The sequence below is a fragment of the Sulfurimonas sp. genome, assembly GCF_027056685.1.
Lineage (GTDB): Bacteria > Campylobacterota > Campylobacteria > Campylobacterales > Sulfurimonadaceae > Sulfurimonas.
This window is the reverse complement of record NZ_JALUKE010000007.1, coordinates 1-43,499: the sequence shown is the minus strand read 5'-3', so window position 1 is coordinate 43,499 and position 43,499 is coordinate 1. Positions and strand designations below refer to the sequence as shown.

41 protein-coding genes are annotated in these 43,499 nt (G+C 34.8%); 16 read left to right on the top strand and 25 right to left on the bottom strand.

Annotated features, from left to right (window positions below):
- From guaA to nadB, 3 genes are all read right to left on the bottom strand, one after another.
- Positions 1-808 (bottom strand): glutamine-hydrolyzing GMP synthase (gene guaA, locus MVY38_RS00425; RefSeq protein ID WP_297482187.1); only part of this gene is annotated, 808 nt, incomplete at its 3' end.
- A gap of 106 nt (positions 809-914) precedes the next feature.
- Positions 915-2,222, bottom strand: a complete 1,308-nt coding sequence (gene nhaD, locus MVY38_RS00420; RefSeq protein ID WP_297482182.1) for a sodium:proton antiporter NhaD — start codon at positions 2,220-2,222, stop codon at positions 915-917.
- Complete coding sequence (gene nadB / locus MVY38_RS00415; protein WP_297482193.1) at positions 2,222-3,670, bottom strand: L-aspartate oxidase; 1,449 nt, start codon at positions 3,668-3,670, stop codon at positions 2,222-2,224. The genes nhaD and nadB overlap by 1 nt, the downstream gene beginning before the upstream one ends.
- A gap of 158 nt (positions 3,671-3,828) precedes the next feature.
- Between nadB and MVY38_RS00410 the strand changes: the two genes are divergently transcribed.
- The 6 genes from MVY38_RS00410 to MVY38_RS00385 all read left to right on the top strand — a co-directional run bounded on the left by MVY38_RS00410 (position 3,829) and on the right by MVY38_RS00385 (position 11,713).
- The gene (locus tag MVY38_RS00410; protein ID WP_297482179.1) at positions 3,829-4,284 is read left to right on the top strand and encodes a hypothetical protein; all 456 of its coding nucleotides are present in this window, start codon (positions 3,829-3,831) and stop codon (positions 4,282-4,284) included.
- A complete protein-coding gene (gene uvrC / locus MVY38_RS00405; RefSeq protein ID WP_297482176.1) occupies positions 4,262-6,064 on the top strand; it encodes an excinuclease ABC subunit UvrC in 1,803 nt (600 codons plus the stop codon). Before MVY38_RS00410 ends, uvrC begins: the two co-directional genes overlap by 23 nt.
- Positions 6,065-6,133: 69 nt before the next feature.
- Positions 6,134-6,547, top strand: coding sequence for a PAS domain-containing protein (locus tag MVY38_RS00400; protein WP_297482173.1), 414 nt, complete (start codon positions 6,134-6,136; stop codon positions 6,545-6,547).
- 9 nt (positions 6,548-6,556) lie between these two features.
- Positions 6,557-8,059 carry an Hpt domain-containing protein gene (locus MVY38_RS00395; protein WP_297482170.1) on the top strand — a complete coding sequence of 501 codons (1,503 nt, stop codon included), beginning with the start codon at positions 6,557-6,559 and terminating at the stop codon, positions 8,057-8,059.
- A gap of 2 nt (positions 8,060-8,061) precedes the next feature.
- The gene (locus MVY38_RS00390; RefSeq protein WP_297482167.1) at positions 8,062-11,325 is read left to right on the top strand and encodes an ATP-binding protein; all 3,264 of its coding nucleotides are present in this window, start codon (positions 8,062-8,064) and stop codon (positions 11,323-11,325) included.
- A gap of 10 nt (positions 11,326-11,335) precedes the next feature.
- Positions 11,336-11,713, top strand: coding sequence for a response regulator (locus MVY38_RS00385; RefSeq protein WP_297482164.1), 378 nt, complete (start codon positions 11,336-11,338; stop codon positions 11,711-11,713).
- A gap of 7 nt (positions 11,714-11,720) precedes the next feature.
- Here MVY38_RS00385 and lon read toward each other — a convergent pair whose 3' ends face one another.
- Positions 11,721-14,138 (bottom strand): endopeptidase La, encoded by a 2,418-nt coding sequence (lon, locus tag MVY38_RS00380; RefSeq protein ID WP_297482161.1) that lies wholly within the window; start codon positions 14,136-14,138, stop codon positions 11,721-11,723.
- A gap of 13 nt (positions 14,139-14,151) precedes the next feature.
- Positions 14,152-14,892: an outer membrane protein assembly factor BamD gene (bamD, locus tag MVY38_RS00375; protein ID WP_297482158.1), complete on the bottom strand. Its 741-nt coding sequence runs from the start codon at positions 14,890-14,892 to the stop codon at positions 14,152-14,154.
- A gap of 179 nt (positions 14,893-15,071) precedes the next feature.
- Between bamD and MVY38_RS00370 the strand changes: the two genes are divergently transcribed.
- From MVY38_RS00370 to raiA, 5 genes are all read left to right on the top strand, one after another.
- A complete protein-coding gene (locus MVY38_RS00370; protein ID WP_297482154.1) occupies positions 15,072-19,403 on the top strand; it encodes a hypothetical protein in 4,332 nt (1,443 codons plus the stop codon).
- Complete coding sequence (locus tag MVY38_RS00365; protein ID WP_297482152.1) at positions 19,397-20,023, top strand: type II secretion system protein; 627 nt, start codon at positions 19,397-19,399, stop codon at positions 20,021-20,023. Before MVY38_RS00370 ends, MVY38_RS00365 begins: the two co-directional genes overlap by 7 nt.
- Entirely contained in the window at positions 20,023-20,943 is a 921-nt protein-coding gene (locus tag MVY38_RS00360; RefSeq protein ID WP_297482149.1) for a type II secretion system protein, read from the top strand. The genes MVY38_RS00365 and MVY38_RS00360 overlap by 1 nt, the downstream gene beginning before the upstream one ends.
- On the top strand, positions 20,919-21,401 hold the full coding sequence (locus MVY38_RS00355) for a hypothetical protein (RefSeq protein ID WP_297482147.1): 483 nt from the start codon (positions 20,919-20,921) through the stop codon (positions 21,399-21,401). Before MVY38_RS00360 ends, MVY38_RS00355 begins: the two co-directional genes overlap by 25 nt.
- A 64-nt stretch (positions 21,402-21,465) precedes the next feature.
- Positions 21,466-21,999, top strand: coding sequence for a ribosome-associated translation inhibitor RaiA (gene raiA / locus MVY38_RS00350; protein ID WP_297482144.1), 534 nt, complete (start codon positions 21,466-21,468; stop codon positions 21,997-21,999).
- A gap of 2 nt (positions 22,000-22,001) precedes the next feature.
- On the opposite strand, the gene recG is transcribed toward raiA, so the two are convergent.
- From recG to MVY38_RS00310, 8 genes are all read right to left on the bottom strand, one after another.
- Positions 22,002-23,795, bottom strand: a complete 1,794-nt coding sequence (recG, locus tag MVY38_RS00345) for an ATP-dependent DNA helicase RecG (RefSeq protein ID WP_297482142.1) — start codon at positions 23,793-23,795, stop codon at positions 22,002-22,004.
- A 351-nt stretch (positions 23,796-24,146) separates the two neighbouring features.
- Positions 24,147-25,031, bottom strand: a complete 885-nt coding sequence (glyQ, locus tag MVY38_RS00340) for a glycine--tRNA ligase subunit alpha (RefSeq protein WP_297482139.1) — start codon at positions 25,029-25,031, stop codon at positions 24,147-24,149.
- 49 nt (positions 25,032-25,080) lie between these two features.
- A complete protein-coding gene (locus MVY38_RS00335) occupies positions 25,081-25,878 on the bottom strand; it encodes a hypothetical protein (protein ID WP_297482136.1) in 798 nt (265 codons plus the stop codon).
- Positions 25,879-25,882: 4 nt separating this feature from the next.
- On the bottom strand, positions 25,883-26,740 hold the full coding sequence (locus MVY38_RS00330; RefSeq protein WP_297482133.1) for an ARMT1-like domain-containing protein: 858 nt from the start codon (positions 26,738-26,740) through the stop codon (positions 25,883-25,885).
- A complete protein-coding gene (locus MVY38_RS00325) occupies positions 26,741-27,214 on the bottom strand; it encodes a DUF3972 domain-containing protein (protein ID WP_297482130.1) in 474 nt (157 codons plus the stop codon).
- Between the two features lie 15 nt (positions 27,215-27,229).
- Entirely contained in the window at positions 27,230-27,727 is a 498-nt protein-coding gene (gene purE, locus MVY38_RS00320; protein WP_297432133.1) for a 5-(carboxyamino)imidazole ribonucleotide mutase, read from the bottom strand.
- A 29-nt stretch (positions 27,728-27,756) separates the two neighbouring features.
- The gene (locus MVY38_RS00315; RefSeq protein ID WP_297482127.1) at positions 27,757-29,049 is read right to left on the bottom strand and encodes a peptidase U32 family protein; all 1,293 of its coding nucleotides are present in this window, start codon (positions 29,047-29,049) and stop codon (positions 27,757-27,759) included.
- On the bottom strand, positions 29,049-29,753 hold the full coding sequence (locus MVY38_RS00310; protein WP_297482124.1) for a chemotaxis protein: 705 nt from the start codon (positions 29,751-29,753) through the stop codon (positions 29,049-29,051). The genes MVY38_RS00315 and MVY38_RS00310 overlap by 1 nt, the downstream gene beginning before the upstream one ends.
- Positions 29,754-29,826: 73 nt before the next feature.
- Between MVY38_RS00310 and MVY38_RS00305 the strand changes: the two genes are divergently transcribed.
- Positions 29,827-30,606: a histidinol-phosphatase gene (locus MVY38_RS00305; RefSeq protein WP_297482121.1), complete on the top strand. Its 780-nt coding sequence runs from the start codon at positions 29,827-29,829 to the stop codon at positions 30,604-30,606.
- 12 nt (positions 30,607-30,618) lie between these two features.
- On the opposite strand, the gene MVY38_RS00300 is transcribed toward MVY38_RS00305, so the two are convergent.
- Positions 30,619-31,062, bottom strand: a complete 444-nt coding sequence (locus MVY38_RS00300) for a globin (protein WP_297482119.1) — start codon at positions 31,060-31,062, stop codon at positions 30,619-30,621.
- A gap of 130 nt (positions 31,063-31,192) precedes the next feature.
- Here MVY38_RS00300 and trxA point away from each other — a divergent pair, with 130 nt between their 5' ends.
- The 4 genes from trxA to dapB all read left to right on the top strand — a co-directional run bounded on the left by trxA (position 31,193) and on the right by dapB (position 34,161).
- The gene (gene trxA, locus MVY38_RS00295; RefSeq protein ID WP_297482116.1) at positions 31,193-31,513 is read left to right on the top strand and encodes a thioredoxin; all 321 of its coding nucleotides are present in this window, start codon (positions 31,193-31,195) and stop codon (positions 31,511-31,513) included.
- A gap of 17 nt (positions 31,514-31,530) precedes the next feature.
- Entirely contained in the window at positions 31,531-32,019 is a 489-nt protein-coding gene (locus MVY38_RS00290) for a hypothetical protein (RefSeq protein ID WP_297482111.1), read from the top strand.
- Positions 32,020-32,156: 137 nt separating this feature from the next.
- Positions 32,157-33,095 carry a thioredoxin-disulfide reductase gene (trxB, locus tag MVY38_RS00285; RefSeq protein WP_297482190.1) on the top strand — a complete coding sequence of 313 codons (939 nt, stop codon included), beginning with the start codon at positions 32,157-32,159 and terminating at the stop codon, positions 33,093-33,095.
- 298 nt (positions 33,096-33,393) lie between these two features.
- Positions 33,394-34,161, top strand: a complete 768-nt coding sequence (dapB, locus tag MVY38_RS00280) for a 4-hydroxy-tetrahydrodipicolinate reductase (protein WP_297482109.1) — start codon at positions 33,394-33,396, stop codon at positions 34,159-34,161.
- On the opposite strand, the gene MVY38_RS00275 is transcribed toward dapB, so the two are convergent.
- The 11 genes from MVY38_RS00275 to MVY38_RS00225 all read right to left on the bottom strand — a co-directional run.
- A complete protein-coding gene (locus tag MVY38_RS00275) occupies positions 34,158-34,685 on the bottom strand; it encodes a type II secretion system protein J (protein ID WP_297482105.1) in 528 nt (175 codons plus the stop codon). The genes dapB and MVY38_RS00275 overlap by 4 nt on opposite strands.
- Complete coding sequence (locus MVY38_RS00270) at positions 34,682-35,107, bottom strand: prepilin-type N-terminal cleavage/methylation domain-containing protein (protein WP_297482102.1); 426 nt, start codon at positions 35,105-35,107, stop codon at positions 34,682-34,684. Before MVY38_RS00270 ends, MVY38_RS00275 begins: the two co-directional genes overlap by 4 nt.
- On the bottom strand, positions 35,100-36,617 hold the full coding sequence (locus MVY38_RS00265; protein WP_297482100.1) for a GspE/PulE family protein: 1,518 nt from the start codon (positions 36,615-36,617) through the stop codon (positions 35,100-35,102). The genes MVY38_RS00270 and MVY38_RS00265 overlap by 8 nt, the downstream gene beginning before the upstream one ends.
- A complete protein-coding gene (locus MVY38_RS00260) occupies positions 36,604-38,442 on the bottom strand; it encodes a secretin N-terminal domain-containing protein (protein ID WP_297482098.1) in 1,839 nt (612 codons plus the stop codon). The genes MVY38_RS00265 and MVY38_RS00260 overlap by 14 nt, the downstream gene beginning before the upstream one ends.
- Entirely contained in the window at positions 38,429-39,238 is an 810-nt protein-coding gene (locus MVY38_RS00255; protein ID WP_297482096.1) for a PDZ domain-containing protein, read from the bottom strand. Before MVY38_RS00255 ends, MVY38_RS00260 begins: the two co-directional genes overlap by 14 nt.
- Positions 39,222-39,752, bottom strand: coding sequence for a hypothetical protein (locus MVY38_RS00250; RefSeq protein WP_297482094.1), 531 nt, complete (start codon positions 39,750-39,752; stop codon positions 39,222-39,224). The genes MVY38_RS00255 and MVY38_RS00250 overlap by 17 nt, the downstream gene beginning before the upstream one ends.
- Complete coding sequence (locus MVY38_RS00245; protein ID WP_297482091.1) at positions 39,746-40,153, bottom strand: hypothetical protein; 408 nt, start codon at positions 40,151-40,153, stop codon at positions 39,746-39,748. Before MVY38_RS00245 ends, MVY38_RS00250 begins: the two co-directional genes overlap by 7 nt.
- Entirely contained in the window at positions 40,150-41,079 is a 930-nt protein-coding gene (locus MVY38_RS00240) for a hypothetical protein (protein ID WP_297482089.1), read from the bottom strand. Before MVY38_RS00240 ends, MVY38_RS00245 begins: the two co-directional genes overlap by 4 nt.
- The gene (locus MVY38_RS00235; RefSeq protein WP_297482087.1) at positions 41,063-41,977 is read right to left on the bottom strand and encodes a hypothetical protein; all 915 of its coding nucleotides are present in this window, start codon (positions 41,975-41,977) and stop codon (positions 41,063-41,065) included. Before MVY38_RS00235 ends, MVY38_RS00240 begins: the two co-directional genes overlap by 17 nt.
- Entirely contained in the window at positions 41,977-43,191 is a 1,215-nt protein-coding gene (locus MVY38_RS00230) for a type II secretion system F family protein (protein WP_297482083.1), read from the bottom strand. The genes MVY38_RS00235 and MVY38_RS00230 overlap by 1 nt, the downstream gene beginning before the upstream one ends.
- Positions 43,188-43,499, bottom strand: a 312-nt coding sequence (locus MVY38_RS00225; protein WP_297482080.1) for a hypothetical protein, incomplete at its 5' end; no start/stop codon positions are given. The genes MVY38_RS00225 and MVY38_RS00230, both read right to left, overlap by 4 nt.

The following is a 43,499-nucleotide window of genomic DNA, read 5'->3' as shown; positions in this document are numbered from 1 at the left end:
TAAAGACTTGTTCTACCTGCTCTCTCTCACCTTTTCTTAAAAGTCCATTATCTACAAAGACAGGAACAAGTTGCTCACCAATTGCTTCATAGAGCATTGCTGCAACAACAGAACTATCAACACCACCGCTGAGTCCACAAAGCACTTTACCATCACCAACGCGTTCTCTAATAGATTCAATTTGTTGTTTTAAGAAATGCTCCATTTTCCATTTTTCAGCTACACCACAAATATTTTTTGCAAAATTACGAAGCATTAAGTAACCCTCTTCTGAGTGTTGTACTTCTGGATGAAATTGCATTGCATAGACGCGTTTTTCATCATTTGCAATCGCTGCATATGGAGAGTTACTTGAAGTTGCAATAACTTTAAACCCTTTAGGAAGTGTCTCAACTCTATCTGAGTGACTCATCCATACAATTCTATTGTTGTCACACTCTTTAAAAAGTGGTGAAACAGCATCGGGATAGCCTACTAATTCAAGTTCAGCTTTTCCATATTCGTGATGATCAGAACGAATTACACTACCACCAAAATCCACTGCAATTCTTTGCATACCATAACAAATACCAAGAATAGGCAGACCCATATCATAAACACCCTGATCCACCTCATAAGCGTTTTCATTATAGACTGATGAAGGACCACCACTCAAAATAATACCTTTAGGATTTTTTGCTTTTATATCTTCTACTTTTGTGTGATAAGGAAGAATTTCGCAGTAAATTTTATCTTCACGCAGACGACGAGCTATAAGTTGTGTATATTGAGAACCAAAATCGAGGACGATAATACTAACATTTGTCATTTGAAATGCCTTTTTAAAATATGATAATTAATGAGAAAGAATACTATAAAGTAGATTAATGTTTGATTTAAACGCAGCCATTTACTGCGTTTAAGAGTTAAAAAGTTTAGTAAAGTCCTAAAATTTCAAATTGAACATACCAAATAGCAATTGAAACGAAGTAGCCAGCCAAAACTGTCCATGAGTGTTTCATATGTGAACCAAAAGTATAAACACCACGCATTTTACCCATAACACCCACACCTGCAGCGGAACCAAAACTGATTAGACTGCCGCCAATACCTGCTGTCATTGTTACAAGCATCCACTGGTCTGTATCCATAGATGGAGATGATTTCAAAATAGCACTCATAACAGGAACATTATCAATCACTGCAGATAGGAAACCTACACCAATATTTGAAGCTGTTGCCCCTGCCATCGCGTAAACATCATGTACATACTCTAAAAATCCTAAAAAGTGTAATGCTCCAACTGCCGAGAGAATACCAAAGAAGAAAAGAAGTGTATCATTTTCCACTTTTTCCATATTTACATAAATATTGAATGTATTTGCACCTTTTCTTTTTAATTGGAATGAATAGAGTTTTAAAATTGCAAGTCCAAACATCATACCCCACATTGCTGGAAAATGGAAGAATGTATGTCCTAAAACTGCAATAACAATAGTAAGCACACCTAAATATGCAACAGTAATACCACCGTCTAAAACAACAGGTTTTTTCTCAGTTGAAGCATCAAAGGGAGGCTGACCAGAAGGAAGAGAAAGACTTAGCAAAAATGCTGTTACACCCCACCCTATTACTGAAGCTGGAAAAAGATAAAGAAAATCTACAAATTGACCTTTTTCTGCAGTCCAAGACATTAGTGTTGTAATATCTCCAAATGGAGACCATGCACCACCTGCATTTGCAGCAACAACAATATTTATAGCCCCTGGAACTAAAAATGAAATATTTTTCTTATCTATTGTAAAAAGTACAGTAGAGAGAATAAGTGCTGTTGTTAAGTTGTCTGCAACAGGAGAAATAAAGAATGCTAAAAGACCTGTTAGCCAAAAAAGTTTTTTATATGTATAACCCTTTGAGACAAGTTTATACTTCATTAAATCAAACACACCACGCTCAAGCAGTGTTTCGATGAAAGTCATAGCCACTAAAAGGAAGAAGAATATTTCAGAAATCTCTAAAATCAATCTCTCAAGTTCTTTATGTAAAGGCATTGGATCAAGCCCGTTTATAGCATAGTAAATCCCAATAAGCATAAACATAAATGTCCCAGCAAAAAGTGATGGTTTTGCCTTATTTATCTCATACTTCTCCTCTGTAGCTATAAAATAGTACGCTATAACAAAGACTGCTAAACTTAGCCATCCTACCCATGTTGTTGCAAGATTAATTGCTTCGTGTTCCATTATTTCTCCTCTTGTATTGTGTGAACCCCTATAGATTCACTGCGTTTAAGTGCCGATGTTACTATCTCTTTTGCAGTTAGTAAACGAAATTTGAGTAGTTTACCAATATTTTCATTTAAAAGAGCATTAATTGTCTCTAAAGCATCATTTAATCCTCGTTTTGTCCTCACTATAGAAACATTCTCCCACATTATATGACGCAGCTGATTTTTTATGTTCTTGTCATTTTTAAGACTCATGACCTCATCTTCAAGCTTGAAATGCATATCTTCTTTTGGCTCATCAATATGTTTCATAATATCATCAGTCGCTCTTTTTGCAAAAACCATTCCCTCAAGCAAAGAGTTGGAAGCAAGACGATTTGCACCATGCACTCTTGTAGATGCAACTTCACCAACAGCATACAAATTTTTTACACTTGGCACTTTTGCATCCAAATCTGTTTTTATACCACCAATGGCATAGTGAAACGCAGGAGAAATTGGCACTCGCTGTTGTGGTACTTTGTAGCCTAAGCTTCGTAAGTTTTTATAGATATTTGGAAAACGGTGTGCAAAATACTCTTCATCAAAATTTTCAAAATTCAAGTATATTTTCAATCCTGTTTTTCTTGAGTAGTGATACATCGCTTTTGAGACAATATCACGAGAAGCAAGCTCTCCTCTCTCATCATAATCAAATAAAAATCTTCTACCATTTTCATCTTCCATTGTTGCACCCTCACCACGAAGTGCTTCTGTAAGCAGCATCTTTTGTGCATTTGTAGAGTTTACAAAGACAGTTGGATGAAATTGCAGCATCTCCATTCTATCGAGTGCTATGCCTTTCATCACACAAAGTCCTTGCATATCTGCACTAATGCAGGGTGCATTGGTATGGTACTCAAAAAGGGAGCCAACACCACCACTCGCTATAATGACATTTTTAGCATAAATATTTCGTCTCTCTCTATGTTCAAGCAGAGTAACACCATAACACTCTCCATCTTTAATGAGTAAATCAACAACTCTTGCATCACCAAGCATAGCATGTCTGTTTTGTTGCAGCAAAAAGTAGTGTAAATATCTTCCAGTTGCATCACCACCAGCATGCAAAATACGCTCACATGAGTGTGCGGCTTCTTTAGTATAGAGAAGTTTATCATTTTCATCTCTGTCAAATTCAAATCCGTGTGCTATTAAATCATCAATAGCCTTGCGTGAATTTTCACTCAAAACATTTACAGCATCCGTGTCGCATAAGCCTGCACCTGCTTCAAGTGTATCTTTTATATGAAAAGGTATATCTGCTTTATCGCGAGCAAGAGCTACACCACCTTGTGCATAAAAGGTATTGCATTTGAAAGTTTCACGCTTATTAATAAGCAGGATTTTTTTATCTTTTGGCAAATTCATAGCAGCATAAAGTCCTGCTACGCCTGCTCCTATTATTATTACATCATATCTTATCATTGGCTGCAACTCGCATTATTATCTTTTTGTAACTCTTTTTTTTGAATTATAAACTTCACATTTTTATCGCTAAAGCCTTTATCCTCTTCGTAATATGGATTAGCTTTATAGCCACATCCACTAAAACATAAGAAAAAGCCTGCTATAATTAACAGATGAAAAATGTTAGCGATATTCTTAATTCTCTTCAAAATAAACCTCAGTTTTCTAAGCTTTCGCACTATAAATGCATCTCTAGGATACAGTCGTTATTTTCGCCACCTTTACAAAGAATGGTCAAGTTTGCTTACATTAAAAACAACACACTATTCTTTGTACTCAACCACCCAGGTGCCAAACAAGAGTTTGATAATAATATACAAAGCATTAAAAGTGCTTTAAAGTTCTATAATCCTGATGAGTGTCAGGCAGATAACATCCAAGATATTAAAGCATTTGTAACACATTCTCCTACAAAAGTATTCAAATTAGAGAAGAAAGAACCGCAAATATACCCAGAGCGTTCAAGTGGAGAGTTTGAAATAAACATTCATAACCAAGAACTAAAATCGCTTGTAGAGTCTATTCAAAACATTATAAAAGAGAAAAATGCAACTGTTAGAGACGATTAAACAGCTCCCCTCTTCTGCGGGAATTTACCAATACTTCGATAAGAATGGTCACCTTTTATATGTTGGCAAGGCAAAAAATCTTGCCAACAGAGTAAAAAGTTACTGGAAATTTACACCAAAATTAGGAGCAAATACAAACCTTTCTGTGCGAATAAAAAAGATGATAGAGCAGACAGTTTCCATGAATTACATCGTCGTAAACTCCGAACATGATGCACTCATTCTTGAAAACTCTCTTATCAAGCAACTCAATCCAAAGTACAATATACTTTTAAGAGATGATAAAACCTACCCCTATATTTATATTGACAACTCTCAGGAGTATCCCCGTTTTGAAATAACAAGAAAAATTATAAAGAGTAAAGACATTACCTACTTTGGTCCCTATTCTGTTGGTGCAAGAGATATTTTAAACTCTATCTATGAAATCTGTAAGCTTGTTCAAAAAAAGGGTTCTCTTAAATCAAAAAAACTCTGTTTATACTATCAAATAGAGAAATGTTTAGGTCCATGTGAACTTCCAGTTTCAAAAGAGCGTTATCAAAAAGAGATTGATTTAGCTACAAAACTCATTAAAAACAAAACATTTTTAACAAAAAAGCTCAAAGAGAGAATGAACTTTTATGCCCAGGAGTTGCGTTTTGAGGAGGCAGGTGAACTGCGCGATAGAATAGAGAGGATTGAGCGTTCAGAGATTAAAAGTGACATAGATTTTGCAACAGATGAAAATTATGATATTTTTGTCATAGAGCACTCCCCTAAGCGTGCCGTCGTTGTTCGTATATTTATGCGTCACGGTAAAATTATATCCTCTACCCATAATTATATAAACATAAATGAAGAATTTAATATAAATGAGGCCTATTCTCGTGCCTTGATTGATTTTTACAAAGATGAAAAGCCCCCTATTGTTGCACCTATTTTAGTTGCTGATATGTTTGATGACTTGGCACTTATAGAAGCACATTTAAGCAAAATATTTGAAAAAAAAGCCTCTATATCTGTACCACAAAGAGGCAAGAAAAAAGATTTAATTACTCTTGCAAAACTAAACGCAGCAGAGTTACTCTCAAGAGAAACAAATATATCTAACACTGAAATTTTAGAAGACATTCAAGATTTATGCAAACTAGAAAGAGTTCCTCTAAGAATTGAGACCTTTGACAATTCACATATGGCAGGAGTAGCTACTGTAGGCGCTATGATTGTCTATGAAAATGGCAGATTTGATAAGAAATCTTACAGAACTTATCATCTAAACGCAAAAGATGAATATGCACAGATGCGAGAAACGCTCTCTCGGCGCGTTGCAAGTTTTGCTAAAAATTCTCCACCAGATTTATGGATACTCGATGGTGGCGCAACGCTTCTTAAGCTTGCTTTAGAAATTTTAGAATCAAATGGCGTTTTTTTAGATGTAATTGCTATTTCTAAAGAAAAAGTTGATGCAAAGGCACATCGTGCCAAAGGAAAAGCAAATGATATTATCTACACAAAAGAGGAAGCTTTTCGGCTAAAAAATAGCGACAAAAGATTACAATTTGTTCAAAATTTACGAGATGAATCACATAGAGCAGCCATCACTTTTCATAAAAAAACCAAGCTCAAACTCGACCAAGAGAGTAAACTGCTTAACCTAAATGGAATTTCACCAGCAAAAGTACAAAAACTTTTAAACCATTTTGGGACTTTTGAAGCACTCAAAAATGTTACCCAAGATGATATTTCTTCACTTTTAAATACAAAAGATGCAAAAACCATCAAAAATATTTATAAATAAGTTTTTTTTTTATCCCTTTATGATATATTTGTGATAGATTAATAGTTCAAGCAATTATAAGGTTTTTTTATGAGTAAGGTTATTCCAAAAGATAAAGAGTATTTTTTTGATGACGATGTGATCATTAGCCAAACAGATTTGAAAGGTGTTATTACATATGGAAACAGAGTTTTTTTTAAGGTTTCAGGATATGAAAAGGATGAACTAATAGGGCAAGCACACAATATTCTCAGACATCCGGATATGCCAAAAGAGGTATTTAAAAAGATGTGGGAGACTATTCAAACCGGACAAGTTTGGAACGGACTTATAAAAAACCTGCGTAAAGATGGTCTTTACTATTGGGTGGAGACAGAAATACTTCCCATACGGGATGAGAATGATGAAGTCATAGGTTACATAGCAGCAAGGAAATCCGCTTCAAGAAAAGATATTCAAGAAAATGAAGAGATTTATCAAAAAATGTTAGAGACGCAAAAGTAAGGAGTGGCAATGTTAATATATAATTTTCAAAAAGAATTTTTAGGTATAGATGCCAAAGACCTGCAAGAGCTAGGCTATCAAGATCTATCTTCATTAAGAAGTGAGGTAACAGATTTTGCTGATTTATTTGTAAAAACACCTGGTTATATTCATAATTTTCAACATGTACACTGGATAGATTTTATTGATTGTGCAGATGATGGTGAAATACAAAAAGTTATTATTAATGCAAATGAAAAAAACTTTACCGCCAATCTATTAATTTCCTATGCTTATCTCAGCGATAATCCAATAGAAAAAGCATATCTTATTCATCTCAACAATTTAAGAGTTTTATCTGATAGAGAAGTTGAGCATATTCATGATGATATTTTACAAAAGCCTACTCCAATACATCACAAACCTATAGTAAAACCAGTTCATGAACCAGTACAAGATATATTGCTTCCAGAAGATGTGAACAATAATATAGATGAATTTATACCTCAAGTCCAAGAAAGTGTGCAGGAGAATGTTCAAGAAGTCCCTGCTGTAGAAGATATAAATGATATAAAACTTGACATTGATTTAGAAGAAGAACCTAGTGTCACACCTCCAAGCAAAGTTCATAAAAAAGAAGAAGTTAACAATGGATATATCTACAACCCGGAAGTAGCTTCAAAAGAGTTAGGTCTACCACTTGATTTAATAGAAGAGTTTATCCAAGATTTTATAGCACAGGCTAGAGATTTTAAATCAGAACTTTATACTTCACTAAATGATGGAGATATTGACAATGTTAAAACCTTGTCTCATAAACTCAAAGGTGTTGCTGCAAACCTAAGGATTGAGGACGCATTTGAAGTTCTCGCACTCATTAATACTACTCCTGACATTTCAGTGATTCAAAGTAACTTAGATTTGTTTTATAAAATCATTGCTAAATTAGCTGGTGAAGAGATTGATGAAGTAGTTACAGTTGAAGCAGAACAAGCACAAGCACAAGAAGAGAAACAAGAAGAATTTTCACTTGAATTTAAAGATGATGAAGATAATGTTATTCAAGAGCCTATAGAAATTCAGGAAGAAGAGAAAGAAGAGAAAGAAGAGAAAGAAGAGAAAGAAGAGAAAGAAGAAGCAAAAAAAGAAGAAGAACTTTCACTTACATTTAAAGATGAAGCTCAAGAAATAGTTCCAAAAATAGCACAAGAAACTATTGAAATTAGCTATTCAAAAGAGAAGGTGGCAAATGAAATTGGGCTTGATATTGAAAGCTTTAAAGAAGTGTTTAATGATTATATTTATGAAACGAATATACTTATCAAAGAGATGCAAGATGCCACTGAAAATAACAACTTTGACCTCGTTAATTTTGAGGTAATGAAACTCAAAGGAATGAGTGAAAATATGCGAATAAATAGCTTTAATAGTGATCTTGAAGCACTTACACACTCAACAAATCAAGAAAAGTCACTCAAACTCATTCATAAAATTCAAGATATAATAAACCAATTATCAAAAATAGGAGCTTAACAATGCAACTCAGCCTAAAAAATAGATTACGACTTATCAGTCTAATACCAATTATTATTCTCTTTTTTGTAACAAGTTACTTTGTGTATACTTCATACGACAGTTATAAATCTGCGCAACTTTTACAAAATAAGCTCTCAACTAATAGAGAGCTTAATGACCTACTTATCAATATCTCTCGAGAGAAGGGTATGACCGTCATTTACCTCGGAAACTCTTCACCAAAGACTCTTAAATCTTTGGTAAAACAGAGAAAAATTGTAGATGCCTTAACAAAAAAATATTTCCAAGGTATCAAAAATATTCCTAGTAAACTAAGTTCCGCTTTAAAAGAGATTCAACAATCTCGTCTATTAGTAGATGAGCATAAAATAAGTTTTGAAGATGTTTATCAAAATGTATATGCCAAAGCCCAAAATATTGCAATTAAGGAACTTGAAAAAATTACGAATGAACAACTCGATGCAAAAATTAATGAATACACAAACAAATATATAGAATTTGTTCGAGCAAGTGAATATACTGCACAAGAGAGAGACTATCTTTCATATACTATTGCTAAATCAACCCCTTTAAATGAAGAATCAATTAATAAATGGATTTCACTCATTGCAAAAGCAGATGCTTTAGACTATGATACTTTAAAAAATAAAATGTTAGTATCAAAGCTCAATAATATCTTTAAAAATGAAGATGCAACGGAGTTGTTTGAAGATATAAATAGCCAAAGAGCTGCAATTTTAGTTGAAGCTGCGCAAGGGAAATATGATACAAACGCAGGTGTTTGGTTTGCTATGCTTTCTGAAAAAATAAATATGATTTCTAACGCAGAAGAGATACTCCTTGAAACAATGGATACAAGAGCTATCACCATTAAAACAGATGCTCTGCAACTTCTCGCAATTACCTTTACAATTTGGCTTATTTCAGTCATTTTAGCAATTTTTGGATTTTTACTTTCTAATGAAATAGCTAGAAATATTCTTAACCTAGAAAATGTTTTAAAAAGAGTTGCTGATGACACAAATGACACTTCTCAAAAAAGAGAAATAAATCTTCACACTGCAAAAGGTACAGAAGAAGCCTATAATCTACTTGAACATATTATTGAGCAAACACGGCTTGATAAAGAAAGTGCGCAAGAAGCGAGTGAAGCAAAATCAATGTTTTTGGCAAATATGTCACATGAGATACGAACACCACTTAATGGTATTGTTGGATTTACTGAACTTTTGAAAGATACAGGTCTTCAAGAAGAGCAAGCTGAATTTGTTGAAATTATTGAAAAAAGTTCTGAAAATCTTTTGGAAATCATCAATAATATTCTTGACCTTTCAAAAATTGAGAGTAATAAACTAGAGATTGAAGATATTATTTTTAATCCTATAGAAGAGTTTGAAAGTGCTGTTGAAGTCTACTCTGTTCGTGCTAGTGAAAAACAGATTGACTTAAGCTGTTTTATAGACCCAGAACTTGAGCAAGCACTTAAAGGTGATCCAACAAAGATTAAAGAGGTGCTTATAAATCTTCTTTCAAATGCAGTTAAATTCACAAATAGTTCTGGAATGATTAATGTCGATATTAGAAAACAGACTTCAGTGCAAGAGGGGATTACAAGAGTTAGATTTGAAGTGCAAGATAGCGGTATTGGTGTTACAAGTGAGCAAAAATCAAAAATATTTGAAGCCTTTTCACAAGCAGATACTTCCATTACGCGTAAATATGGTGGTACTGGTTTAGGGCTTACCATTTCTGCTAGATTTATTGAGCTTATGGGTGGACAACTTGATTTACAAAGTGAACCAGGAGAAGGAACAACTTTCTTCTTTACAATTGATTTTGAAGAGATTAAGACAAAAGGGGAGACTCTTCAAGGGGCTTATTCAAGCATTAATGCCCTTGTTTTAGAATCAGAACATAAAACAAAAAGACAAGATAGTTACCTCTTAGAGTATCTTGATTTTTATGGTGTAAGCTATACAAAGTACAAAGATTTAGCTGAACTAGAGAACCTGCAAAAACAGATTAACTATGATTTACTTTTTATTGATTATGAACACTGTAGTGAAAAAGAGCTTAAAGAGTATGCATCTCTTCGCCAGAAACTAATTTTAATCACAAAGTCGTTTTATATGAAAACTATTGAGAGTTTCGGTATTGAAATATTTAAAACACTCTATGAACCACTCAACAATACAAAATTAAAAAGTGCACTTGAAAGTTACCAAAGCGAGAATTTTACAGCTGTAACACAAGAGAGAAAAATTCCAACAACTATTGATATGGAATCTGCAAAATTTAATGCAAAAGTTTTAGTTGCTGAGGACAATATTATCAATCAAAAATTGATAAAAAGAACACTTGAAGATTTAGGTCTTACAGTTAGTATTGCATCCAATGGACTTGAAGCTTTCCAAAAGCGTAAAGATGGTGATTTTGATCTTATATTTATGGATATTCAAATGCCATTCCTTGACGGTATTGAAGCGACAAAAGAGATTTTAGAGTTTGAAGAGGATTACCATAGGATTCATGTTCCTATTATTGCACTAACAGCAAATGCCCTTAAAGGCGATAGGGAAAGATTTATAGAAGCTGGTCTTGATGAATACACCACAAAACCACTTGTGCGTTCTGAGATCGTACTGCTATTGACACAATTTTTATCTGATAAAATCATAGATGTGAGAGAAGAACCAGAAATTAAAATTGAGCCTGAAACAGCAGTAGCAGAAGTAGCAGAAGTAGAAGAGGTAGAAGAAGCAGTAACAGAAAAAGAAGTAAAAGTAGAGAAAACAGAAGCTGCAGGAGAAGAACAAGAGATAGTAGAGGAAGAAGCATTACTAGAGGTAGAAGAAGCGGAGGTAGAGGAAGAAGAACAGATACCTCAGCAGAGACAAAAACAGGAGTACAAAGCAGATATAATCCTTGCTAAGAAAAGTCTTTTTGAAACAAAACTCTTTCAAAAAGTTTTAGACTCACTCGGCTATAGCTATGATGTTGCTAACACTACTGCAGAATTAGAAAGTATGATTGCAGACAACAATTACAGAGTTATTCTTTTTGACAAAGAGTTACAAAATCTAAATATTGAAGCATTTTCAAAACTTGTTAAATCAGCAAGTCAAAAGAGTAATTTACCAACATACCTTGTTTTAATGAATAACGATGACAACAGTGGTGAAGATATAGCTTATGTGCATGAAAGCATACGCAATATAGTAAATAAAGACTTACTGCGTTTAGTTATTGAAAAATTTATATAAAGGAAAATAGATGCAAAGAACTGATTTGGTCGTCCTAGCAGTAGATGATGATATAATTAATTTGAAACTTTTAAAATCTATGCTGATGAAAAATAGTCATGTCAAAGAAGTTGTAGAAGCAAAAAATGGCTCTGATGCCATTGGATTACTCAAAGCAAGAGATGATATAGACTTAATACTTTTAGACATTATAATGCCCATAATGAACGGCATCGAGATGCTAAAAGTTGTAAGAGCAGACGACAGCCTTCGTCAACTTCCTATTATTGTTTTAACAACGGATGAAACGAAAAAAAATGAGGCACTCGAATCAGGTGCAAATGGTTTTCTTATGAAGCCCATTCGAAATGACGACCTACTCAAAAAGATGGCAACAGTCATACTCTAAACAAGTTCTATACAAGAACTTGTTTTAAAACCTCTTCAACTCTTTTAACAGGAACAATCTCAAGCGCTTCTTGCACCTCTTTTGGAATATCTTCTAAATCTCGCTCATAATTTTTTGCAGGAATCAAAACTTTTGTCATTTCAGCCTTATATGCTGCAATAAGTTTCTCTTTTAAGCCACCAATAGGAAGTACATCTCCGCTCAAAGAGACCTCACCTGTCATTGCAATCTCAGAACGGATTTTTCGTGAGCTTAGTATAGATGCAATAACACTTACCATAGCAATACCAGCACTTGGTCCATCTTTTGGAGTCGCTCCATCTGGAACATGAATATGTAAATCATAGCGCTTGTAGACTTCACTAGAATCCACTTCCACAATCTCCTCTTTCTCTTTGAATGTCAAAGGGATATTATCTTGAGAAATGCGTAGTTTTCTTTTATCTATAAGTGTTTTGACAACACTCATAGCAATACGCGCTGACTCTTTCATCACATCACCAAGACTACCAGTGAGCTGAAGCGTTCCTTTTCCCTTGATGCGAATACTCTCAATTTTAAGTACATCACCACCAACCGCAGTCCAAGCCAAGCCATTTACCACACCCACAACTGGTATTTTATCTGTCTTCTCAATTTCAAAAATACTTTTATCGAAAAATGTTTTTAAATTTTTCATAGATACAGTGACCTTATTCATCTCAGGATGTTTAAGTATATCTAAGGCAGCTTTTCGAGACATTTCAGCAATTCGTCTGCGTAAATTTCTCACTCCCGCTTCACGCGTATAAGAGTGTATTAAATCTTTTAAAGCCGGCTTAGAGATACTAAGCTCATTTTTTTTCAGTCCATGCTTTTTTAACTCTTGTGGAATTAAATAGCGACGCGCTATTTCAAACTTCTCCTGAGGAGTGTAAGAGCTGAGTGTAATAAACTCCATTCTGTCACGAAGTGGAGCAGGAATACGCCCAATATCATTTGCAGTGGCAATAAAAATGACATTACTTAAATCTAAATCAAAATTAAGATAATAGTCACGAAATTCACTGTTTTGCTCTGGATCTAATATCTCTAAAAGTGCAGCGGTAGGGTCACCTCTTTGTGAGCGTGTTATCTTATCTATCTCATCAAGTACAATCACCGGATTTATTTTTTTAGCATCAATCAAACCTTGAGTAATACGCCCAGGCATAGCCCCAACATAAGTACGACGATGACCACGAAGTTCATTTACATCTTCAAGTCCACCAAGTGCTATTCTCACAAGAGGACGTTTTAGTGCAGTTGCTATTGAGTTAGCAAGTGATGTTTTTCCAACGCCTGGAGGTCCTGCAAAACAGAGAATAGCCCCCGCATTTTTTTTCGCAGTAATCCCACGAAGTTCAAGCAGCTCTTTTACTGCGAAATACTCTACTATACGCTCTTTTGGTTTTTCAAGTGAAAAGTGGTCTTTATTTAGTTGTTCTTCTACCGTTTCAATTTTAAGTGATTTTTTCGCTAAATCTCCAAAAGGAATATCTAAAACCCAGTCAAGATAGGTCTGCGTCATAGAAGCATCAGAAGAGTCGGGATGCATACGAGAAAATCTCTCTAATTGTTTAGAAATCTCTTTATAAGCATCTTCTGTCATCTTCTCTTTTTTTGCTTCGAGTTGTTTCTTGTACTCTTCTATCTCTTCATCACGGGAAGTATCAACACCAAGCTCTTGCTGAATCTGCTTCATCTGCTCTTTTAAGAAGTACTCTTTATTTACCTCTTCAATATGTGAATGCACTTTTGAGCGAATCTCTTTTTGCAATTTATTTGCTTCTATCTCTTCAATAAGATAATCAATCAAATCCAAAAATCTTTTTTCAGTATCACTCTCCACAAAAAGTTTATATGCCTGCTCTTTTTTAAGCTTAATAGTAGAACAAATCAAATCTATAATACGGTTATGATCATGATTTTCTTCTATAGTTCTTAGTAAATCAGGAGGAAAATAGTTGCTAACCAAAGAAAGCGCTCTTACTTTTTCTCGCACTACTTCTAAAATTGCATCAGCCTTAAGTGCATCAACATCTGAAGACTCAATTATATCAACATGTGCTATAAGAGGATTTTGTGAAACCTGATAAAGAGATTTTGCACGAGCAAGTCCTTGAAAAAGTACTTTTACTCTTCCATCAGGTAAAGAAACCTTACGCATAATAGAGCCAACAACGCCCGTATCATATAAAGCATCAAAATCTCTTTCACCTTCATGTCCTGCTTTACTTGTACAGACAATAACAAGAGAGTTGTTATCTATAGCTTTTGTTGCTGCGTTTATGTTCTCTTTATCACTTAAAAAAAGTGGTGATATCATAAATGGGTATAAAAAAAGTTCATCTTCTGCTATTACCGGAATATCAGCAGGAAATTCTCCATAATTACTCAATTTCATAAATTTTCATCCTTTACTTCGTTATATTTTCATCACTATCGCTAACTGTATTTCGTGAAACGACACTTTTTGTATCTGGTATTAAAAAAGCATACCAACTTGATTTGCCATCGCCAACAAACCACTCTCTATACCAAGGAATTTTAGCCGGTGTAACATTTTTCCAGTTTATCCACGCCTGAGGGTCAAGATCTCTATAATATTTTGCTGATCTTGGTTTATCAATTCTATCATACAAACCTGCAATACTCTCGTTAAACGAAGCTCTTCCAAGATAAAGTCTTGTGAGCATTGTATCTACTAAAGAGTAGTACATAGAGTGAGGATGGTTTTTCTCAAAAGCTTCAGCTTGTTCAATAGCATCTTGAATAAAAACCTGATCTCTTCTTGGATGTGGCAAAGATCTGTATTTTGCTTTGATTTTTAAATACTCTGCAAACTCTATCTCATTGGCGTTGGCATAACGCTTTATGTACTCACTCAAAAAATGTTCCGTTAAAAGATACTCCCCATTGTGCATATGTGCAATTGCCAAAATCATCGTCGCCTCAGGTAAAAGTGGCGAACCAATATGCTCACCCTGCAATGAGGAGTAGTAATCATCAGCTTTATCATAGTTTCCATCTGAGAGGGATTCTATAATTTTACCATACCAGTAAACGGCTGGTTTATTATATTCATCAACACTTTTTGAACATGCACTGAAAAGCAGACTCAAAACAAACAAACCCAAAAATATATACATTCTTTTCATAAAATAGACTTCCTTTCGTAATTAGATTGTTATTTTATCTAAAAGATATATAACACGCATTAAATAAGAGAGATTTCAGCTTTTTTAAAGCTTACTCATTAGATAATGTAGTATAGTAACTGTGCTTTGCTACTGAGCCCCGTTGTGTGGTGCAGTAATTTTACTCTGAAGGGGACGCTATGAAACCGCTAATTTTGAAACTTTTATTTATTAACTTAACCTTTTTTACTTTTTTTCTTTCCAATTTAAACGCAAAAACAACTTATGTTGACAATGCGGATGATATTTGTTATGAAAAGCCTACTCCTAGTGGTTTTATGTGTATAAATATGGGAATATGCTCTGGAGGATTGGGATGTAAAAATACATATCCACTTAAAAACATTGGTTCTTCAACGCTGTCCAATGTAGAAGCTATTTATGATGAGAGTGGATTGGGAGGATCTTTCTCAAGTGATTGTGGTGTCAACCCTTCTGGAACTTGTACATCTAAAAGTAACATCAATATGGGTCCTTTTGGAATGTTAGGTAAAACAACAGTTTTTGACTTAGCTAATTCGATTCCACCAGACGACAACAGTAATTCTATATGGGCTTCTAACTTTGCAGGTATGAGTTGTTTCAACGGTGCTAACTTATATGCTACCTATACAAAGAATGGGCAACAATACAGAGGTGTTGTGCAAGCTTGTCCAACTGCAACACAAGAAAGTAATGGAGATAGAGATTTTGAACTACGACATCAAGAAAATATTACTGGTGATGTAAAAGTTATTGGGAATACTGTTTTATGTGAGCACAATTCACATGGGCAATGTGAAGAATCTAAGGATGGTCTTTCAAACGATCAAGTTGACTTACAAAAAGCTCCTATTTCATCATCAACTCTTACTATACCTGACGGTGCTGTAGTTGTATATGCCCGTATTTACTGGCAAGGTAGAATAAAAGCACAATATAAAAAAGACTATAAACAATGGACAAATAAGCAAAAGAACTTAGCAAAGGTTATAGAAATAAAAAAAGGAAATAGTGGAGCATACAAGAAGCTAACGGCTGATGTTGCTGACTTTAGTAGTACTGATTATATTAATATATACTCTGCCAGTGCAGATGCTCTTCCCGCTGTAACTGGTAGTGGAACATATTATGTGGATCCTTCTAGCTTTTATACAAATACAGGAGAAACATCTGATGCTGATCCTTCTGATGGACTAGGTAACTATGGTGCATGGAGTTTGGTTGTAGTTTATCAAGACAATAATAGCACTACAACAAGAAACATTAGTATATTTGATGGGTATAAAAAAGTCACTTCTAGTAGTGGTAATATTAATGTATCAGTTAGTGGTTTTCTAACACCAAAAGTGAACCCTGTCGATTCTAAAACATATGTATTTGCTGGAGAGGGAGATAAATATCTCAAAAATACTGGCGATGTAGTCAAGATGAGCGGCATACGAAGACCAACTTCACCAATGGCAACCCTCGGTACATTTGATTCTCGCATTGATGTGCCTGCTACAAGAGTTCCAGATCTTATTAACAACAACGGAATCGACATCCAATACTATGATGTTGGAACAACCTCAGGGGCAAGAAATATTATAAAAACAGGAGAGACAGGTGCAAAATTTCAGTTTACCTCAGATCAAGATACCTATTTTCCATCACTAATAGTATTTTCAACACAAATATACGCACCTAGACTATGCTATGACTATACTTATGGACAGAATGGCTACTACATTACTGCTCCAAGTACGAAACCGACAGAAATTGAAGGTAGCTTTTCACCAACTAGACCTATCGATGTAAAATTATATTTTAAAAATCTTGAAAATTCTGATATTGAACTCAATGATTTACAGGTTCACATCTATAATATAGATACCTCAAAAGTTACCTATAAAAGAGACAGCACTGCTGTAACTGTCCCTGGAGGTCTGCAGCAAGACCCTATATCTGATGCAGGTAGAGATGTCGGTAATGACCATAATTATAATATCCCAATTGGACATCTAGGATCTTTACAATATTTTTATACTTACTATAGTTTAAATCATTTAGGCTCAGATATAAACACTACAATACATGCAAGACTAACTTATAAATACAGCGTAAAAATTGATGGACAATCTACTAACATTACAGGTATAGGAACATCCGATATTGCCGATATGAATCCCTGTCAGGGAAGCTCTGCTTATACACCAGTACCAGGTAGATTTAATGTAGTTCATAAATCACAAAAAAACAGCTCTTTAAGTTCTGACTACTATTTTAATCTTCCAACACAAGTTGTAAAAAGATATACAGATAACTATTTGATGCAATCACTTGATCCAGATGATCTCAATACCACAAAAGGAGCTACGGGTGTAATTGGATTAGAAATGGTTGACATGTCAGGTTTTCACTATGCTACAGCCACTTGTACTGATCATAATGCAACAACAATCAACAATCATAAAATATGGGTAATATTTGATAACAATACTACCAAATACATAGGAATAAAAAAAGCAGACTTACAAAATAATCTATTTTTTAATAGAGCATCAAAAAATGTTGCTTTTAGATTAAGCTATAATCCTTCTGCAATAAATAGCTCTCGTGTAAACCTAAAAGAAAATTCTAGTAAGCTTTTTGAAATTACTAATTATGATCAACTAGCAGGGCAAGAGTGTGATGCAAGTTTTGGAACTTCTAAAAAAATTGATACATACTGTGGTAGCGAGGGAAAAGGATCTTCCAATAATGGAATGGATTCTTCTGAACTAAGTCAATGTTTTTCATGTATATTTGGAACAGAAATCAAAAATGAGTGTTCAAGAGATAATTTTGCAATCCGTCCGGAAGCATTTTTACTACAACTCAAAGATCAAAACCAAACTACATCTTCAAATCTTTTAAATATCAATGGTACGGGTGCAAATAATGATATAAACTTAGCTGCAGGATATAGCTATAGACTAGATATAAATGCGACAAATCATCAAGACAACAATCCATCTAAAGGATATAATGCTGCGTTTGACAATAATCAGAGTAACACAGCTATGCAACTTCAATATAAATGGACACCACGACAAGCTATAAATAGTAATGCGTGTAATGATACGACTAATAAAATAATTGAAGGTGGATTTAACAATGGATTTTTAGACCATAACAGTTCAGTATCACAAGTTGGAGAGTACAAACTCTCTGCAGTTGATAAAGAGTGGACAGCTGTTGATTATAAATATATACAACACCATCAAAATAACAAATATTTCAATTCTGCTGCAAATGCAGATTGTATTCAAAACTCCGCTAATGTAGTCTCTAGCACTCATTATCAACTCAATGGATGTCAAATCAGTTCTTCTCATAAAAATGTAGATACTGGTTTTATTTACACTGATAAAAATGTAACTTTTCACCCTTATGCATTTGATCTAAACGCAGTAAATCCGACTGTAGGATTAACAGATGATGCAAATGTAACGGACGCATATATTTACATGGCTGATATAAGCAAAAATAGTGATGAAAATATGTCTTTTCACCTTAACGGCATTATTAGTGCTGTAGGAGCAGACTCAGCAGCAACTACAAACTTTGTAAATGGATGTTACGCGCAACCACTTCAACTAAATATAAAAGTGAGTGATATAAATTACTCAATTGCTTATAAGTATAGACTTCATATATTAGATGAGAATTCTACTCAAATAAGAGAAGAAGTAAAAGATCTAAATAACTCACAAAAGAAGGAATTAAATAAAATTTCTCTTCCTAATTCTGACTTTATTAAAAGTGCTCAGGGTAGTGTAAACACAATACTAAACTTAAACTATGATAGAAAAGTAAATAAAGCTGTTAATCCAGAGCTCATAACTTTTAAAACTTATAAAGTTGCATGTAGTACTCCTGCAAACTGTGCATATACTGCAGACCTCAATCTCTCAAACGCAGCAGAGGGAAAAAAAGATTTAAACTATAAAATCAAACATTATTATGGTAAAGCACATGCATTAAGACAGAGATATTTTGGCGCTGATGGAAATGTTTCTATCTATTATGAGGTCTATTGTGACTTAGCAAATGATGGTAACAAATCACTCTTACAAGATAAATTTAACTCAAAATACAGTGATGATCCTAGGTGGTTTATAAATACGAAACATAAAACTGCTAGAGATGGTAGAGTAAACAGCATCAATCAAAGAGGCTTTCCTTTAGGTTCAGGTAATGTTCAAGCCACTACAATAGACGCACAAACACTAACAAAAGCGCTTCTTAAATACTCCACTGCAAGCACTAATGGATACCCATATATAACAACGATGGAGATCAATGCTTCTAATTGGTTGATTTATAACAGATATAATAAAAATGCAAAGAAAAATGAATTTGAAGTTGAATTTATAAATAGTTCAGCAGGTTGGGCTGGAGAACACGAAACAAATTCTACAACTAAGAAAAATGCAGCTGATATTACAAACAGGAGACTGATGTGGTAAAGAGGTCTGCGTTTACTCTGATTGAGTTAATCTTTGCTATTGTTATTATTGCGATTACTGTACTTACTCTACCCATGATGAGTCGTGTTACGGCAAAAGGCATTGAAAATAGTATAGTCCAGGAAGCTATATTTGCAGCAGCGACAGAACTCAATGAAGCTACAACCTACCATTGGGATGCAAATTCTATAAACCCTGCGACGCCTAACTCGTATGCAAAAGTAATTGACATTAATGGGAGTTGCGATGACAATACAAGTTCTCCTCGTTATAGACTCCTACCCGGTCAGATTGAGCAACCTTTGCATAGAAGATGTTTAGATAGTAATGCAACGATACCGGCAGATGCTAATTCAGCAACTGTAGAAACTGTTGAGAACGCGGCGCATAATTATAGATTGATATTTTTGAATCCAACTCCAAATAAAGAAGGTTATAAAAATGAATATAAATCTATGGTCACAGTAGGAAAGAAAGCTACATTTGGTGATTTAAATAATAGTAAAAATATTAAACCTATTCAAGTCACTATAAAAAATTCAGATGGTACTATTTTAACATCACTCAAAACATATGTAACAAATATCGGCGAAACTGATTATTACAAAAAGGCATACTAATGAAAAAACATGCTGCGTTTACCATGGTTGAACTAATTTTTGTCATTGTAATTATGGGAATAATTGGAAAATTTGGAGTAGAATTTTTAGCAAAAGCATACCAAAGTTTCATATTTTCAAAAATCAACAATGAACTTCAATCAAAAAGTGAAACTGCTGTTGAAACTATAGCTGCACGATTGCAATACAGAATAAAAGATTCTGTTATAGCAAGAACTTCCACAAATGCAAACCCTATAGCCATCGCTGATGCAACAGGCAGCAATTATAAAGTTTTAGAGTGGGTTGGTATTGCCCAAGAGAGTCGCAGAGGACTCAGTCTCCAAGCACATGGAACCCCATATCTTCCAGATTGGAGCGGTATCATTGATCTTAATGCAGGCAATCAACACATACTTGTCTCTCCTCAAACTGATACTGCGAATGTAAACACAATGATTGGTGATCTAAGTGATAGAAATACAACTATAGATGATGCTGCTATCTACTTTGTAGGAGCAAATAGTAATGTACAAACAGGATATGGTTGGTCAGGTACAAACGCAGGAAATGGTAAACTTATAACACAACAAGGAGCAATGCACCCCATAAAAAGAGTAGCCGGAATAGCTAATGCCTTTACAAGCTCAAATGGAGTGGATTTCAGTGGTGTTGATGTTTATGAATACTATTTGCTTGCTTGGACAGCTTATGCCATTGTATATGAACCTGGAACAAACAACAAAGGGACACTGCGTTTATATTATGATTATCAACCATGGAACGGTGAAAAAATGACAGACGGTAAGAATTCCATTTTAATGACTGATGTAAGTACATTTCAGTTTATGTCAATAGGTTCAATTATGAAAATTCAAGTTTGTACAAAAAGTGACCTAGCAGAGGAGTATTCTTTATGCAAAGAAAAAACAATTTTTTAGCCAATAGAAAAGCAAAACCAGCCTTTGCAATGATTATGGCAATAGCTCTAATAGTTGTTATCTCAACAATAATGGCATTAGCTATGTTTCTGAGTGCAAAGTCCACGAAAAAAACAGCTGACCTCTATCTCTATGAACAAGCCGTACTAGAAGCACATAGTGCAGCAGAGTACTCTCTTTTAAAAATTGCACAAGATGGTCCCTGCACACATTTTAATGATTTACACTTTACACAAGACAATATTTATCAAATTAATATTACAAATAGATTCATCTATACAACTCCACTTCCTGCTGGATGTGTAGATGATGGCACGGTAAATGACAATGTCTATGCCACTGTTACCACTCCTGAACAAAATGGTTCTGTTTTGATGGATATATCTGTAAGCGTAGTTAATCCAACTGTAGTTAGCGAGCCTATTCGATATTTTAAAAGAAGCATACAAAAATTATAAATTTATAATCCTTTATCAACTTTTTAATGCTATAATTGACTTATATCACAAAAAAGGATTTAAAATGAATATTAGTATGACAGGAAGAAATATTGAACTTACTGATGCTATTAAAGAGCATATCTCATCTTCTATCGAAACATTAAAAAAATTTAATCTTGACATTATTTCAGTAAATGTCATTGCATCTTCACAAACAAAAAAAGGTAAAGAGCATGCATTTGTTGATTTTGTTATCAACTTGGCTCACAAAAATACAATTATAATTAAACAAAATGATGAAGATTTATATGTTGCTATTGATTTAGCTACAAATAGAGCACAAAAAGCACTCCGTCGTCTACATGATAAAGTTACAGACCATCAAAAAGTTGGTCTCAATGAAGTTAAAGCAGAAAATGTTGATGTAAAAGAAGCATCTCAAGAGATAGAAGATGAAATTATTCCGGTTGAATTAGATCTCTATAAACCTCGTGAAGTGGAAGATGTTTTAGAAGATCTCAAAACAAGTGGTAAAATGTTTGAAATCTTTTTAGACAATGAAAACAAAACACGCGTTCTTTACAAAAGAAACGATGGAAAATTTGGGCTTTATTAAGCTCAAATTTTCAAGTCTCGTTTTACTTGCTTAACCACTTTTTCATCCTCTGCAAAATCAATCCATCTAAACTGACTCCCACTTTGTGAGAGACCTTTGAGCAAATCACCACTTTTACGAAATTTCAAATCTAAATTTGCTATATCAAAACCACTTGTAGTATGCACAAATTCTTCAAGCCTTTGTGACTTTTGCTGATTTGTGTAAAGGTAACAGTAGCCTTTAAGCCCCGTTCTACTCACTCGTCCTCGAAGCTGATGCAATGTTGAGAGTCCAAGTCTCTCTGCACCTACAATCACAACAGTGGTAAGCCGTGGCAAAGATATACCAACCTCTACAACGGTTGTGGAGATAAGTAAATCTCCTTTTTCTCTAAAATCCATAAGTACCTGCTCTTTTGCCTTATCTTTTCCATGCGTCACATAAACATTTTCAAAATTCTTCTCCCAATACCCTCTTGCCTCATCAATACTTTGATAATCAAGCATCTCACTCTGCTCCACTAAAGGATAAACAATTAAGACTTGATTTTTTTTCGCAATTTCAGCTTTTATATGCGTTAAAAGTGTAGAAAAATCACTTTTATGAATAACAGATGAATCAATATCTTTTGTAAATGGTGTCGTAGTAATCAAGCTCACATCAATGTGTGCACTCTCTATCATCGCCTGCGTTCTAGGAATTGGTGTTGCAGAAAATTGCAAATAGTGTGGTCTTTTTTCATTAGCACTCACAAGTTTTTCAAGCATATTTCTCTGCAATGTTCCAAAGCGGTGCTGTTCATCCACCATTACAAGCGCTGCGTTTGGTAACTCTCTGTATAAAAGTGCATGCGTACCAATGATGAAATCATAAGCACTTAAATCCTCTTTTTTTGTTTTGTTTGTCACAAGGGCTATTTTAGCCTCTGGTAGAAATTTTTGAGCCTCTTCAAAGAGTTGATTTGCTAGTATTGTTGTAGGTGCCATTAGGATGGAACGCTCTGGCAACATCATATAAGCTGCTGCTAAAATTACCATGGTTTTACCACTCCCAACATCACCCACGACCATTCGTTTTGCTGCTACATCTTTTTTCAAATCATCTTTTATATCTTCTATTGCCTTTATCTGCTCATCAGTAAGCGTAAAAGGCAGAGTTTCACTCCATGGAGCATAATCTCTACTTAAAGATGTCACTGCTTTAAAGTAGCGTCTTTTCCCAGCTAAGAGACGCATATAAGAGAAGAGTTCTATATATTTTAAGGCTTCTAAGGATGTCTCACTCAGTTGCATGCCATCAAGTGTCTCTGCGTTTGGAAAATGGAGTTGCAATACGGCATCTGCTATTGCTGCGTTTAGACCTTCACTTAAAAGGTTCTCTTTTGTAAGGTATTTCTCCACTAAACGCAGCATTACATCGTTTCTCAGTGCAGTTTTATATTTTGCTGTGATTTTGCCAATTTTAGTCACTTTTTTTGGCATACTCATTGAGCAATGCCCCTGTTTACAATCTATAATTCCATAGTAGTAATCTCTATCACCAACTTTAAACTGATGGAGCATATAGGGTTTAGGACGAAAAAGAACACCTTGAATGGTATGCCCTAAATTATGTGCAAAAAAGGTTACTTGTATGGAATTTGGCGCTTTATACACAGATTCAACAGTTGCATCTATAAGCTGTGCTTTTTGTGGAAGTAGTTGCGTATGCAATCTGTAATCTTCATAAGAGTGCGGAATTAAAAGAGAGAGTTCTAAAAAGGAATCAATACCAAGCTTTTTAAATTTTGCTGTATCATCTTTAGATAAATTCATACGAACTACTCTATCTTATCTTCAAGATTCTTTACTCTTTTATATAGATTACTTATCATAAAAACCATAATCACTATAATGAGTGTTAAAACAGTATCTTCTAAATTTTTCATAATTTTCCTTTTTATGATATAATCTGCTTTAAGGAATTAGAGGGGTGCGACCCTCTAATTTACTGCCTGAAAAATCTTAATTATCATATAAATGATAGTTAGAACTTTCAGGATTGTGTCAAGATATTTCATCTTTGACCTCCAAAAAGCAGATTTGTCTTGCCGAGTAATCGGCAAGAACATCAACATTATAGAAAAAAATCAAAAAACATTTTAAAAATATGACAGATTGAAATATTTATGCGTTTACACGCTTGTTACGCTCTTCTTCCTGTGCTTTGTAGAGTTCTGCACATCCGCGTGAGAGTTCACGAATTTTTAAGATGTAGTTTTGTCTTTCAGTTTGTGAAATGGCTTTTCTTGCATCAAGAACATTAAAAGTATTTGAAGCAAGCATACATAAATCATAAGCAGGCAAAGGATACCCAGCTTCTAGTGTTCGTAAACACTCATCACTTTTTGCGGCAAAATCAGCAAAAAGCATCTCTGTATCTGCTATTTCAAAATTATAGTGTGAAAACTCTATTTCACTCTCTTTATGCACATCTTTGTAGAGTGTTTTCTTCCCGTTTGCATCCACATTCCAAACAATGTCAAATACAGTATCGACACCTTGTAGATACATTGCCAGACGCTCTGTACCGTAAGTAATTTCAGCAGTTACTGGCTTGCACTCTATACCACCAACTTGTTGAAAATAAGTAAACTGTGTTACTTCCATACCATTAAGCCAAACTTCCCAGCCAAGTCCCCAAGCACCAAGTGTAGGAGACTCCCAGTTATCTTCAATAAAACGAATGTCATGTTTACTTACATCAAGCCCTAAATACTCTAAAGATTGCAGATAAAGCTCTTGAATATTGTCTGGAGATGGTTTGATAATAGCCTGAAATTGGTAATACGAACCAAGTCTGTTCGGATTCTCTCCATATCTTCCATCAGTCGGACGACGAGATGGTGCAACATAGGCTGCTGCCCATGAAGTCGAGTCAAGTGAACGAAGAAAAGTAGCAGGGTGAAATGTCCCAGCACCCGCTGGAATATCGTAAGGCTGTACAATATTACACCCCTGTTTCATCCAAAATTCTTGTAGTTTTAGTAACATTTCGCTAAAAGTTATCATTTTTTCTCTCTTATAAAATTATTTTGCCATTATATCCAAAGAGACTTTTTTAGTATTTAAACGCAAAGCCGAACTTAATATATTGGTTGTTTGCTGTGCTGGTTGGTTCAAAGTATCCTTTGCCATCACTGCCAAAGAGTACATTAGATTTTTCTATCTCTTGGTTTTCATACACATACACTGCATAAACAGTAGTTTTTGGTGTTATGGCGTAGTTTGCTTTCAATGAAGTCGCAAGCGTATTTGCCGAGCCTAGTTTAAAAGTATCATTAATTCCCGTTGCACTCATCTTCGGAGAAATTCCATATTTGTATCCCAGCATAAGAGTGATTTTTAGTAGTTTTTGTACATACTGTAGACCTAGTTTTGGCGCTGTATATGCCCACATATAAGTCTCTACCTGATTTGAAGAGAGGCTGCGCTCCCATGTTCTGTACCCAAACGCAGCTCCTACCAAAAGATGCAATCGTTCGCTTATGCCAAGCCCATAAAGATAATCTACATCAAAATTTACAATTGTGTTGAGTGTTTTTCCTTGTAAACTTCCATATCCTTTCCCTGAATCAAGATATGCACCGACATAATCAGTTTTTCCTACTATTCTCTCAAACGCAACATCAAACTGGGAGAAGTCATCATCCGCTGCGTTTAGAACATAACTCAGACCAAGTTCTATTCCCATCATTTGTGAAAAATCTGATTTTTCACTATCAAGAATCTGTGAATTGTCATTATATTCTCGGTAATCCATACTCATACCAATCAAACCTGCATTAAAATACAAATCATTCTCTTTTGCCTGAACAACAGAGAGAAAAACAACAAACAAAACCAAGAATAACTTCATAATCCTACACAACCTTACAAATTATATCGCCAACCTCAGCACCCAAGAAGTTAGCAACCACATTACATTTTACTTTTAATAAAAAATAGACTTCTTCTCTATGTGTGGGAGAAAGCGATTCAAAATTCCCCATCCCTTTAGAGATAACTACATCTGCACTATCATACAACCCTTTTGCTCCATCATTTGCACGAGCATAATCAAAGCCTGGAGTATTCACACCACTATCTACTAAGTTACAAAGTGAGTCAAAACCTGCTTCTTTAGCCTCTTTCATTGTCACATCATTAATAATGGGCACACCACGCACCATATAAGAAAACGCTGCGTTTGGATAGAGCTTTTGCAATGTCTCTATAAACACATAATCAAAAATATGCTCTCCAACATTATCTCCAATGACCAAAACAGTCTCTGCATCTTCAAGACTGCATTTAAGCTGTGCAAAATCATCATGCGTAAACTCTGTTTTAAAGATTTTACAGAGCTCCTCTTCAAGGTCAAACGCAACCTCAGCAGCTAAGTCTATAACATTACCTGCAACTGCTATTTTTGTAGCAGTTAGGAGTTTATCATCACTTTTTGCAAGTTCTTCATGGAGTTGTGGCACAAAAGAGCGTGCTTTTTGTGTTGAGTGTTCTTTTACTTCATCATACAAATCACTTTTGCCTGCAATGAGAGCCATTTTTTCATACACATAGGCTGCAATTTGGGGAGGAGTTTGTGAAAAGGAGAAAGATTTGCTCATCTCTTCAACAGTAGAGATAAGCTGCGTTTGGAGTTTTTCATCTGCATGAATGGCGTCCGCCACCCTTGCACTTTGGTTGATAATGCAACCTACACAGGCATCTTGAATCTTCATTTAGTTGGTATGCTCTTCTATGGCTTTGTTCCACATCAGTTTATATTTACGGCGCATAAATTCTACTTCTTGTTGGGAGAGTTTGAGCTGTTCTTGCAGAGTATGGATGGTTTGTCTATCTTCATCATAAAGTTCTTGTAAAGAGGCAAGTGCTTCTCGCAAAAATTCATTCTCTACGCGTACTGCTTCGAGCGTTTCATCTTTTGCATCAAGCACTTTTTCATGTAGATTTATAATGGTTCCAATGGTTTTCTCAACAAACTCTGGCTGTACTAGCATCTCATGCGTGTTCTTTTCACTTAGTTCTTTGAGCTTTGCAGGAACAACAACCTCAGTAGCCCCTTTTGATGGGTCAATGTATCGCACACCATCTTCAGTTTTTACTGTAAGTTTACCACGCTCTACTAAATCATTGACTGCGTTTATATCAAGCCCAGTAAGTTTGCAGTACTCATCATCACTCATCCATGTCATTATCTGCCCCTATGACTATTTTATTATTGTCTCAATCTCTAGTGAATCCATCTCAACTTTTTTCGCTTTTGCTATTCTGTCTTCTTGAAGTTTTACACTAAGCTCTTCATTGTCAAGCGCTAAAATTTGCATTGCCAAATAGGCTGAATTAATTGCACCCGCTTTTCCTATGGCAACAGTAGCAACAGGCATTCCAGCTGGCATTTGAACGGTTGAGAGCAGAGCATCTATACCGCTAAGAGCCGAGGCAGACATAGGAACACCAATGATAGGCTTAATAGTTTTTGAAGATAAAACACCTGCTAAATGCGCTGCCATTCCAGCTGCAGCTATAAAAACCTGTGCACCCTTTCTCTCAGCCTCAGCGATGTACTCTTTTGTTCTCTCAGGAGAGCGATGTGCAGAGGAGATAATCAACTCATAACTTACACCAAACGCCTCAAATGTATCTGAGCATGATTTCATCACTTCATAGTCACTTTTTGAACCTATAATAATTGAAACAAATTTCATATTTTTTACCCTTTTTTTCTTAAATTATTCTATTTTTTTGGAGCTGTATTCATATCTGGATGTGCAGGAATCCTAAAGAATGTATATGATGGAAATTTTGTTGGCAGTTCTATTGGATTTACATTCCCACTATGCACCTCATCCCAAATTTTTCCATTTTCTGCTTTTAGCTGTTTAAGTTTTACAAAGAACTTCCCATCTCTCTCATAAGTAGAACCTATCTCATTATCTACTATTGCAACTTCTGAGCCAAGAGGAAAAACAACCTCCATTTCATCATTTGGAAGCGTTTTATACTTACACAAGAAGTGTGTACCCGCTGCGTTTACTACACCACTTACTTGATGTGTTCCAAGTTGCATTGTAAAATCAAGAGACTGGGTATCATGCTTTTCAAAAGGTCGTGAAATCAGATACGCATCTGTATAGCCACGGTTTTGCAAAGATTGAAGTTCATACTGGTAACGCTCACTATCTACTTTGTCTGCATAATAATCATCAATAGCCATTCTATATGCTTTTGCAGTTGTAGCAGCATAATAAGCTGTCTTTGTTCGTCCCTCAATCTTCACTGAATCTACTGCACCAGAATCTAAAATCTCTTTTATGTGCGAAGCAAGGTTCAAATCTTTTGAATTCATAATGTAAGTACCAACACCCTCTTCCTCTTCAAGTTTAAAGAGTGTTCCTGTTTCAGGGTTTGCAGCATACATTTCATAAGGAAAACGACAATCATTTGCACAACTCCCACGATTTGGCACACGACCACTCTGCAAGGTAGAGATAAGGCATCGTCCACTATATGCAAAACACATAGAACCATGCACAAAAACTTCTAACTCAAGCTCAGGTAACTCTTTTTTTATCTCTTTTAAATCTCGAAGTGAAATCTCACGAGCTGTAATAATACGAGTAGCACCCATATCTGCATAGATTTGAGCATCAAGCACATTCATAACATTTGCCTGTGTTGAGAGATGCAAAGGCATATCTGGTGCTAAGTCATGACAAAGTTTTAAAACACCTGGAGTTGCAACGATGAACGCATCAGGCTTTAGCTCTGCCATTTTAATTATATGTTTTTTTAAAAGATTAAGCTGTGAGTTAAAAGGAAAGCCATTTATGGTGGCATAGACTTTTTTTCCTCTCTCATGTGCATATTTTATGCCCGCTTCAAAATCTTCAAATGTAAACTCTTTTCCAGAACGAATACGCAAGGAGAAATGACTCACACCTCCATAAACAGCATCTGCACCAAAATCAAGTGCAATTTTTAATTTTTCTAAAGTTCCCGCAGGAGATAATAGTTCTACTTTTTTCATTACTGTCCAAATTGCTCAAGTAAAGCTTCTATATCATCAGTTGATGCCACATCTGTACCAGTATCACCTTCAATATGTTTTGCAGAAGAGACGCGTTTTTCATCATCTATTTTACCCTCAAAAAGAGTACTCATATAGCGAGAGAGTGAACGCATAACATTTACAACTCGTTCAATTTTTTGTCTGTGAATATCTTGGTACTGCATAATATCCATAACACTCATAATAGCATCACCACTATTTTGTAGTGTTTCAATAACTTCATTTGTTTTTTCAACAGCATCTTCATTTATAGCTAACTGTGTTTTAAAAGTTTCAATATCTGGAAATTTTGTAGTTAATGTTCCAAAAAGATCAACATTAGCATTCAAAGCCTTAAGAATATCATTAAGAGTCTCCTCTTTTTCCATTAAGTCATTGCTAATGTCATCAATAATATCAAAGATTTCACTTGCTTTTTCTTCACTCTCTTTTGTTACATCATCAAGTTGGTGCACCATTTTATTTTCATCTGTAGCAGGCAAAGGAAGCTCCGCTGCTTCAATACTTGCAGCTAAAGTATCTGCATCATCTTCAGCCTCACTCTCTACTGCCTCTGCGACATCTTCAACATTTTCATCACTTTGAGTCTCTTCATTTTCTGAGACATCATCATCCATATCAATGCCACCACTCATCAATGCATCTAGTTCTTCTTGAGTCATAAACCTGCTCCAAATTGAATAATTAATTAATTAGCACTATAATAGCACAAAATATATAAAATGAGAGAAAAACATGATAGTAGACTTACACAACCACACACCATTATGTAACCATGCTGAGGGCAGTATAGATGAATATATAAACGCAGCTATACAAAAAGGAACAAAAATTTTTGGTTTTTCTGACCATGCACCTATGGATTTTGATCCTGAGTATCGCATGGAGTTTAAAGATATGCAGGAGTATGAAAAAAATGTACGCCTTGCACAAGAACACTATAAAGATAAAATCACAATTCTGCTCGGATACGAAGTGGACTACCTCAAAGGGCATATGGATAAACGCGTTCTAAACGCAGCGGTTGATTATCTTATAGGATCTGTGCATTTCATTGATGGCTGGGGCTTTGATAATCCTGAGTTTATTGGCAGATATGAGAGTGAAGACATAGATGAAATATGGCAGAAATACTTTGATACCATCGAAGCAATGGCAAAAAGCGGACTTTTTGACATTGTCGGTCATCTTGACCTCATCAAGGTCTTTAAATTTATGCCAAACAAAGATATAAAAATCATAGCAAAAAATGCCCTGCTTGCCATCAAAAAGGCAGATATGGTTTTAGAAATAAATGTAGCAGGTTACAGAAAACCAGTAGCAGAAGCCTATCCTTCAAAAGAGTTGCTAGAGGAGGCTTTCAAGCTTGACATTCCCATCACTTTCTCTTCAGATGCACATAAACCTGAACAGGTTGGACTTTGCAATGATGAAGTAATACAACTCGCACGAGAGATAGGCTATACCAAATGTGCCTACTTTCAAAACAGGGAGCGCAAATTCTTAGAGCTGTAGCTTTTTAGAACTTTAGCTCTTTGTATTGACCACCCACATCGAAAAAATATCTAAATAATTCCAAAACGATTCTATATATTGAGGGTTTATGCCCTCTGCTTCGAGTGCTTCTAAAAGTGGTATGTAGAGTTCCAGCCACACTTTTCTACTCTGCTCATCAATACGAAAAGGAGCATGACGCCCTACCATTTGATGTTCACCCCTACTTTGTGTAAAAAAATCAGGTCCACCTGATATTTCTATAAGAAAATCAGCTGCATGTTTTTGAGCTTCAGCAAAGTCTTCATCATCAAATATAGGAAATAAAAAGGCAATATCACTTGTTTTTATGGACTCATAATGGTCAAACACAAGTTTTCTAAAACGCTTTTCACCTACTTCATGAAAAAATCCAGGATGTGGTTTCGCTATGGATGGACGAACATCTATTACACCATCACTTATTATAAGTTTCATATCTCTACATTCCTTGTAACAATTTTGCTCGAATTATACAAATAATTACTATGAACAAATTTAAAGTTTTAATTAATGATAGCACTTGTATAATACTTTTATATCAAACAATAAAAAAAAGGATTTACTAATGGGTAAATATATAGAATTAACTGGTGCAAATTTTGAAGCGACTTTAGCAGAGGGTGTATCTCTTGTTGACTTTTGGGCTCCATGGTGTGGACCATGTCGTATGATTGCTCCTGTTGTTGAAGAATTAGCAGAAGATTACGATGGAAAAGCAAATATTTGTAAAGTAAATACAGATGAAGAGCAAGAAATTGCTGTTAAATTTGGTATTCGTTCAATCCCTACTATTATGTTCTTCAAAAATGGTGAACTAGTAGATCAAATCGTTGGAGCACAATCAAAACAAGCTCTTGCTGATAAAATTGACGCTCTTTTAGCATAATTTTAAAAGAGACCAAAGTGGCTAGAAAAAGAACGAAAAGTTTTTTTTCTCTCTCCACTATTTTAGCCTCATTCTTCGGTGCTGCCATGATAGCTGGTGCCTTTGCCTACTTCAACTACAAATTTTCTGAATATAAATTTATAAATTTTAAAGATTTTGTTTTTTATGAAAAAAGTGATATTTTTATGCCTAAAGCAGAAAAGTATATTGTTGTATTTTACTCATCAAGAAATAGAGAGAGTCAAAAAGAGCTTGCAAAACTCAATCTCAATCTTCCTATTATCGCCATTGATTACTACAATCAAGCCTATAAAAACAGTAAATATACAACTTTTTTACGCGCTGGAACAACAACATCTTTAAAGTTTATACAACGATTTAATATCTATAGCGTCCCATCCATCTTCTTTATAAAAAAAATCAAAGATACTCTTTATAAACAAGATAGTATGATAAGGAAATTAGATAATTTAAAAGAGTTATCTAAAAAAGTATCATCATTATAATTTTTATAAAAACTTTAGTGACCTCAGCGGTCCAAGCGGAGTAGAGGAGCTTGCTCCTTTACGGGCAAAATTATAATGATAAGGAAATTAGATAATTTAAAAGAATTAAGTAAAGAGGTGGATGGATTATGAGTAATATTTTAGATTGTGCAATTGTTGGTGGTGGACCTGCAGGACTTACAGCAGGACTTTATGCTACGCGTGGCGGACTTGAAAATGTCACAATGTTTGAGAAAGGGATGCCTGGCGGTCAAATAACTCAAAGTTCTGAGATTGAGAACTACCCTGGTGTTACAGGTGAGATTACAGGGATGGATTTGATGATGCCATGGCCCGAGCAGTGCCAAAAGTTTGGTCTCAAACATGATATGTCCGAAGTCAAACAAATCACCAAAAATGGTAATGTTTTTCAAGTCATAAAATCTGATGATTCTGTAGTAGAGGCTCATAGTGTCATCGTTTGTACTGGTTCTTCTCCTCGTCGCGCAGGATTTAAGGGTGAAGAGGAGTTTTTCGGCAAAGGTGTAAGTACTTGTGCCACTTGTGATGGCTTTTTCTACAAAGGTAAAGAGGTTGCTGTCATCGGTGGGGGAGATACTGCTCTTGAAGAGGCACTCTATCTTGCAAAAATATGTTCTAAAGTCTATCTTATCCACAGACGCGATACTTTTCGTGCTGCACCAAATACAGTAAAACGAGTAGAAGAGAACGAAAAAATAGAACTCGTACTAAACGCAGTCCCTGATGAAGTCTATGGTGATGCAAGCGGTGTAAATGGCATAAAAGTAAAATCTAAAGATGGTGAGCTCAGAGATATAGTCGTTCCTGGTGTTTTTACTTTTGTAGGAAATGATGTAAACCATCAAACTCTTATACAAGAGAATGGAACTTTTTTATGCGATATGAATGAGCAGGGACAAGTCATAGTTGATTTAAGTATGAAAACATCAACTGCTGGTCTCTTTGCTGCAGGCGATATGCGTATTCAAGCTCCAAAGCAAGTGGTCAGTGCCGCAGGTGATGGTGCCGTTGCTGCTATTAGTGCCATTGCGTATGTTGATGAACTTTTGGCATAAGTGCCTGACCATAATGAATGTCATAATTCAATGAAGAAAGAAACCATAAGATACAAGGCGAGAATTCGTAGGAGCTACTGGTAGCTTCAAGAATTTTTAACGAAGTAGATTGTGTTTTCTTTCTTCACCCGAAGGGCAACACTTAAAAGGATTATCTTCTTCGTTAAACTTAGGCTAACGATACTAGTATCGCCAACCAAAGTTTGCCTTGAATCTAAACCTTTTAAGTGTTGTTAAATATGACATTTATTATGATCAGGCACTTAATACAAAAAATAAAAATTAAAGAAGGTTTAAAATGATAAAAGTAGGTGTTTTTGGCGCTAGTGGGCGTGTTGGAAAATTATTAATCGAGGATTTAAAATCTACAGAAGATATGAGTCTTAGCACTGTTTTTGTGCGTAACTCTTTAGACTTTGCAATTGACCCTTCTGTTCTTGTTACATCAGATATGCACTCATTTATAAACGCAGCTGATATTATTATAGATTTTTCACTTCCTGAGGCGTGTGAAATGCTTCTTGAAGAGGCTATTAAAAATCCAAAACCATTGGTTATTGGTACTACTGGGCTTAACAACCATCAGTTAAATCTTTTAAAACAGGCAAGTGAGTTGATGCCTGTTTTATACGCTACAAATATGTCTCTTGGTGTGGCACTTTTAAACAAACTTGTTTATCAAGCTTCAGCAGCACTCAAAGATTTTGATATTGAGATTGTAGAGATGCACCACCGTCATAAAAAAGATGCGCCAAGTGGAACAGCACTTACACTCAGTGAATCTGCTGCTGCTGGGCGTAATCTTGACATCAATAAAGTACGAGTAAGTGGAAGAGATGGCAACATAGGTGAGAGAACTAAAGATGAAATCGCAGTAATGGCACTTCGTGGTGGGGACATTGTAGGCAGACATACTGTTGGCTTTTACAATGATGGAGAGTTTATAGAACTCAACCACACAGCAACTTCAAGAAACACTTTTTCAAAAGGTGCAATTAGAGCAGCAAAATGGTTAAGCACTCAAGAGAATGGTCTCTACTCAATTGCGGACTGTTTAGAGTTTTAATACTCGTTCAATGGATTGACTTTTAGTAAAATGTCATCCATTGATTTAAAATCAATAGCAACAAGATAACTTTGCGTTTTCTTTGTTGTTTTATATACTCTAAAACTTTTTACCTCTCCTAATTCATCAATATCAAACGCAGCGTCACTTGGCAACTCATAACTTGTAAACTTTTTTAAAGACTCTAATCTATAGAGCTTTTTATTTTTAACCATATAAGTCACATAAGGATTTATTCGTCTATGTACAGAGTGTGAGGTTTGCAACACAACAAAATCCTCATTTTTCTCACGATTATCAATTGTAATCATATCTCTTGGATTATAAATTGCAAGGGTAAAATCGAGAAAAATAAGCTTCTTAATTTTTTGAATTTTTTGAATTTTTGAAACTTCCCCTTTTAAATTTGCATTTGAAATATTTAAAGTGGAGTATGTTTTATAGAGATAGAGCATCATAATGGAAAAAATACTCACAGCTATAAGCATCTCAATTAAAGTAAAAGCAGCGCGTAATCTTCTCATCGTAGTTGTAACCTCAGTAATGCAGTAGATGCACCTTTATGAAGACGCACAACTGATTGCCCTATCTCTAGTGACATTTGTGGGGCAGTTGTATTGGACTCTTCACTCAAATCCATAGTTTTTAAAACTTTATAAATCACATCTACCTTTTGTGCTTTAAGTGTGCGTCTTAAACTATTTTCTATATCAAAATCACTTACTAAATCATACAAAGAGATATTTTTATTTTCAAGCCCAAAATCTTTGTTTGCTATTAAAAAAGAGGCATAGTCACTTACATGAGACTCTTTTTTGTAAGATGCAAAGAGATAAGTATCGTTAGAGTACATACGCATAAGGGCTAAAATAACGACGGAAATAATCATTACAGCTATCATCACTTCAATAAGTGTAAACGCAGCCCTGTAACTCTTTTTACTCATCACCTAAACCGATTCGAATAGCCTCATCTAAGGATGTCTCACCATCTAAAAGCATCTCTTTTAACTGCATTGCAAGAGTTTTAAGACCATCCTCTTTGAGTGCTGTTTTTATGGTGTACTCATCTGTTGTTGTTTTTAAAATATTTTTAATTTTATCATTCATAACAACAAGCTCACCAATAGAGCGTCTTCCTTTAAATCCTGTATAGTTGCACGCTTTACACCCTTTGGCTTTATATATTACTGCGTCTGGAGAGATGGCATAATCATTAGCAAATTCTTCAGCCAAAGTATCCTCCTCCTTACACTCATTACAAAGGACACGGACAAGTCGTTGTGCTAAAATACCAAGAATTGAAGAGGAGATTAAAAAAGGTTCTATTCCCATATCTGCTAAACGGGCAATGGTCGCTGTAGCGGAATTTGTATGCAGAGTGGAAAAAACTAAATGCCCAGTTAAAGCTGCACGCACAGCAATATCTGCTGTCTCTTCATCACGAATCTCCCCTATCATAATGACATCGGGATCTTGCCTTAAAATAGAACGAAGAGCCGATGCAAAAGTAAGCCCTGCCTTCTCATTTACCTGAATTTGCGAAATAGAGTTTGATTTGTACTCCACAGGATCTTCAACGGTAATGACATTTTTACTGGGGTCTTCGACTTCTCTTAAAAAAGAGTGTAAGGAGGTTGTTTTTCCGCTGCCTGTTGGTCCAGTAACGAGAATAATACCATGTGATAAACGCAGTAGCTTTTGAATTTCACCAATAACAGATGGATGAAATCCGAGTTCATTTATATTTGGAATTTGAGAGCTTTTCATCAAGAGTCGCATAACAACTCTTTCACCATAAAAAGTAGGCAGTACAGAAACCCTAATATCAAGTGTTTCTCCTGCTATTTTAATTTGCGTTCGTCCATCTTGAGGGATTCGTTTCTCTGAAATATCAAGATTTGAAATAACCTTAATACGACTTACAATAAGATTAACAACTTTTCTATCTAAATCTGCATTTTTAACAAGCATACCATCAATACGAAAACGAACTTCACCCCGTTTTTCTTGTACCTCTATGTGAATATCAGAAGCCCGCTTCTTAACCGCCTGATAAAAAAGAGCATTGACAAACTTGATAATAGGAGCAGACTCTTCACTCGTTAAAATATCGGAAGAGGTACGCAGAAAATCTGTTAAAGAGATGTCCTCTTCATCTTCCATCTCAGCAGAATCTTCTTGCATACTCTCCATGGTTTTATCTGTTCTTAGTTCTAAGAAGCGGTTATAGAGCCTATCGTAAGAGTCTTCATCAAGCATATAAAGAGGGTACTTACTTGGAAGTTTTGTGTAGTAGTTACTGGCCTCTGTCAAGTATCGCTCACAAACAAAGGCACTTACTTCATCATTGAGTTTACTAAAAAGCAGGTAATTTTTAAGATTTATCTCAGTATGAAGCTCTTTTGGTTCATAAGTATCTAAATCCAGATTATGCATAGTCTCAAGGTTTAGCATCAGACTTTACCTCTAACTTTTTGTTTTTTATCTCTTGAAAAACTTCTTTATCATAACTCTTTTGCATTTTTGCAAGAAGTCCTAAATCTTTTTGTAGTTTAGAGAGTTTTTCACTTTTATCTATCACATAAGGAGTGAGAATAACCACTAGGTTATCTTGTTCTTTAGTCTTTGCTTTTGATGAGAAGAGCCAGCTTCCAATCAAAGGAATATCACCAAGTAGAGGGACTTTACTTACAGAGTCTCTCTCATAATTTTTCACAAGCCCTCCAATAATAATGCTCTCCCCATGTCGTAAAATTGCCTGTGTTTTCACCTCTTGTTTTGATGTTACAGGCTGTCCAGTCACATTTTTAGAGCCATCATCAAGTATGTTTTCTAATACAACGCTTACATCTAAAGTCACTTTATCATTTGATGAAACACGCGGTTTTATAGTAAGTGTCAAACCAACATCTTCTCGTTTGTAACTACTTGTAAGTCCCGTTAGTCCTGTAGTTGATGTAACTGTCCCTGTTGAGACCGATATAGTTTTTCCTACATAGATGGAAGATTCTTTATTGTTTACACATAAAATAGAAGGATTTGAAATTGATTTTGAAGCACCATTTGTCTCAAGAAAATCAACTGCCGCACCAAGTGCAAAGCCTTGTGCGACACCACTCCCTACAAGAGAAGATGCTAGTGCATTTCCTACAATACCTTGAACAGGAGCGCCACCAAAATTTGCAGCTAATGAGTAGAGTCCCTCAGCACTCAGTGCTGCACCATCAAAACCATAACGCACACCCAAATTAACAGCATTATCTTTATTTATTTCTATAATTCTTGCCTGTACATAGACCTGATACTTCTCTTTATCAAGTTCATCAATAATAAGTTTAATACCTTTAATAATAGTAGGATCACCAACAACAATCACTGCGTTTATCTCTTCACTTGCGGAGAGATTTGGCTTAAGACTTGGATCTGAAAAGACCTGTTTAGCGACAATATCATTCAAATTTTTCAACACTGCTTTAGCATCAGAATTTTTTAGCTCAAATATCTTTACAGTTTTATTAACATTCGATTCAATATCAAGTTTTTTTATAAGTTTTTCCAAAATAGCAACATTTCTTTTATTCCCTATTAAGATCAAACCATTAATATTTGTATCTAATAAAACTTTAACATTTTGTGAAACTACTTTAGTATTAAAAATGGACTTTGCTATTTCATTAATATGTGATTGCAGTTTTTTTGCTTCAGTATTCTTTAGCTCAATAATCTTTACAACCCGTTCTTTACGCATTTCAAGATTATTTATAACTTCTTTAATTGTCTTAATATTTTTTGGATAATCTGTAATAAGAAGTGTATTACTCTCTCTCATTGTCATAAGTTTTGCGGTCTTCGAGATAAGATAGCGAATTTTTGCAGCAACAATATCTACATTCTCATTATGTACTCTTATTGCCTGTGTTACCATCAATGAACCTGAAGCATTTTTATAGCTTGAGATTACTTTTACATTATGTTTTGCAGCTTCTGTTGCACGCACAACTTCATAAATAGAGCCATTTTGTACAAGAGTATAACCTTTTGACTCTAAAACAGCAATCAAAATTCCCATCAGTTCATCATCATATATTGGGCTTGTACTTACAAAATCTACTGTGCCATTTATTTTATTATTTATTAAAATATTTTTATTTGTAATTTTAGAAATTAGCTTTATAAAATCATTGACAGCTAAATTAGAAAAGCTGACATTGACCTGTTCTCTTGCAAAAAGGCTTATACTCAAAGCCAGCACCAAAAAAGTTATTTTAATGAATTTCATATACCAATTCCTTCTCTTCATTATCTCTTAACACCACCAGTTGCAGTGTATCTATTTTATTAATATCTTTATATAAATCAAACGCAGCCTTATAGGAGTTTAAATCTACATTATTTGCTCTAATTATAACATCTCCACGCTTGAGTCCCAAACTATCCATTTTTGAACCTCTGCGTACTCTCGTTACTCGAAAGCCATTAATCTTATTACCATTTTTTCTCTCCATAATAGAAATGTCTTTCCAAATCTGATCAGGATTTTTTTCATAATATCGAATATCCTGACGAGAGACATCATGTACACCCTCGCTCTCTTGAACTCTCACAACACTTGAATGCGTATTTGTTCTGCTTTTTTGACTTTTTATTTTCAGTACAAACTCTTTACCAGCTTTCGTAAAGAGTGCTCCACCCTTGAGTATTGATTTTAATTTATACCCAGAATAGTTCTCTCCCACTGCTACTATTGAAGTTTTTTGAGGAGATGATTTAAGCGCTACGATGATAAAACCTTTTGTCTTATTGCCATACAATCCTTTTAAAATCATATTTGTAATGCCAATACTACTCTCTTGGAGTGCTTGAGAGTTTTTCACTGCGTTTGAAGTGCCTACATTTAAGAGCATATTTTTAAAAGTCACCCTATGATAAGGAGGATTAAAATTTACATTCTCTTTTAAAGAGACACCATCATCTGGCAAAAACCACCAAAGAGCAAGTGCAATAGACTTTGCCAATGCTAAAAGAACAAGCAGTTTGACAAATATACTTAAATAAGAGTTAGAAACTTTGGACATATTCATACTCCCCATTGGCTTGCTTTTTAAAATTGCGCAAAGCTGATCTATATTTTCTTTTCATCAAAGAAGAGGGCTTTAACTCTGCTATGATTTTTCTCTCTTTTATATTTGCCTCGCCATGAAGAGTTCCAAAAGCACCCACTGCGTTTAGCGTTACATTCAAAGGGTTAAGTATTGAGTATTTTATAGTGACACTCTCTATTTTTGTAGGTAACATCGAAGCGACAGCAGTTGAAAGTTCAATATTATTCGCCTTAACTTCATTATAAAGACCAAAAAGAGATATATCAACTTCTCCTATTTTAGCACTCTGAATTGACTCTACATACACATCAAGATGGCGTAACTCAAGAGAGAGACCTCTCTCTTTGACACTTTCATGCGCAATCACAACATGATACTTCTGCAACTGTTTTTCTGCAAGGAAGTAGATACTCTCTTTTGGCATAAAGTACATCAAAGCCACAATAAAAAATAGCATATATGCAAAAAATCTTACTATTTTTACCATTTTATCTCCAATTGCAAAGATGCTTTTTTATCACTTAGCTGCTTAATTTGCAACTCACTGACAATGTAATTACCATTCAAAATTTTACCAAGCAAAAAGTTTAGTGAATGAATGTTCATATTTTTTGATGTCAGTAAAATGGAGGAGTTTGTCACCTTTTTACTAATATTTGAAGCCCTTAATGTAGAACTTCTCAATATTTTATTTATTGTTCTTTGCACTTTTGTTTTATTAAAATAGCTTGATTTTAACCCTTTTATTTTATCTGCTAAAACAACTGTTTGATTATAAGAAGACTTTGTATCTACAAGTTCTTCTTTAGCTGCGTTTAGCTTCAACATTACAAAAGTCAAAAGAACAATAAGTAAAATAATTATGTGTAAAGGATTTACACGATTCATAATTTCACCTCCACATACCAGATATTGTTCTTATACTTCGCACTATAATTCAGACTTTTAGCTCTGAAATAAGTTTCAATATAACCCTCATCGCCTTTTTTGAGACCACTATAACGCAGTGTGACTTTTCTATTTTTATAGGCAATAAATTTCACTTTATGCATAGATTTTAGATGCATACCAAGCACAACTGCTAGAACTTTTCTTAACTGCATTTGTCTTTTATAGCTCTCTTCATAGCCCTTTAAAAGCGAACGGTTTTGCATCATGGTAGGTTTGAGTGCATATTTATGAAATATATTATCTCGCTGCGTTTGGAGTTTATCTATTTTATTGAGAGTAATAATATACTCACTTCCAACAAGCAGTAATAATACTACAAAAAGTGCCACTATAGTATAGAGGCTCTTTGCATTAAGAATGTGCCCAAATTGCTTGAGTGTTATTCTATGTTTTGAGAGTTTTATCTCTGTAACATCAAGCATATTTTGTGCAGTGCTAAACTTTGCAGGTAAAAGAATAACTATATCATCTTTGACAAGTATTACTTCACTTTCATCTATCTTTTTTGCCTCTTCTAAATGTAAAAACTCATTTTGAGCGAAATAGACGCCATTAATTTTCGAAGCTGGTACTCCTTTTTGTGCTAACAGATCTAAAATATATTTATCTTCATAAGCAAAAATAAAATACTCTTCACCAAATTTATAAGCTTCATAGCTGTATCTTCCCTCAGGAAGCATATCTTCAAAGAGTGATTCTAACAGCGGCTTCACTTCACGCAGGGATTGCAGAGGTAAAGAAACTTTTTTTACCCAGTATAAAGAGGGTGATAAAATAACATTGACACTACTCTCAATATGAAAATCAGCAGAGTTAGTATCTACAAAAACTGTATCGACCTGCCTTTTAAACTTCCAGAACAAAATTGGACCCCTTTTTTGATTCTAAATTATACTCAAAACTTATTAGAGCTTTCTCATTATCTTTCATAATTGTAATTTCAACTGCAATAAAAGGCTCATAATAACTAATATTTTGATGAAATCGCATCAAAGAGAGATTTTCATCTGCACTGAGTCCCAAGTCATTTGTATTTGCATAATAACCTGCGTTTGCACTCAGAGTCTCCGCTCTTTGCTTATCACAGCCTAAAATCATTTCCCAAGCTATGGGCTTAATATGGTTCAAATCCATTTTATAGTTTGAGGCATTACTCTCTGCACTTGTATAAAAAAGCTTTGTAGGCGTAATTTTTTGAAGACTCTGCTCATGAAATGTCTCTGTATAAAATCTATCTGCAACTTCAAGTTGTTTTTTTGAAGCAATATAATTTCTAAAAAGATTAGGTCTATTGGTGAAAATATCACTCTTGTATGAGCCATCCTCTTTTATGCCACCCATCATATCATCTAGTATATTCAGGTAGTCCACATTGACGCCTTTTGTAGATAAAAAGGCTAAAAGAGCATCCCGTTTTGCTTTCGTATTGAAAATCTCTGGACTTATTTTATCTCTTGCACTACTAATTTTTATAATAACATTAACATCATTACTGCTTAGGGGAATAAGTGAAGCTTCAGAGAGAAAAAGTGAAAGCGTATCAGCAGAGTTTATACTTGTAAGTTGTGGTGTCTTGCGTAACATTGTTAAAAAGTCTGCCAAGACACTCCGCGTTTGAATAAGAAATTTCTCCTGATTTACACTTTGAGCACCCTCTTTTACATACTTAAGCCCAAGCCCTATACTAATACTCAAAGCCATCACAAAAAAGAGCGTAATCATCAATGCAATTGCATTTTTCATCTTTTTTCTCTGCTGCATTAATGGATACTCATAGAAAAAATAGGCAGAAGCATAGCTGCAACGATGAAGCCAATACTACCACCGACAATAAGCATAAGTGCAGGCTCAAGCAGGGTTAAAAGTGTTGCTATTTTATCACGATTTTCTTCGAAATAGAGTTCGGAGACATTGGTTAAAACATTCTCAACTTCAGAGGTCTCCTCCCCAAGGGCAATAGACTGAATAAAAGCATAATCAATCTTTGTACTAGATTCATTCAGAGCTTTTGAGAGAAGTTTTCCCTCCACTACCTTTTTTGAGGCATCAACAAAAAGCTCTTTAAGTACAAGATTATTTAAAATATTTGCACTCAAATTAACAGTTTGCACAAAAGGAACGCCAGAGCGTGTAAGCAAAGAAGCAATATATGAAAAACGCGCCAATTCACTCTTTTGAATTATGCCTCCAAAGAGTGGTAACTTGAGTAAAAGCTTATCAACTCGGTAAGCAAACTTATAGCTGCGTTTGACCATAAATATAAACGCAGCTACAAACACAAATATGCTTGTAAGAATTAAAGTGAAATTATTTTTAAAAAAATCACCCATTGCAATAACAACAATAGTAGGTGTAGGGAGTGTTTGGTGCATACTTTTAAAAATACCTGTGATTTGAGGAACCACAAAAGTAAGCATAAATGCTATCATCAAAAGAGAGACAACAATCATAAATGAGGGGTAAGCAAACGCAGACTTTATCTCTTTGTTTATTTTATCTTGCTCTTTTAAAAAGCGTGAAAGTTCCATTAAAACTTCATCTAAAAGACCGCCATTTTCACTGACTTTTATGGACTCTTTAAAAAAAAGAGGCAATTCCACTACATTTTGTTCCTCTAGTGCAGAGTAAAAATCTTTTCCCTCATCAAGATAGGTGCTCACTGTTGTTATAAAAAGTCTAATTTTTTTATTTTTTTCATAATGAGACTCTATTACTTTAAGTGCTGATACTATGGTGATACCAGAACGGATATACATAGAGAGTTCACGAGAGAGTACAGAGAGTTCTTGTGGTGAAATTTTATACTTTCTACTAAACTCTAGCTTATCAAAAAAAGAGGGCCTCTCTTCATCTATACTTTTATACAGAATGTTTTTTGCTTTGAGTTTTGCTTTTGCCTCAGCTAAAGATTGTGCTTCTATTTTATCTTTAATCTTTTTTCCATTAGCATCAATGCCTACAAATCTAAATATCATCGAAGTACCGCATTTGCTAAATTTTCTTTGGCATCTTGTGCTGCCTGTATAGAGTTATATACTGCTGTATTTTGTAAATATGGTGTCATGTCATAAAACCTATTTTTGTACTCTATTAACACCTGATCACCTATTTTATTGTTGTCGAGCGTGTATGAAAAGCAGACACTCTCTTCTACTCCATCTGCATTAAAAAATGGTTCCGGATCTTTTTGGATAAAGCCGTAACTGTTATCGTATCTGTAAGTTTTTACACTATCATCCAAAAATCCATCTATACTTTTTGTTTTATTACCATCCAAATACAC

What these genes read in the sequence shown, in the direction of transcription:
- nhaD (WP_297482182.1), bottom strand. Translation starts at nt 2,222, where the DNA reads ATGGAACACGAAGCAATTAATCTTGCAACAACATGGGTAGGATGGCTA.
- MVY38_RS00410 (WP_297482179.1), top strand. Translation starts at nt 3,829, where the DNA reads ATGAAAAATGTTAGCGATATTCTTAATTCTCTTCAAAATAAACCTCAG.
- uvrC (WP_297482176.1), top strand. Translation starts at nt 4,262, where the DNA reads ATGCAACTGTTAGAGACGATTAAACAGCTCCCCTCTTCTGCGGGAATT.
- MVY38_RS00400 (WP_297482173.1), top strand. Translation starts at nt 6,134, where the DNA reads ATGAGTAAGGTTATTCCAAAAGATAAAGAGTATTTTTTTGATGACGAT.
- MVY38_RS00395 (WP_297482170.1), top strand. Translation starts at nt 6,557, where the DNA reads ATGTTAATATATAATTTTCAAAAAGAATTTTTAGGTATAGATGCCAAA.
- MVY38_RS00390 (WP_297482167.1), top strand. Translation starts at nt 8,062, where the DNA reads ATGCAACTCAGCCTAAAAAATAGATTACGACTTATCAGTCTAATACCA.
- MVY38_RS00385 (WP_297482164.1), top strand. Translation starts at nt 11,336, where the DNA reads ATGCAAAGAACTGATTTGGTCGTCCTAGCAGTAGATGATGATATAATT.
- lon (WP_297482161.1), bottom strand. Translation starts at nt 14,138, where the DNA reads ATGAAATTGAGTAATTATGGAGAATTTCCTGCTGATATTCCGGTAATA.
- bamD (WP_297482158.1), bottom strand. Translation starts at nt 14,892, where the DNA reads ATGAAAAGAATGTATATATTTTTGGGTTTGTTTGTTTTGAGTCTGCTT.
- MVY38_RS00370 (WP_297482154.1), top strand. Translation starts at nt 15,072, where the DNA reads ATGAAACCGCTAATTTTGAAACTTTTATTTATTAACTTAACCTTTTTT.
- MVY38_RS00360 (WP_297482149.1), top strand. Translation starts at nt 20,023, where the DNA reads ATGAAAAAACATGCTGCGTTTACCATGGTTGAACTAATTTTTGTCATT.
- MVY38_RS00355 (WP_297482147.1), top strand. Translation starts at nt 20,919, where the DNA reads ATGCAAAGAAAAAACAATTTTTTAGCCAATAGAAAAGCAAAACCAGCC.
- raiA (WP_297482144.1), top strand. Translation starts at nt 21,466, where the DNA reads ATGAATATTAGTATGACAGGAAGAAATATTGAACTTACTGATGCTATT.
- recG (WP_297482142.1), bottom strand. Translation starts at nt 23,795, where the DNA reads ATGAATTTATCTAAAGATGATACAGCAAAATTTAAAAAGCTTGGTATT.
- glyQ (WP_297482139.1), bottom strand. Translation starts at nt 25,031, where the DNA reads ATGATAACTTTTAGCGAAATGTTACTAAAACTACAAGAATTTTGGATG.
- MVY38_RS00335 (WP_297482136.1), bottom strand. Translation starts at nt 25,878, where the DNA reads ATGAAGTTATTCTTGGTTTTGTTTGTTGTTTTTCTCTCTGTTGTTCAG.
- MVY38_RS00330 (WP_297482133.1), bottom strand. Translation starts at nt 26,740, where the DNA reads ATGAAGATTCAAGATGCCTGTGTAGGTTGCATTATCAACCAAAGTGCA.
- MVY38_RS00325 (WP_297482130.1), bottom strand. Translation starts at nt 27,214, where the DNA reads ATGACATGGATGAGTGATGATGAGTACTGCAAACTTACTGGGCTTGAT.
- purE (WP_297432133.1), bottom strand. Translation starts at nt 27,727, where the DNA reads ATGAAATTTGTTTCAATTATTATAGGTTCAAAAAGTGACTATGAAGTG.
- MVY38_RS00315 (WP_297482127.1), bottom strand. Translation starts at nt 29,049, where the DNA reads ATGAAAAAAGTAGAACTATTATCTCCTGCGGGAACTTTAGAAAAATTA.
- MVY38_RS00310 (WP_297482124.1), bottom strand. Translation starts at nt 29,753, where the DNA reads ATGACTCAAGAAGAACTAGATGCATTGATGAGTGGTGGCATTGATATG.
- MVY38_RS00305 (WP_297482121.1), top strand. Translation starts at nt 29,827, where the DNA reads ATGATAGTAGACTTACACAACCACACACCATTATGTAACCATGCTGAG.
- MVY38_RS00300 (WP_297482119.1), bottom strand. Translation starts at nt 31,062, where the DNA reads ATGAAACTTATAATAAGTGATGGTGTAATAGATGTTCGTCCATCCATA.
- trxA (WP_297482116.1), top strand. Translation starts at nt 31,193, where the DNA reads ATGGGTAAATATATAGAATTAACTGGTGCAAATTTTGAAGCGACTTTA.
- dapB (WP_297482109.1), top strand. Translation starts at nt 33,394, where the DNA reads ATGATAAAAGTAGGTGTTTTTGGCGCTAGTGGGCGTGTTGGAAAATTA.
- MVY38_RS00275 (WP_297482105.1), bottom strand. Translation starts at nt 34,685, where the DNA reads ATGAGAAGATTACGCGCTGCTTTTACTTTAATTGAGATGCTTATAGCT.
- MVY38_RS00270 (WP_297482102.1), bottom strand. Translation starts at nt 35,107, where the DNA reads ATGAGTAAAAAGAGTTACAGGGCTGCGTTTACACTTATTGAAGTGATG.
- MVY38_RS00265 (WP_297482100.1), bottom strand. Translation starts at nt 36,617, where the DNA reads ATGCTAAACCTTGAGACTATGCATAATCTGGATTTAGATACTTATGAA.
- MVY38_RS00260 (WP_297482098.1), bottom strand. Translation starts at nt 38,442, where the DNA reads ATGAAATTCATTAAAATAACTTTTTTGGTGCTGGCTTTGAGTATAAGC.
- MVY38_RS00255 (WP_297482096.1), bottom strand. Translation starts at nt 39,238, where the DNA reads ATGTCCAAAGTTTCTAACTCTTATTTAAGTATATTTGTCAAACTGCTT.
- MVY38_RS00250 (WP_297482094.1), bottom strand. Translation starts at nt 39,752, where the DNA reads ATGGTAAAAATAGTAAGATTTTTTGCATATATGCTATTTTTTATTGTG.
- MVY38_RS00245 (WP_297482091.1), bottom strand. Translation starts at nt 40,153, where the DNA reads ATGAATCGTGTAAATCCTTTACACATAATTATTTTACTTATTGTTCTT.
- MVY38_RS00235 (WP_297482087.1), bottom strand. Translation starts at nt 41,977, where the DNA reads ATGCAGCAGAGAAAAAAGATGAAAAATGCAATTGCATTGATGATTACG.
- MVY38_RS00230 (WP_297482083.1), bottom strand. Translation starts at nt 43,191, where the DNA reads ATGATATTTAGATTTGTAGGCATTGATGCTAATGGAAAAAAGATTAAA.